Here is a 57671-nt window from a genome sequence, read left to right on the forward strand (position 1 = left end):
TCGGCGTGGACTGCGCGGAACTGCTTCCCGGTGTCGTGGGCCGGCTGGCCCGTGCGCTGCTCGACGACCCGGAGGCGGGTGCGTGCCGCGCGCTGCCGGACCTGCTGGACGAGCAGTTCGACATCCGTACGGCGCTCCTGGGTGAGCTGGACCGGCTCGCCCCGGACCACCCGGCGGACACGGAAGGACTGCTGGTCCGGGTGGCCCTGCCGTTCACCGGGACGCAGTCCCTGCCGCACCTGCGGATGTGTGCCGGGGCACCGGGCGCCAGGGCGCGGGGTGCGGACCGGGTGGGGACCCTGAACACGGTGCTGCGCGCGGCGGGCATGTCCCCGTTCGCCGAGCCCCTCGTGCTGAGGACCGCTGTCGGCCTGGTGTGGGGGAAGGAGACCCCGACGGCGGGCGAGGCCCGATCGCTGCTGGGCGAGACCACGTCCGACGCCCACCGGACGGCCGGCACCTGGGCGCACCTGGTCGATGCCGCGCTCGCCGCCCCGTCCGGCGACGACGACGCTCCCGAACTCGCCCGCGAGCTGCTGCGCTCATTCCCCCAGGAGCTCGGATCCCGGGTGCGCGCCTGCCTGCTGTTGCTGGACTTCGCGCGCGAGATGCGCTCCGGGACGGCCGAACCCGGTTGGGCGGACCGTGCCAGGACGCTGCGCAGCCGTGCCGAACCCGCCGAGCCCACGGCCCTGGAGCACGCCTTCGCGGCCCTGGCCGAGCGGCTCCTCGCCCCGGGCCGGCCCGGGGAGGAGCTGTACGCGTTCGTGCACAGCGGGGACGCGGAACTGATCGCGGCGTACGGCCGGGCGGCCCGCCGCGACGGGGTCCCGGCGCTGCTGCGGGCGGACCCCTCGTACGTGGCCGACTGCTTCATCGTGTGGAACGCCCACCCGCACGCGGGCGGCGACTGGACCACGGCCCGGACCGGCCTGCTGGAGGAGGTGCTGCGTCCCGCGGTGCGCGTGCTCTCCGCCGAGGATCTCGCCGCGGTGGAGGAGGCCGTGGAGCGCGAGGGGAGCAGCCGCACCCTCGACGCGTTCCGCGCCTGGAACCGGCCGTCACGCTCGATCGGGCGCCTCGGCAGAAGGATCGTCGGGCGGGTGCGCCGGGGGTGAGCGTGGACGGCCGGGGGATGAGCGTGGGGCGGCCGGGGGTGGCGGTCCTCGCCTCCGCGGGACGGGACGGGGACCGCCGCACCGGCGTCACACCGCCGGCTCAGACGTTGGGCACCTTCAGTCTGTCCCAACTCGCCTTGCCCGGGATGCCGTCCGCGCCACTCCCCGAGTAACCCAGTTTGCGCTGCCACGCGGCGTACGACTTGCGGTCCGCCTCGGACCAGTCCGGGCCGGGGCCGACCTCGTACCTTCCGCAGCCTTCGGCCACCAGTCTCTTCCCCATCGCCGTGATGACGGCGCTGCGTCGTCCGACCCGGAAGTACGCCGCTCCGGGGAACGGCTCGTACTTCGCCGGGGGCTTGGGGGTGGGCGGCTTCGACGGGCCGTCCGGCTCGCCTCCGAGACGTGTTTTGACCCTGCCGCGCATCGAGTCCATCGTGAACCCGCGCGGGTCGATCTTGCCCGGCTGCCACTCCTTGTGGCCGATCACCGAGCGCTGGTTCCAGCCGTGGGCCCGGCAGATCGCCGCGGCCGCCTTCTCGATGGCCACCAACTGGGCTGTCGGCCAGGGGTCCTTGCCGTCACCGAGGTTGATGCACTCGAAGCCGTAGAAGGAGCGGTTTCCGTCGGTGTTCGCCTCGTTGTCGGCGGGCAGGGACGTCTCGTTGATCACCGCGCGCAGGACGTCGTCGTCGCCGAGTCCGGCGTGGTTGGCGCGGCCGTGACCGACCATGTGGACCGAGCCGTCCTTGGCGATCACCCCGTGGCACAGCGGGCCCGGGAGACTCGAGTGGCCGTTGTAGCAGAGTTCGACGGAGCTCTGGGTTCCCGAGGTCACGGTGTGATGGATCATCACCCCGTGCACGGGCCCCCACGAGCCCTTGTGGTTGCGGTTGTGCGTGCGCCAGCTCCGGTGCTCGACGACATGCAGACCCTCGTCCCGCAGGGCCTTGAGCAGTTTGTCGGCGGACAGAGGCGTTGCCATCGTGGTGCTCCTTTACCCAGGTGCTGCGTCAGTTCTCGGGCTGTCCCTCGTCGTCCTGCCCCGCCGTCCGGCCGTCCGAACCGGCGGCGGCGTTCTCCGTGACCTCGGCTTCCGCTTCGGCGTCCGTCGGCCCCTCGGCTCCGCCCGTCACGGACCGGGCGTAACGGTCGGGAAGTCCCCGGGCCGGGATGTCCGGCCCGCCCCGTCGTACGCGCGCCCTGCGTCCCCCAGCGACAGTCGGCCGCCCTCCTCGATCCGGGCGGCCCCGCCCGCAGCCGCGCCGCGACGTGCTCCGTACGCCCAGGGCCGCCGCCGCTCCGGGAGCCCGACGCCCGGCTCCGGCGCCGCGGGTACGGGTGGAGTCCGGGACGCCGCCCGACCGAGGGGTGCGGCTCGTCCGGGAACCGTCCCCGTCGTCCCGGCAAGCCGGTCTTCCGGCGGGCGGGGTGACCGGGACCGCGGGTGCGAAGCGGCAGGTACCGTAGGGAGGACGATTTCGTGGGCCTCCTGGCGGGCTGCGTACACCCAGGAGGAAGACATGACGACGAACCGCGGGCGCAAGGACGTGATCCGGGACCGGATGGCCGCGACGGGCGAGTCCTACAACGTCGCCGCGCGGAACCTGAAGGCGATGAAGGACATGGGCGCCACTCGCGACGCCCGGCTCATCCAGCGCTGGCAGCCCGCCGACTCGCTGGACGTGCCCTGCCCGTGCGGCGGCACCTGCGAGCCCGGCGAGACCTGCGACCGCTGCCACGCCCGGCACCGGCACGTGAAGCGCTACCCGGGCAGTGTCACGGACGTGGAGACCTGGGCGGACCGCTACGAGTGCATGGGCTGTTCGGCGTCGTACACGCTGACCGTCCACCTGGCAGGGCGCCCCTGGGGCGTGGCCGAGACCGTGGTGCAGGGCGGCGCGGCCGAGGAGGTCGTACGGGCACGGGTCTTCCCCGGGGTGGTGCACCCGCTGCTGCGGGCCGAGGTGGGCACGGAGTCCGACCAGGACCAGTAGGGCCTGTCCGGCGGGCATGTGATCATTGGATCATGAAGGTCGTGCTCTTACTCTGCGTCGTTTTTGCCGCTTTCGCCCTGCTGGCCACCCTCGTCCGGCCGCTGGGGCGGCGCGCGAGGATCCCGGGCTGGAATCTGATCGTCTTCCTGCTGGCCGGATGGCTGACCGTGTCCGTCGGCCTGATTCTCTCGCAGCGCGCGCAGCCGACGCTCTTTCCCGACACGTCGCCCTGCTACGGCACGCGCAGTACTCCCGTCTCGCAGTACTTCCCGCCCGACTCGTTCTGCCTGCACGCGGACGGGGAGTTGCGGACGGCCAACGGGCCGGCTGCCAAGTTCCTGTTCTGGACCGCCGCCGGCACCACCGCGGCGATGGTCGTCGCCGGCGCCCTCGCGCGGCGCCGTCGACGAGGCTGATCCGACACCGTCGCAGCCGGCGGCGATCGCGATGCCCGACGGAACGCCGATCGGTGTCGGCAACGCGGGCGCACCCCCCGACCGCCGCCCACCTCGCCGCCTGCGCCCGCGCCGACTCCACCCCCTGACCCGCGGGTCCCGGGCTCTCGATCCGCGGCGAACAGCCCTCCCGGAAGGGGCACGGGCAGCCCGAGCGGATCGCCCGAGGGAAGCACGGGACAGGCACCGCCCCACCCCGCCCCGCCGGACGACCGGGCCGGGCCCTCTCCGCCATGCTCCGCGACAAAGACCGGGCAATGTCAGGCGCGGCCCTCCCCCTCTCCCGGGCCAGTGGGTCGTACGGGCAGCGGAGTCGGCCGCGACCGCGCGAGGCGGGGGGTGACGGGCGTCACGGAGGAACCCTGACCGATCGGTCAGGTCTGACCGATCGGTCAACTAAAGTGAGCCCATGCCACGTCCGCCTTCCGCGATGCGCCGTCAGATCCTCGACGCCGCACTGCGCCTCTTCGCCGAGCACGGCTTCAAGGGGACCTCGCTGCACGACATCGCAGTCGAGGCCCACTGCTCCAAAGCCTCCCTGCTGTACCACTTCGCCGGTAAGGACGCGATCCTCGCCGAACTGCTGACTCCACCGGCGGAGAGCCTCACCGCCATGAACGAGGAACTGGAGGCTCTGAACGGCGATCAGGCCGTCGAGCCGGCGGTGACCGGCTTCGTCGGCCTGGCGATGCGCTTCCACCTGGAGGTGAAGATCATCTTCGCCGAACTGCCCGACATGCTCGGTCATCCGGCACTCGCCGTCATCCCCCGGGCGATCGACCGGCTCGCGGATGCGCTGGCCGGACGTTCGCAGGAACCACGGGCCCGGATCATGGCGCAGATGGTGATCGGCGGCGTGGCTGTCACGGTCGCCGGAGACGTGGACGTCGACCCCGGCACGATGCGTACCGAAATGGTCCAGGGAGCACTGAGAACCCTCGGCCGTCCGACCGGCTGACGGAAGTCGCCCGGTCCGAAGAGAAAGACGCCTCTTTCGCATGGCAATCCTGCTGTACCGGCTAGGCCGGCTGTCCTTCCGCCGCCGAGGCCGCGTCCTCGCCCTCTGGCTCCTGCTGCTCGCACTGCTCGGAGGGGGCGCCGCAGCCTTCAGCGGCCCCACCACCAGCAAGTTCTCGATCCCTGGAACCGAGTCCCAGAAAGCCCTGGACTCGCTCGCACGGGAGTTCCCGCAGGCGAGTGGCGCGACGGGGACCATAGTCGTGGCCGCGCCCGAGGGCGGGAAACTCACACCCTCGTCCGTGGCCCCGGTGACCGCCGAGGCCGGGAAGGTTCCCGGCGTCCTCGCGGCCATGGACCCCTTCGTGTCCAAGGCCGTGTCGCCGGACGGCCGCTACGCCCTGATCCAGGTGCAGTTCAAGTCCGGTGTGGACGGCATCACGGACGCGCAGCGGGAGGCGTTCTCGGAGGCGGGCGCCTCCGTACCCGACCTGCGCGTCGAACACGGCGGCGAGATCATGCGGGGCGTGCCGGAGGTCGGCTCGACCGAGATCCTCGGTGTCGCGGTCGCCGCCCTCGTCCTGGTCCTCACCTTCGGTTCCCTGGTGGCGGCGGGCATGACGCTGCTGAACGCCCTGGTCGGCGTGGGCGCCGGCATGGCCGGGCTGTTCGCCCTCAGCAGCACCGTCGAGCTGACCAGCACCGCACCCATCCTCGCGCTCATGCTGGGACTGGCCGTCGGCATCGACTACGCCCTCTTCATCACCTCCCGTTACCGCCACTATCTCTCGGAAGGCATGGACGGGGAGGAAGCGGTCGGCCGGGCGGCCGGAACAGCCGGTTCGGCCGTAGTCTTCGCGGGCGCCACCGTCGTCATCGCGCTGGCAGGGCTCGCCGTCGCCGGCGTCCCCTTCCTCACGGTCATGGGCCTGGCCGCCGCGGCCACGGTCGCCCTCGCGGTGCTGGTGTCCCTCACACTCCTGCCGGCCGCCCTCGGGTTCGCGGGCAACCGCGTCCTGCCCCGGAAGCAGCGGACCAAGGACCGGGCCCCCGCTGCCGCCCCCGCGGAGTCCGAGGCGGGATTCGGCTTCCGATGGGGCCGGATCGTGGCACGTCTGCGCGTCCCCCTCCTCATTCTCGGGGTGGTCGGCCTCGGCGCCCTGGCCCTGCCGGTGCAGGACATGCGTCTGGCACTGCCCGACGCGAGCACCGAGGCGGTCGGGTCACCCAACCGCGAGGCCTACGACCTGACCACCGAGGGGTTCGGCGAGGGCTTCAACGGCCGTCTGGTCGCCGTCGTGTCCGGTGACACCGCGCAGGCGACCGGTGCGGCGGCCAAGGAGACGGCCGCGCTCATCATGGACACCGACGGAGTGCTGGCCGTCGCTCCCCCGCAGCTGAACGAGAAGGGCACCACCGCCCTCCTGGCGGTGATCCCCGAGACGGGGCCGACCGCAGCGGCGACCGAGGACACCGTCAACGAGATCCGCGACCGGGTGACAGGGGTCGAGGGCGCCGACATCTCCCTGACCGGTGCCACCGCCGTCGGCATCGACGTCTCCGAGAAGCTCGCCGGCGCGCTGCCGGTCTACCTCCTGCTGGTGGTCGGGCTGTCCGTCCTGCTGCTGATGCTCGTCTTCCGGTCGATCCTGGTGCCGCTCAAGGCTGCGCTGGGCTTCCTGCTGACCATCGGCGCCACCTTCGGGATCACCGTCGCCATCTTCCAGGAGGGCCACCTGGCGGATCTGGTCGGCCTCGACACCCCCGGGCCGCTGGTCAGCTTCCTGCCCATCCTCCTGATCGGCATCCTCTTCGGGCTGGCCATGGACTACGAGGTCTTCCTCGTCTCGCGGATGCGGGAGGACTTCGTCCACGGCGCCGACGCCCGTGAGTCCGTCGTCAGCGGGGTCGGCCACAACGGGCGCGTGGTCACGGCCGCGGCGGTGATCATGACCGCCGTCTTCGGCGGATTCGTGTTCATGCCCGACCCGATCATCAAGTCCATCGGATTCGCCCTGGCGATCGGCGTGCTCGTCGACGCCTTCGTCGTCCGCATGGCCCTCGTCCCGGCCGTCATGCACCTTCTTGGACGCGCGGCCTGGTGGCTGCCGCGACCGGTCGACCGGATCCTGCCCGACCTCGACATCGAGGGCGAGCGGCTGCAGCGGGAGATCCCGGTGCAGCGGGATCCGGCGGAGCTCGTGAAGACGTGAGTACGCCGGTGCCGCGGGCTCGGGGCCCGCGGCACCGGCGGCGCGGGGCCGACCCGCCCGGAACGCCCGTCAGGAGCGCTTCTCCTGACGGGCGGCCGTCCGCGGGGGGCCGGGCCCGGCCGACGTCCCGACCGGGTACTCAGCTCTCGTCCGGCGCCAGCGTCAGCGAGATCGAGTTGATGCAGTAACGCTGGTCCGTGGGCGTGGGATAGCCCTCGCCCTCGAAGACATGCCCCAGGTGCGAGCCGCAGCGCGCGCAGCGCACCTCGGTGCGGGTCATGCCGAGGCTGTTGTCCACGATCAGCTCGACCGCGTCGGTGTCCTTCGGGTCGTAGAAGGACGGCCAGCCGCAGTGCGACTCGAATTTGGTGTCGGAGCGGAACAGCTCCGCACCGCAGGCACGGCATGAGTAGACGCCCGCCGTCCTGGTGTCGGTGTACTCACCCACGAAGGCGGGCTCGGTGCCGGCCTTGCGCAGCACCGCGTACTCGGCGGGCGACAGTTCCGCCCGCCACTGCTCGTCAGGCTTCTCGACGTCGTACGACACGGTGGCTCCCTCAGCTCGACAGGTGGTCCAGGATCTGCGGGCCGAGGTCGGTGACGTCGCCCGCTCCCATGGTGAGAACCAGATCGCCGGGCTTCGCCATTCCCGCGACGGCAGCGGGGATGTCCGCCTTGTCGTGGACGGCCGTCACATCGGCGCCGGCGGTCTTCGCGGCGTCGATGATCAGTGCGCTCGTGACGCCCGGGACCGGGTCCTCCCTGGCCGGGTAGATGTCCAGGACCAGCGAGGCGTCGGCGAGGGCGAGTGCCTGGCCCATCTCCGTGCCGAGCTCCTGGGTGCGGGAGAAGAGGTGGGGCTGGAAGACCACCAGGAGGCGGGCACCGGTCGCCGCTCCGCGCATGGCCTCCAGGTCGGCGGTCATCTCCGTGGGGTGGTGCGCGTACGAGTCGATGACCTGGACGCCGGCCGCCTCGCCCTTGAGCTGGAGGCGGCGCTTGACCCCGGTGTACTTGCCGAGGGCGGAGGCCAGGTTGTGCGCCGGGATACCGAGGGCGACACCGGCCGCGAGCGCGGCGACCGCGTTGTGCGCGTAGTGGCGGCCGGGTACGGAGACCGTGAAGGTGAGGTACTTCCCGTTGAGGACGACCGTGACCTCGCTGGTCAGCCCGCGCGGGGTGACCTTGTGGACGCGGACGTCCGCACCCTCGGACTCGCCGTAGGTGACGACGGTGAGGGAGGACAGTTCACGGACCCGGCGGGTCAGCTCCACGGCCCCGGACTGGTCGGCGGCGATGACCAGGGTGCCGCCGGGGACGACCTTGCCGACGAAGGTCTCGAAGGACTCGTAGATCTCGTCCATCGACGCGTAGTTCGCGTGGTGGTCCAGCTCGACGTTGAGGACGATCGCGACCTCGGGGGCGTACTTCTGGAAGCTCCGGTCGCTCTCGTCGGCCTCGGCGACGAAGACGTCACCGTCGCCGTGCGTGGCGTTGGTGCCGGGGCCCTCCAGGTCGCCGCCGATGGCGTACGAGGGGTCGAGCGCCAGCTCGGACAGGGCGACGGCGAGCATCGACGTGGTGGTGGTCTTGCCGTGCGTGCCGGCGACCGCGATGGCCCGCAGGCCCTCCATCAGGGAGGCGAGCGCGTCGGAGCGGTGCACGACGGGGATGTCCAGCTCGGCGGCGCGGACCAGCTCCGGGTTGTCGGCGCGGATGGCGCTGGAGACGACCACCGAGGTCGCGTCGTCGGCCAGGTGTCCGGCGGCATGTCCGATGTGGACGGTGGCTCCCAGCGCGCGCAGGGCCTCCGCGGTGGCGGACTCCTTGGCGTCGCTGCCCGCCACCTTGGCGCCGCGCTGGGCGAGGATCTTCGCGATGCCCGACATTCCGGCGCCGCCGATGCCGATGAAGTGCGGCCGTTCCAGGGCGGCAGGAATACCGGGTGCCATACGTCTCTCTCCCGAGCTGTGAGGTGGTTCTGGTTCCGCCACAGCCTATTCGCTGTGCGCGAAGAGCTTGAGCACCGGTACGCCGACCTTGTGACGGGCCCGGGAGGCCCAGTCGCGGTGGAAGAACTCCTCGACGTAGTGCGGCGCGGTCAGCACGATGACCTCGTCGGCCCCGGAGTCGTCGACCACGGTCTTCAGCTTGTCCAGGGGATGGTCCTCGACCACCTGGCCGACGGCCTCTGAGCCGGCCTCGCGCAGCTCCCGGAGCGAGTACTCGAGCGCCATCTCGGCGGGCTCACGGGCTTCCTTGCCCTCCGGCCGGTCACCCTCGCGGACGGCTTCCCTGAGCTCACCGATCGCGACGTCGTCGATCGCGCGCAGCAGTACGTCGGCCTGGTCACTGCGGGGCTGCATCAGTACGACGAACGAGATCCGCTCCTCACCGTGAAGGGTGGTGACGAAGTCCACGTCCTCGGGGGTGAGGGGCTTCTCGATCATCAAAACGCTTGTGAACACGGCAGGCGCCCTTCCGCTTCATCTCGTCGGCCGTGGGGACGGCCGTTGTTGCTGAAACCATCCTTCCCCGCAATTGCACGGGGGTAGCAGGACTAAGTGTGCCCACCCGAGGCCAACCGGAACGGGTAATTCCGCTAAGTGTCAGATCTTCCCGTACCGGGTGAAGAGGAATCCGGTCTCCTCCAGGAGCGAGACGAGAGCGAAACGTTCCGGTACCGGGACGGCGGGCCCGCCCGCGATGCGCTGTGCGCCTCCGGCGGTGAGCAGCGGGGACAGGGTCAGGCAGAGCTCGTCCAGCACGCCGGCCGCCACGAACTGGCCGAGCAGGCGCGGCCCGCCCTCGGTGAGGAGCCGGGTGAGGCCCCGGGCGGCCAGTTCCCCCACCGCGCGCGCCGGGTCGACGCCGGCGCCGTCGCCGGCCACCAGCACCTCCGCTCCCGCCTCCCGCGCGGCCCGGACCCGGTCCGGGGGCGCCGCGGCTCCGGTGAGCACGAGCGTCGGGACCAGCGGCGAGACGAAGAGCGGGAGGGAGAAGTCCAGGTCCAGGCTCGCGCTGACCACCGCGATGGCCGGGGCGGGTCCCTGCCCGGCGGCCTCACGCCGGGCGGCGAAGGCCTCGCGGGCCCGCGCGGGCCGGTAGCCCTCCTGGCGGACCGTCTCGGCCCCGACGACGACCGCGTCGGCCAGGCCTCGCAGGGTTCCGAAGATCCGCATGTCGGCGGGGCACGAGATGCCCTGGGAGCGGCCGTCGTGCTGTGCGGCGCCGTCCAGGGTGGAGACCATGTTGGCGCGGAGCCAGGGGAGGCCGCCGTCGGGATACGCGTAGGCGTCCGCCAGCTCGTCGAGCGTCCACTCGCGGTCGGCGGCAGCGGCCGGGGTTGTCAGGTCCGTCACAGGGAGCAGGCGTCGCATGCGCAGCAGTCTGGCACGGCCCTTAAGGTGGAGAGTTGTGTCGTCCTCCACAGCCGTGCCGGGGCATAGCCCCATAGCCGAAACGGCCCCGCAGTCACTGTGCGCCCTCGAGCCGCGCGTCCCCGCCGACCGTCTGGTCGCCGAGATGGTCCCGCCGCCCCGCTTCGACTCGGTGCGCTTCGATACGTACGTCCCCGACCCGAACCAGCCGAGTCAGACCGAGGCGGTCCACGTCCTCAGCTCCTTCGCGGCCGGGCTCGGCGGGGCGCACGCGGTGGGAGGCGGCAGGCGCAGGTGGTTCGGCAGGAAGCCCGCCGCGGCGCCCGCCGGGCCCCGCGGCGTGTATCTCGACGGCGGTTACGGCGTCGGCAAGACCCATCTGCTGGCCTCGCTCTGGCACGCGACCCCCGCGGACCGCTCGCTCAAGGCCTTCGGCACCTTCGTCGAGCTGACGAACCTGGTCGGCGCGCTGGGCTTCCAGCAGACCGTGCGGACCCTGAGCGGGCACCGGCTGCTCTGCATCGATGAATTCGAGCTGGACGACCCGGGCGACACCGTCCTGGTGTCGTCGCTGCTCAGCAGGCTCGTCGAAGCGGGGGTCGCGCTGGCCGCCACGTCGAACACGCTCCCCGGCAAGCTCGGTGAGGGCCGATTCGCGGCAGTCGACTTCCTCCGCGAGATCCAGGGACTTTCCTCGCACTTCCGGCCGCTGCGGATCGACGGCGAGGACTACCGCCACCGGGGACTGCCCGAGGCACCGCCGCCGTACTCCGACGACCAGGTCACCAGGGCGGCGTACGCGACTCCCGGAGCCGCGCTCGACGACTTCCCGGCGCTGCTCGACCATCTCGCCCGGGTCCATCCGAGCCGGTACGGCGCACTGACGGACGGGCTCACGGCGGTCTGCCTCACCGACGTGCAGCCGGTGCCCGACCAGTCGACGGCGCTGCGACTGGTGGTGCTGGCGGACCGGTTGTACGACCGTGAGGTCCCGGTGCTCGCCTCCGGCCTGCCCTTCGACCGGCTGTTCAGTGACGAGATGCTGAACGGCGGGTACCGGAAGAAGTACTTCCGGGCCATCTCGCGGCTGACGGCGCTGGCGCGTGACGCAAAGGGACTGGTGGCGCAGTAGGTTCGGGGGTTGAAGGACGTGCGGGTGCCTCCGGGTGCCGCGTACGTCCGTATGACCGCGCACACCGTTTGAAGGGATCCATCATGGCTACCACGCGTCAGGCGCACACGGTCTGGGAAGGCAACCTGCTCGAGGGCAGCGGCGTCGTCACCCTCGACTCCTCAGGAATCGGGGAGTACCCGGTCTCCTGGCCGTCCCGCGCGGAGAAGGCGAACGGCAAGACCAGCCCCGAGGAGCTCATCGCGGCAGCGCACTCCAGCTGCTTCTCGATGGCCCTCTCCAACGGCCTGGCCACGGGGGGCACCCCGCCCACCCGGCTGAACACCCAGGCAGAGGTCACCTTCCAGCCCGGCACCGGCATCACCGGCATCCACATCACGGTGGAGGGCGAGGTACCCGGTCTGGACGAGGCGGGCTTCGTGAAGGCCGCAGAGGACGCCAAGGCGAACTGCCCGGTCAGCCAGGCGCTCTCGGGCACCACCATCACGCTCACCGCGTCGCTGGCCTGACACCTGCCGTCCCCGGGGCCTCTTCCGCCCCGGGGACACAGCGGGGACACAGGAGGCATCGTGGCTCGCATGGTTCCCGCGCGGCGCGTTGCGTGCTACACACATGCGGGTCACTTCACCTGTCCGCCAACAGGGAGTTGCCTCATGTCATCCGCAACACGACGTCAGGTCCTGGCCGGGAGCGCCGCGACCGCGGCCTCCGTCGCTTTCGCCGGGGCCTTCACCGAACTCTTCTCGGGCACCGCAGAGGCCCGGGGCCACAGCGGCTACGGCCCCCTCGTGCCGGACCCGGACGGCCTGCTCGATCTGCCGAAAGGTTTCCGCTACCGGGTGCTCTCCCGGGAGGGCGACCCGCTCCGCTCCGGCGAGGGCCAGGTCCCCAGCAACCACGACGGCATGGCCGCCTTCGCCGGGCGGAACGGCCGGGTACACCTCGTGCGCAACCACGAGAACCGCGTCACCGGAAAGATCGGTGTGCCCACGGTCGAGGGCCTGACCTACGACCCCATGGGCAAGGGCGGGTGTACGTCACTCGAGATCGACGGTCGCGGCAACGTCCGCGGCGAGCGTGTCGCCATCGCGGGTACGGCCGTCAACTGCGCGGGTGGCCCCACCCCGTGGAACACGTGGCTGACCTGCGAGGAGACCGAGGACAAGGCCGGCACCAACGGCTACACGAAGGACCACGGCTTCATCTTCGAGGTGGACGGCGCCGACCCGCGCCGCACCGGGGCGGTCCCCCTGACCGCGATGGGCCGCTTCCAGCACGAGGCCATCGCGGTCGACCCGCGGAACGGCATCGTGTACGAGACCGAGGACGCGTTCGACAGGCCGTTCGGACTCTTCTACCGCTTCCTCCCCGAGAAGCCGCTCGGCGGGACGGGCTCCCTGCGGGCCGGCGGCGCGCTCGAGGCCATGCGGGTCCCCGGCGTCCCCGACCTTTCCGCCATCCAGGAGACGGGTGCGAGCTTCGACCGGGTCGAGTGGGTCCCCGTCCCGGATCCTCAGGCGGCCGAGACGCCGATCCGGCTGCAGGACTTCGGACCCAAGGGCATCACGCACGCCCAGAAGCTGGAGGGCTGCTACTGGGGCGGTTCGTCGGTCTATTTCGTCTCCAGCTTCGCGCACAGCGCCGAGGGCTCGGCCGCAGACCACTTCGGCCAGGTGTGGCGTTACGAACCGAAGCGGCGACGGCTCACCCTGGTGATCGTCTTCGGTCCGGACACCGACATCCAGTTGCCGGGTGAGTCCCCGGACAACATCTGCCTCGCCGCCGGGGGCGGTCTGATGGTCTGTGAGGACGGGGGCGGCGCGCAGCACGTACTCGGGGTGACGCGTCGCGGCGAGGTCTACGCGATGGCGCGCGGGCGACAGAACATCGGGACGGCCGAGGAGCCGGAGTGGGGCGAGTTCGCCGGCGTCACCTTCTCACCGGACGGCGGGACGATGTTCGTGAACTGCTACACACCGGGGACGACGTTCGCGGTGACGGGCCCCTGGCGCTGACCGGGGCACGAGCAGGCGGGTGATACGGCACTCCGGCCGCCGGGCGGCCGGAGTGCCGTGAGCATCATCTGATTGATCATCAGCTAACGTCCTTCGGTGATCAAACCCGCTTGTACGATGATCGTACTGACTGTTCTGAGTGGGGTGCTCGTCGGTTGCGGAAGCTCCGGGGCCACCCGTGCCAGGACCGCCGCGCTTCCGACGGCTCCTGCGGAATCCGCGACGGGACAGCCGTCCCCGTCGCGGGTTCCGTCGCCGAATCCCGAGAGCGAGCCCCCGTGCTCGCCCCCGGCCCCGGGGGCCGCACGCCGGTCTTCGAGCGACGGGCGGAGGGCTCCGGGACCGGCTCCGCCTCCGGTCCCCGGGACGAGGCGGACGGGCCCGACAAGGTCGTGGCGCTCACCTTCGACGCGGACATGACGGCGGACCAGGGGCCAAGGGCGGCCGGCGGCGAGCACTTCGACAATCCCGGACTGATCGCGTCGCTTCGCAGGCTGAAGGTCCCGTCGACGGTCTTCATGACCGGCAGATGGGCGCAGGAGTATCCGGCCCAGGCCCGCACGATCGGCACCGATCCCCTGTTCGAGATCGGCAACCACTCGTTCAGCCACCACGCCTTCTCCTCGCCCTGCTACGGGCTGCCGGCCGTCGAGAAGGCGGACATGCGCCGCGATGTGGAGCGGGCCTTCACGGCGATCCGGGCGACGGGGGCGCGCAATGTCGTGCCGTACTTCCGCTTCCCCGGCGGCTGCTACGACGACGCTTCCCTGAAGGCCCTGGCCCCGGCCGGGGTGACCGCCGTCCAGTGGGACGTGGTCAGCGGGGACGCCTTCGCCACGGACGCGGACGCGGTGGCCGAACAGGTGCTGGAAGGGGTGGAGCCGGGGTCGCTGGTGGTCATGCACTGCACCCGCAGCGCGGCGCCCGTCACCGATGAGGCGGTCCGCCGGATCGTCCCGGAGCTGCGCGAGCGCGGATACCGCTTCGTCAAGGTCTCCGAGCTGATGCGCGGCTGAGCACGCCCCGTCGCGTCAGCCGGAACAGGCGTTGCGGCCGGCCTCCTGCCAGGCGCAGACCGGGCAGAGCGTGCTGCCCCTCGTCGACTCCGGGTACTCGGTCGGCTTCCGGCACAGCACGCACTCGGCATACGGCGGACCCGCGTCCGCGGGTGCGGGGGCCGGCGCGGGCGTCTCGCAGTACGCATCATCCATGTGTACGAGCGTACTCACTCGCGCGGAGCGGCGACCGCCGTCGGCGATCCGCTCGGCGGCGACGCGGTCCGGTTCTTCGTCACGGGCCGCTGCGTCGAGTCCGGTCCATGCCTCACGCGTGCCTCGCCCGGGCCTCACGCATGCCTCGCCCCGGCCGAGCAGTCCGGCCCCGCGAGGAGTGCCGGCGCGACGGCGACCTCCCGGCTGGTGCCCGGGGAGGGTTCCGCGAGGGTGCATGGGGGAGGTGTGGTGGCCCCGAACCGGCGCCAACCACTCCCCGGCCCGCGCGGGGCCCGTGGGCGCGGCAGGCCGTACGGCGGCCCCGCCCCCGCGGAATCAGCTGGACGAGGTCTTCTCCGGCTTGAGTTCGCTGGGACGTACGATCACGAACCCCTCGCCCTGGAGCATCAGCTGGACCGCCTCGCCGGATCCGCCGCGCACCATCGAACCGAAGCTCTGCGAGCGGTGCAGCGTGGTGGAGAGCTGGGCGCTCCAGCCGACGACCGCGTCCGTGTCGACGTACACCGGCTGCTGGGCCGAGACGGGGATCACTATGGGCTGGCCGTCGCAGATCAGGCCGAGTTTGCCGTATCCGCTGAAGACGCTGTTGAAGAGGCCGCCACCGGTCATTCCGGCCCCCTTCACGGTCTTGATCTCGTAGGACAGGCTCGCGTCGAAGCACAGGACGTTGCGGCCGTTGATGGTGAGGACGTCGCCCTGCTCCATCTCCACGATGAAACAGTTGGCCGCCTCGTGGGCGAACCACGCCTCGCCCTGGCCCGTGACCGCCATCAGGGCGAGCCCCTCGCCGGTCACCGCGCGCTTCAGCATGCCGCCGATGCCCTGGCCCTTGCGCTCGAACTGGAGGTTGCCCCGGAAGGCGACCATCGATCCCTGACGCGCGTGCATCTCACCGTTGACGGCGTATTTGATGGATTTGGCGTTCTGCAGGGTCATGCCGGGGGCGGTGGCCGGCTGCGCCATGTGCTCACTGGAAAAGATGTCGCTCTTCATGCCGTGCATCCTCACCCGGAGCCCTCCGTTCCGCCAAGAACGGGTCGTCCGAGGTCCTGGCAGACTGGGGTGCGTGAGCAGCGACAGCATTCCCGAGCCCCTTCCCGCAGCGCCGGAGGCCTCCGCCGAGAGCCCCTTCCGGGTGGAACCGACGCCCCGTGACGAAGCCCCGCAGTTCGTTCTGCCGCTGGTGGTGCACCTCGAGAAGACCGATCCCCCGGCGCGCAACGACGCCCTGGTGACCGCCGCCCGTGCGGTGCTCACGATCCTCTCGGACCCGCGCTCGCTCGGCGAGGACGAAGGTGGGACCGAAGGCGAGTGGGCGCAGTCCGTGCGCGACTGGCAGGACGCCCGCATCCGCAAGGTGGTGCGCCGGGCGCGCGGCGCGGAGTGGCGCAAGGCGTCCGCGCTGCCCGGCATCACGGTCACGGGCGAGCACGCCGAGGTGAGGGTGTTCCCGCCGGTTCCCCTGGACGGCTGGCCCAAGGAGCTGGCGAAGCTCCAGGTGTCGGGCACGGACCTGGACGACCCGCAGGCCCCGGCCGCGCCCGATCCGGCCGGTCCGGTGCTCTGGATGAACCCGGACGTCGCCATGTCTGCGGGCAAGGCGATGGCCCAGGCCGGTCACGGCGCGCAGCTCGCCTGGTGGGAGTTGTCGGACACGGAGCGCAAGGCCTGGCGCGAGGCAGGGTTCCCGCTCGCCGTCGCCACCCCGGACGCCGCCCACTGGCGCGCCCTCACCGCGAGCGGTCTGCCGGTGGTGCGGGACGCCGGATTCACCGAGGTCGCCCCGGGATCCTGCACGGTCGTCGCCGACCACCCGGCCCTCCGCCGCTGATCCACCCGGTGCGGGACGAGCCGGCCGGCGGGCGACCGGTCCTTCCCCTCGCGTCCGGTGCCACCGAGCACGGCTCCGCCGCCTCGGCCCTGACTGCCCTCCGGCAGGCGGCGTGCCCGCCTGCCGGACCACGGGGCAGCCCTCAGTCCTGGTCCCGGCGCCGGATGTACAGGCGGTTGCCCTTGGGACCGGTCCATTCCACCCGTACGACGCCGGGCACTGCGGACTCGGCCACCCGCGACGGGTTCGACCAGTAACCGAAGTTCGGGTTGCGGAAGAACGTCGCCCACAGGCTGCCGTCGGAGTCCTCGAAGAAGTTGTTGTGGCCGGCGCCGACACCGGCCGTCCAGCGCTCGGAGTACGGGCCCTCGAAGCTGTCGGAGACCGCGACGACCGCGTCGTACTGGAACCGCACGCGACCGGTGCCGCCCGGGTCGTAGGCCTGGCGAGGGGTGCCGTCGGCATTGACCGACGTCCAGTCCCATGCGGCGTGGAGGAGGAAGTACTTCCCTCCGTGCTTGAAGACGTACGCGCCCTCGAGATACGGCTCCGGCGCGTACGGGGTCTGCTTGAACGCGGGGAGGTTCGTCGCCGGGACGATGTCCTCCATGTCGTCGCGGAACTTCGCGTACAGGTTGTTGTGCAGCACCAGCCACGCGTCGTCGCCCTCGGAGTAGAGGCTGCCGTCGATGTGGTGGTAGGCGCCAGGCTTGATGAAGCTGGGCCCCCCGATGAACGAGTCCCCGAAGGGCTTCTCCAGGTTCCCCTCGACGAGCCTGTACGGGCCCTCGACCCCGCCCTCGCTCACGAGCATGAACGAGCCCACCTTCTCGGAGTGGTCCCCCATGCACGCGACGATGTACCACTTCCCGCGGAAACGGTGCAGCTCAGGGGCCCACGCCTGGCCGCGCTTGCCGAACTGCTCGTCGTACCAGTACTCCTGCCACGGAGCCACCACCGTGCGCCCGGGCCGGTTCTCGTCGGTGAACTCGGGCGACCACACCTTGCCCTTCTCCGCCCCGGGCCGGATTCCCGTCGTGTCGGCCAACCTCCACGGGCCTCTGAGGGAGCGGGCGGTCCAGACGAAGATGCCGTCGTTCCACGGGCCGGCCGCTTCGAGTCCGGGTACGCGGGTGGTGCCCGTGGCGACGTAGAGCGGACGGCCGTCGACGACGAAGCAGTTGACGTAGGTGTCCCGCATCCAGACCACTCCGCGCTCCTTGTCACGGGGGCGCAGCTCCAGCGGGAGGACGAAGGAGTTGTCCTCCCGGGGCCACAGGTCCGGCCGGGTGTCCGCCAGACCGTAGGGCTCGGGGTCCGGCCAGTTCGCCGGATGGCGTCGCCGCGCCGCGGCCCGAGCGGCGGCGGTCGGAGCCGGCTCGGCCGAGGCCTGCGCCGCGGGCGCCGCGACCACGGGCAGCGCCGCCGCCGCTCCCACTCCGGCGGCGCGGGACAGCAGGGACCGCCGGCCGAGCTGCGGCCCGTTCTCGGTGCTGGTCATCAGTCACGTTCTCCTTCGTTCGTCAGGAAGCCCGGAAGCCCGGGAGGCCCGGGCGCCGGGAAGCCGGTGCCCTCAGGGAGGGCCGTCGGCGAGGGTGCAGGACCGCCGGGCCACGGTCGCGGTTTTGGTGGTCCGGTCGCTCCACCGCAGCCGGCGCGCCGGCCGGACGGCCGGGTGGCGGCACGTCACTGACCTCGCCGGCTACGGGATCCGAGCCGCCGCCGTACGGAGCCGTCCGTGACGGCCCGGCGGGGTGTCCGCCGCTGCACCGCCCGGACACGGGGGCTCCACCCGGCAGTTCGGGTACGCGCTCGTCGGGTCCCGCCGGAAGCGTGCCGCAGGGCCGTCCTCGGGTGGCATGTCGATCAGCATGCGAACCCCTGTTGATCTCCGTCAACGGACCGCGGAATTAATCCGGGGTGTCCGGCTCGTCGGCATATCCGCGACCTGCCCGTCTCCGCAGGTCGATGGGGTGCCGACCGGCACGCCGGGGACATCACGGTCGAATAACGTCCCAGCCCGGAACCGCCCGGGAACCTCAAATCAAGCTCTGAACGTCCCCTCTTCCGGGTTCGCAGGAACCTGACGGGGCCATGACCCCTGCACGGAACGGGGAGGGGACACCATGAAGCTGGGAATCGGTATCGGATGGCGCCCGGAGATCGCGGACGCCGTCGAGGCGCTGCCGGGGATCGACTGGGTCGAGGCGGTCGCGGAGAACCTCTGCGCGGACCACCTCCCCGAGTCCCTCGTGCGCCTGCGGGATCGCGGGGTCACGGTCGTCCCGCACGGGGTCTCGCTCGGCCTGGGCGGAGCCGGCCGCCCCGATCCCGGACGCCTCGCCGGCCTGGCGGCGCGGGCCGAGCTGCTCGGAACGCCCTTGGTGACGGAGCACATCGCATTCGTACGAGCGGGAGGTCCGCCCACCGCGTCACCGGTGCTGGAAGCGGGCCATCTGCTGCCGGCGCCCCGGACCTGGGACGCCCTGGACGTACTGTGCGAGAACGTGCGGATCGCCCAGGACTCGCTTCCCGTCCCGCTGGCCCTGGAGAACATCGCCGCGCTGATCTCCTGGCCCGGCGAGGAGATGACCGAGGGGCAGTTCCTCGCGGAGCTGGTCGAACGCACCGGCGTGCGACTGCTGATCGATGTCGCCAACCTGCACACGAACCACGTCAACCGCGGCGAGGACCCCGCGACCGCGCTGGACGAACTGCCGGTGGAGGCCATCGCGTACGTCCACGTGGCGGGCGGCGTCGAGAAGGACGGCGTCTGGCACGACACGCACGCCCACCCGGTGACACGCCCCGTGCTGGACGTCCTGACGCAGCTGCGCTCCCGCGTCGACCCGCCGGGGGTCCTGCTGGAGCGCGACGACGACTTCCCGCCGACCGAGGAGCTGGCCGGTGAACTGAACGCGATCCGCGGCACGCTGGACGCGGCGGCCGGCGCGCCGCCGAAGGGCCGGCGGCGGCCCGCCCGGCCGCAGGAGCCCGGCGTCCGCCCCGCGGGCGCCCGCGACCGGACCGCCGTGGCGCAGACCGCGCTGCTCTCGGCCCTGGTGGCCGGCACCCCGGTACCGGACGGCTTCGACCACCGGCGCCTCGGGGTGCAGAGCCGTGCCCTGGCCGGGAAACGGGCCGACGTCGTCGCCAAGGTCGCACCGGAGCTGCCCGATATCCTCGGCGCCGGCTACCGGAAGGCGTTCCTCGCGTACGCCGAGAGCTGGCCGATGTCCGCCGGTTACCGCCGCGACGCCCTCGGCTTCGCCGAGCAGCTCCTGGTCTCGGGCCAGCCGGCCGACGAGGCGTCCAGGCGACGCCTGACCCGCTGGTGGCAGGACCGGGCTGGGCCGCGTCCGCCGCGCCGCGCCGCCCGTCTCGTCCACGCCACCCGCACCGCCCTCCTGGGAAGGGGACCCCGATGAACACGCTCGCCCTCCTGCTGACACTCGCCGTCGCCGTGTCCTCGACTCTCCTGATCATCGCGACCAGCAGTGCCGGGTCGCGCGGCAGCGGCTCGGCGGCATACGTGCACGACCTGTACGAGGAGGCTTTTCTCAGCGGCGGCCCCGCCAGGGTGGTGGACACCGCTCTCACCCGCCTGCACTCGGACGGGCGGCTGGCCGTCGGTGGCCCCGGCATCGTCGCGGTCCGGCGGAACGAGGCACACGACTCGGTGGAACGCGCCGTGCTCCAGGAGCTGACCGCGGCGCCGAGCGGCGCCCTGCACACCCTGCGGGAGGCCGTGATGCGGCACCCGGCGGTGCAGGAGATCGGCGACGGTCTCGCCGCCCGGGGCCTGCTGGTCGCACCCGGCGAGAGCCGGCGGCGGCGGGCCTGGGCGCGCACGCTGTTCATCGGATGCTTCCTGGGCTTCCCGGTCGGCATCGCGCTGACCATCTCCGAGTTCGTCCGGCACGACGGGTACACGGACCCCCCGTTCCCCTTCATCGTGAAGGTGCTGCCGGCGCTCCTGACCGGGATCGTGGTCGGTCTGAGCACCGCGGCGGCGGCCAACGCGCGGCTCACCCGTGCCGGACGCAGGGCCGCCGACGACTACCGGGTGGCCAGCGCGCATCTGACCGACCCGGCCCACGCGGTGGCCACCCTGGGGCTGCGTGCGCTCCCCGACCCGGAGTTGCAGGGACAGTTGGTGGCCGCCGCCCGGCAACGGCCCGCAGGGCGCCCCCGGTCGACCTCTCCGTCCTCCGCATCGGGCACCGGCCCCGCGTTCGTACCGGTCGTGTGGTGCGCCGGGACGAGTCCCGGTGGCGGGAGCTGCGGGGGCTCGACCGGCGGAGGCGGCGACTCGGGAACGGGATCCACGTGCGGCTCGGGGTCGAGCTGCGGCAGCAGCGGATCGAGCTGTGGCGGTGGGGGCGGGTCCAGTTGCAGCAGCGGATCGAGCTGCGGCGGCGGATCCAGTTGCGGCAGCAGTTCCTGAGCGGCGCGGAGTTGCCGGGCTCACGAATCCAGACACAGACGACCACCTGTGACCGAGTTGCGTCCATATGGTGAACAGGGCATGGCGCTTTCCTACCGGTCTCGCATAGAACTCGGCCATGCTCTGGGTCATGCTCCTTCTGGTCGCGTGGGGTGCGGCCGCCGTCACCTGCATCCGGCTGTGCCTCGTCACCGCGGGTGCCGCCCAGCGGCGACCCGGCACCGACCGGGCCGCCGCCTCCCCTGAACTCAACCTGTACGAAACGGCGTTCCTGGCCGGCGGACCGCAGCGGGTGGCCGATCTGGCGCTCGTCTCCATGCACCTGCGGCGCCGGCTGCTGCTCGCCCACACGGGCTGGGCGACGGTCGTCGACCCGGAGGGGCGCGACGAGGTCGAACGCACCGTGATCCGCGCGATCGGCCCGGAAGGTCAGTCCCGGATAGCCCCGCTCCGGGCCGCCGCCGCGGCGGCCGACGCCGTACGCTCCCTGGCCGACCGTCTGGTCGCGGCGGGGCTCGCCGTACCGCACGGCACCCGGACGAGCCTGGAATCGGCCGTACGCGGGGTGCGTGGCGCAGCGGTGCTGGTGGTGGCCCTGGCGGCCGTCGCCATGCTGATGCCGGGTCAGGGAGCGGGCCACGCGGGTCCGGTGGCCGCCTGGTTCGGGCTGCCGCTCGTGCTGACGCTGGGCTGCCTGGCCATCGCCCGGATGGAGAACCACCCTTACAGCCCGTGGGCCTCCCCGTCGGGGCAGCACTGGCTGGACTCGCTGCCGGCACCGGCGCGCGGCGCGGACCGCGATCTTCTGGCGGCGGTGGCGGTACGGGGCGTAGGAGCCCTGGAGGACCCGGACCTGAGAGCGGCCATGCTCGGCGGGGCCCGGACGGGATTCTGATCCGTCGGTCCGGGGCCGCACGGCACCGGGGCCGCCCACAAGGGTGCGGCCCCGGTGCTGTCATATCGAGTTGTGCGGCCCGGGACACATCGGCCGGACCCGGCGAGGAGAGACGGTCCGCGGGGAGGAATGGCTGACTCCCCCGCGGTCCGCGACCGTTCGCCGGCCGTCGGCCGATGTGTACCCGGCACCGGACCCGGTGTCGCTGGAACGACGGGCGGCGTCACACACGCCGTTGCCCGCCAACTGATCTTCCGGGTCGGGATGACCGGAAACGCTGGCTATGCGAGTCCGGACACCAATTCTGCGACGGACTTCCTGCGGCCCGTGTAGAAGGGGACCTCCTCGCGGACGTGCAGCCGCGCCTCGGAGGCCCGCAGGTGACGCATGAGGTCGACGATGCGGTACAGCTCGTCGGCCTCGAAGGCGAGCACCCACTCGTAGTCTCCCAGCGAGAAGGAGGCGACGGTGTTGGCGCGCACGTCGGGGTAGCCACGGGCCATCTTGCCGTGGTCCGCGAGCATGCGGCGGCGGTCCTCGTCGGGCAGCAGGTACCAGTCGTAGCTGCGCACGAAGGGGTACACGCTGATGTAGTCGCGCGGGGTCTCGTCGGCCAGGAAGGCCGGCACGTGCGACTTGTTGAACTCGGCGGGGCGGTGGAGCGCCATGTTCGACCAGACCGGCTCCAGGGCGCGGCCCAGCTTCGTGCGCCGGAAGAGGTTGTACGCCTCCTGCAGCTCGTCGGAGGTCTCCGCGTGCCACCAGATCATGAGGTCGGCGTCGGCCCGCAGACCGGACACGTCGTAGGTGCCACGGACCGTGATGTCCTTGGCCGCGAGCTGGTCGAACAGCTCCTGGACCTCGTCGGCGTAACCGGCGCGGTCGAGCGGAAGGACGTCCTTCAGCCTGAAGACGGACCACAGGGTGTAGCGGATGACCTCGTTGAGGTCCTTGGCCTTCTTGCCTGCGTTCGGAAGCTTTTCTGGCGCACTCATACGGCTATTGTCCCGCCTCGCTCCCCGTGCCCCGAACCCGGGTCGGCGTGTTGTCGATCTCTCCCGCGTGCGCGCCCGTGAGGTCCTGGACGATCTCGTCCGCGGCACGGTGGGCGCTCGCGATGCAGGCCGGGATCCCGACGCCGTCGTACACGGCACCGCACACCCGCAGACCGGGCAGCTTGGCGACCTCGTCGCGGATCCGGGCGACCCGGGTGAGGTGTCCGACGGGGTACTGGGGCAGCCCGCCGATCCACCGGGTGACCTCGGTGTCCACGGGACGGGCGGTCAGTCCGGTCGCGGAGGCGAGGTCGGCGAGGGAGGCGGCGACGAGCTCGGAGTCCTCACGGTGCAGGTGCTCCTCCTCGCCGTAGCGTCCGACGGAGGTGCGCAGCACGAAGAGGTCGGGGGCCGCGTCCGCGACCCACTGCCACTTGTTGCTGGAGAAGGTCGCGGCCTTGATGGTGCGGCCGTCGACGGGCGGTACGAGGAATCCGGAGCGCCCCCGGAGTGCGTCGGTCCCAGCGATGTCGGCGCGCCGGAAGGCCATGGTCACCAGGGCCATCGAGGCGTACTCGACGGCGGCGAGCTCTACGGCGGCCGCCGGGCACTCGGCGGCGAGCAGCGTGGACGCGGACCAGGCGGGGGTGGCCAGGACGAGGGCGTCCGCGGTGATCACCCGGCCGTCGGTGCGCACGTCCCAGCCCTCGCCGGTCCGGGTCAGGCCGAGCACCGGGGTCTCCTCAAGGATCTCGGCGCCCCCGGCCCGCACGGCGTCGGCCACGGCGCCCGGCAGGGTACCGATGCCCCCCTCGATGCCCTGGAAGACCGGTCCTGTCTGCTGCCGCGCGGCGGCCCTCTCCTGGATGCGGAGTACCCCGTCGAGGAGCGGGCCCCCCTCCTTCACGGCCTCGAAGAGCTGCGGCACGGCCGCACGCATCGAGATCCGGTAGGCGTCGCCCGCGTACACCCCGCCGAGCAACGGCTCCACGAGCCGGTCGACGACCTCACGGCCGAGACGGTCGGCGACGTACGAGCCGACCGAAACGTCGTCGCCGACGGCGGTCGGGGTGAGTTCGCGCTCCTCGGCGATCCTGGCGAGGCCCTCGGGCGAGAGCACACCGCTGAGCGCCGACGGGTCGCCCGGCACTCCCATCACGTGCCCCTTGGGCATGGGGCGCAGGGCGTCGCGGGTCCAGACCGACGCGGTGGCGGTGGCGGGCGGTCCGAGCCGGTCGCCGAGCCCCACCGCGGTGGCCAGTGCGACCGCTTCGGGCCGCCGCGCGAGCATCGACTCGGCACCAAGGTCGACCCGGGTGCCCGCGATCTCGCCGGTCATCAGCTTGCCGCCGAGCCGCGCGGTGGCCTCCAGGACGGTGACCCGGAGACCGGAGGCCAACAGCCGGTGGGCGGCGGCGAGTCCGGCGATGCCGCCGCCGATGACGACGGCATGGCCCGTGCGTGTGGTGTCGCGCTGAAGAGGACGCTGCATGGGTCCACTCTCTCAAACCCGTCCCGAGTCCCGAACGTGACCACTTCGAAACCTCGGGACGGCAACCCGCGGACGGCACCGGAACGTCGAACCCGCGCCATCGACAACACGCCCTGGGGGGACTCTCATGCCATACGAACGACACACGGACGGTCACCCGCCGGCCCGGCCCGTACGCCGTCGGCCGCGCGCGCTGGTCGCCGCCGGGCTGCTCGCGGTCCTGCTGACCACCGGCGCGTGCGGCGCCTCCTCCGACAGCGGCGGTACGGCGTCCGACGCCAAGGCGGCGGCGGACCACGCGGCGGGTGCCGGTGCGCAATCCGCCGAAAAGCCCGCGGGCAAGGCCTCGTCGGCGCCGGATCCGGGCTCCACGGCCGCGGTCCACGTCATCCGGACGGCCACGCTGTACATCGAGGTCGAGAACGTACCGAAGGCTGTCGCCGCCGCCCGCGGCGTCGCGGTGGACGCCGGCGGTCTCGTCGCCGAGGAGACCACGGAACGGGTGGACGACACCCACGACACGTCCCACCTCGTCCTGCGCGTGCCCCAGGCCCGTTACGACGAGGTGCTGAGCAGCCTCGCCGGGACCGGGAAGCTGTTGTCCCGGACGTCCAGGGCGAAGGACGTGACGGGGCAGGTCGTCGACGTCGAGAGCCGGATCGCCACCCAGCGGGCGAGCGTCGCGCGGGTCCGCGACCTGATGGACAGGGCCGAGAAGATCACCGATGTGGTGGCGCTGGAAGGTGAACTGAGCAGCCGCCAGGCCGACCTGGAGTCCCTGCTCGCCCAGCAGGCATCACTGAAGGACCGCACGTCGCTGGCGACGGTCACCCTCGACCTCGGCGAACCGGAGGGGAACGCCGGGGATCCCGAGGAGGAGGGCACGGGCTTCGTGGACGCGCTCGCCGGCGGCTGGGACGCGTTCGTGACGATGCTGCACTGGATCGCGGTGGCGATCGGTGCCACGGCTCCGTTCCTGGCCGCCGCAGTCGTCCTGTCGGCCCTGTGGCGGCTGCTGCGCGGCCGTCTGCCCCGGCGCCGTACGGCGCCCCGGCAGACCACGGAGCCGTCCGAGGTCCCGCCGGCCCCGTAGGCGCCGTAGCGTGGGCCCCTGATCCTGCTCGACGGCGGCGAAGGGACCCGGCATGGCGACGGAACGACTGGTGGTCGTCGGAGGCGACGCGGCGGGCATGTCCGCCGCGTCGCAGGCCCGCAGGCTCAAGGGGCCCGGGGCGATGAGCATCGTCGCCTTCGAACGCGGCGAGTTCACCTCGTACTCCGCCTGCGGCATCCCGTACTGGGTGAGCGGCGACGTCGAGGGGCCGGACGACCTCATCGCGCGTACGCCCGAGGAGCACCGGTCCCGCTCCATCGATCTGCGCACGCGCACCGAGGTGACGGAGATCGACGTAGCCGGGCACCGCGTACGGGCGCTGGACCACGGCAACGGTGAGACGTACTGGACGGGCTACGACAAGCTCGTGATCGCCACGGGCGCCCGGCCGGTGCGCCCCGACCTGCCGGGGATCGACGCTCCGGGCGTCCACGGCGTGCAGACCCTGGGCGACGGCCAGGCGCTGCTGGCCTCGCTGGACCGGGCGCCGGGCAGGCGGGCGGTCGTCGTCGGGGCGGGCTACATCGGCGTCGAGATGGCCGAGGCGATGCTCAAGCGGGGCTTCGAGGTGACGGTGCTCAACCGGGGAGCGCAGCCGATGGCGACGCTCGATCCGGACATGGGCCGGCTGGTCCACGACGCGATGGACGACCTGGGTATCACCACGGTCAACGGCGCGGCGGTCACCCGGATCGAGACGGGCCCGGACGGCCGGGTCACCGCGGTCGCCACGGACGGGGACACCTACCCCGCGGACGTCGTCGTGCTGGGCATCGGCGTCGAGCCGGAGACCGCCCTGGCCCGCGAGGCGGGCCTGCCGCTGGGACCGCACGGCGGTCTTCTGACGGACCTGTCGATGCGGGTCACGGGGCAGGACGACATCTGGGCGGGCGGGGACTGCGTCGAGGTCATGGACCTCGTGGCGCGCCGTACCCGGCACATCGCGCTCGGCACCCACGCGAACAAGCACGGCCAGATCATCGGGTCCAACGTCGGGGGCGGCTACGGCACGTTCCCCGGCGTGGTCGGTACGGCGGTGAGCAAGGTGTGCGACCTGGAGATCGCCAGGACCGGGCTGCGGGAGAAGGACGCACGTGCGGTCGGTCTGCGCTACGTCACGGCGACGATCGAGTCGACGGGCCGCGCCGGCTACTACCCGGGCGCGAAGCCGATGACGGTGAAGATGCTCGCGGAGTACCGCACCGGCCGGCTCCTGGGGGTACAGATCGTCGGCCGCGAGGGAGCGGCGAAGCGCGTGGACGTCGCGGCGGTGGCACTCACCGCCGGGATGACGGTGGAGGCCATGACCGCCCTCGACCTCGGCTACGCCCCGCCGTTCTCCCCGGTCTGGGACCCGGTCCTGGTGGCCGCCCGCAAGGCCGTGTCCGCGGTGCGGGCGAGCCTCCGGGAGGACGCCTGATCAGACGGTCGTCTGCTGGTGGACGTACTCCACCAGGCGCGTGAGGGCGTCGGGGTCGGTGGTCGGCATGACGCCGTGCCCGAGGTTGAAGATGTGGCCCTCGAGACCGGCGGCCGCGTCGAGCACCTCGCGGGCCTTCTCCTCCACCGCCTCGGTCGGGGCGAACAGCACCGCCGGGTCGAGGTTGCCCTGGAGCGCCTTGCCTGGGCCGACCCGGCGGGCGCCCTCGTCCATCGGGACGCGCCAGTCGACTCCGACGACGTCCGCCCCGGCCTCGCCCATGAGGCCGAGCAGTTCGCCGGTACCGACGCCGAAGTGGATGCGGGGGACGCCGTAGGACGCGACGGCGTCGAAGACCTTCGCCGAGGCCGGCATCACCGAGCGGCGGTAGTCGGCCGGGGCCAGGGCGCCGACCCAGGAGTCGAAAAGCTGGACCGCGGAGGCGCCGGCCTCGATCTGGACCTTCAGGAACGCGCCGGTGATCTCCGCGAGCCGGTCGAGCAGCTCGGCCCAGAGCTCCGGGTCGCCGTACATCATGGCCTTGGTCCGCTCGTGGTTGCGGGACGGGCCGCCCTCCACGAGGTAGCTCGCCAGCGTGAACGGCGCACCGGCGAATCCGATCAGCGGCGTGGCGCCGAGTTCGGCGGTGAGCATCCCGATGGCCTCGGTGACGTACTGGACGTCCTCGGGCGTGAGGTCGCGCAGCCGTGCCAGGTCGGCGCGGGTGCGGATCGGCTCGGCGATCACCGGGCCCACACCGGGCTTGATGTCGAGGTCGATGCCGATGGCCTTGAGCGGCACGACAATGTCGCTGAAGTAGATCGCGGCGTCGACCTTGTGGCGGCGCACGGGCTGCAGAGTGATCTCGGTGACGAGCTCCGGCATCATGCAGGAGTCGAGCATCGCGATGCCCTCGCGGACCTTGAGGTACTCGGGCAGCGAGCGTCCCGCCTGACGCATGAACCAGACCGGGGTGTGGGGCACCGGCTCACGGCGGCAGGCCTTGAGGAAGGCCGATTCATGGGTGGCGGGGGGCGTCCGCAGGCCCGAGGACGGGCCCTCCCCTGATCGGACGGAGCTGAGCTCTTGGGGAAGGTCGTTGGCACTCACGCACAGAATCTTCGCACGGAGCGGCCATAAGCCGGACGCCGCATGGGTGTCCCTCCCTGCACGGCGCTCCGGTTCCGCCTACTCTTCCCGGCATGGCTCCGGCTCAGGGACAATTTTCCGATCATTCCGATGGCACTGACAGCGAGGAGGGTGCGGACGGCGAAACCGTCCCGCTCGCGTTCCGGTCGGCGATCGACGCGCTGCGTTCCGCCCGTCTGCGCCCCGAACTGGAGGTTGAGCCCACGCGGCCGCCGAAGCGCCTGGCCCCGCACGCGTACGCGCTGGAAGCCGCCGTCGTGGACGGCGAGGAGGATCTGGCCGACGGCCGCCTCGTCCTCCTGCACGATCCGTCCGGGCACGACGCCTGGCAGGGCACATTCCGCTTGGTGACGCTCGTACGGGCCGAACTGGAGCCGGAGATGGCGGCCGACCCCCTGCTGCCGGAGGTGTGCTGGTCCTGGCTCACGGGGGCACTGGACGCCCGGGGGCTTTCGTACGGGGAGGCCGGCGGCACGGTGACCCGCGCCGGTTCGCACTACTTCGGCACGCTCTCCGCACGCCGCCCGGCCACGCAGATCGAGATCCGGGCCTCCTGGACTCCACGCGAGGGGCGCGGCGGGGTCCCGGACGTGGGGGCGCACCTGGTCGCGTGGGGCGATCTGCTCTGCCAGCTCGCCGGCCTGCCGCCGTCGGGCGTGTCGGAGGCGGCGGTGGTGACACTGCCCCAGAGGCGCGGACCCCAGGCCCCATAACGCTGCGTCACCTTTCGGGAGAGCCGGTCGCACGAGGACCGGCTCTCTTTTCGTACAATCGATCGCGCGTCCTATTTGCCCGAATTGTTACTCACTAAATCGTGATCTTCCCCTAAAGGAGGACGCACCTGCTGCCGAAGAGGTCAATGACCCTTCAAGCACGGTTCGCCCCGGCTTCATCCCCGAGCCGGCCCGTCCCCGCCACTCCCCAGGAGGCCTGGTGTCCGTTCTCCTCGAGCAGCCCGCAAGCCTGGTCGCCTACCGCCCGAACAAGCCGACGGCCATGGTCGTCGTGGCCGACCCGCGCGTCCGTTCCACCGTCACCCGCCATCTGTGGGCCCTCGGGGTTCGTGACGTCATCGAGGCGTCGTCCATCGCGGAGGCCCGCCCCCGCGTCGGCAACCCACGCGACATCTGCGTTGCCGACGTCCACCTGCCCGACGGTTCCGGGCTGACCCTGCTGTCCGAGACCCGAGCCGCCGGCTGGCCGAACGGCCTCGCCCTCTCGGCCGCCGATGACATCGGCGCCGTACGCAACGCCCTCGCGGGCGGGGTGAAGGGCTACGTCGTCACCGGCACCCGTACCAACATCGGTCACCCCACCCGTCCCGGCATGGCGCCGATCGGTGCCAACGCCGCCCGCATGCACCGCAGGCCGCCCGGCTCCCCGAGCCACCCCGGCGGCTACCGCGAACTCTCCGGCCGTGAGGTGGAGGTGCTCCGCCTGGTCGCCGAAGGCCAGTCCAACAAGGCCATCGGCGTCTCGATGGGCCTCTCCGCCCTCACCGTCAAGAGCCACCTCGCCCGCATCGCCCGCAAGCTCGGCACCGGAGACCGCGCCGGAATGGTCGCCGTGGCACTGCGCACGGGCATCATCCACTGACCCCTCCTCCCACCGGCACCTGCACGGATGCGTATCCGGCCGGTTTACGCGCATGGCCGCCCGTCGACGGAAGGTTCCGTCGGCGGGCAGCGCGCATACACAGATACCCTTGGCATGTGACCGACGCCCAAGAGACCGCAGCAGACACTTCACTGCGAACCACCGGGGGCGCTCCCCCGGACGACGTCGCCCCGGCGCCGATCCCCTTGCTCGAACCGCGCGAGGGCATCCCGCCGGTGGTGGCGACCGACGACGCGCTGGCGCGGGTGATCGCCGACTTCGCCGCCGGCACCGGCCCCGTGGCCGTCGACGCCGAGCGTGCCTCGGGCTATCGCTACGGGCAGCGCGCCTACCTCGTGCAACTGCGCCGCGAGGGTGCGGGAAGCGCCCTGATCGACCCGGTCGGCTGCCCCGACCTGTCGGGGCTCGGCCAGGCGCTCACCGGAGCCGAGTGGATCCTGCACGCCGCGACCCAGGACCTCCCCTGCCTGCGCGACATAGGCATGACCCCGACCTCGCTCTTCGACACCGAGCTCGCCGGACGGCTGGCGGGGTTCCCCCGCGTCGGCCTAGGCGCCATAGTCGAGAACGTCCTCGGCTATGCCCTGGAGAAGGGCCACTCCGCGGTCGACTGGTCCACCCGCCCGCTCCCCGAGCCCTGGCTGCGTTATGCCGCGCTCGACGTCGAGCTGCTGGTGGATCTGCGCAACGCCCTGGAGGAGGAACTGGACCGGCAGGGCAAGCTGGAGTGGGCGCTGGAGGAGTTCGCCGCGATCGCCTCGGCACCGCCCGCTCCCCCGCGCAAGGACCCGTGGCGCCGCACCTCGGGCATGCACAAGGTGCGCCGCCGCCGTCAGATCGCTGTCGTACGTGAGCTGTGGACGGCTCGTGACCAGGTGGCGCAGCGCCGTGACGTCTCGCCCGGCAAGGTGCTCGGTGACGCCGCGATCATCGAGGCGGCCCTGGCTCTGCCGGCCAACGTCCAGGCGCTCACCGCACTGCCCGGCTTCGGGCACCGGATGGGACGCCGTCAGCTGGAGCAGTGGCAGGCGGCCGTCGACCGGGCCAAGGAACTGCCCGAGTCGGAGCTGCCCCAGCCCGGCCAGCAGCCGGCGGGCCCACCCCCGCCCCGTTCCTGGGCGGACAAGGACCCGGCCGCCGCCGCGAGGCTGTCGGCGGCCCGGACCGCCGTGACCGAGCTCGCCGAGCGGCTCCACATGCCGCAGGAGAACCTGATCACCCCGGACACCGTGCGCCGGGTCTGCTGGGAGCCGCCCAAGGCCCTGACCCCGGACGCGGTCGAGACCGCGCTCGCGGGACACGGTGCGCGCCACTGGCAGATCGAGCAGGTCGGCCCCCTGCTGCTTCGGGCCCTGGACACGAGCGCCTGACACGTCAGACACGTGTGCGCCCCCTGCCGGACGAAGGATCCGGCACGGGGGCGCGCGCGTGTCGGGACCACCCCAGGGGCCGCCTCATCCAGCAGGATCGATTTCACGCCAGTTACCCGCCTTCCCTGGCCACCAGCGACGCCCCTGGGTGTGTGACGTTCGCCGCTCCGGTGATGGGGGGTGGGCAGTCCGGTTACCCGCAAGTAGCATGAGGGGCGTGGCGTGCCGATGCGTGCGCCCGCAGCAGTGCCATCCCGCATCCTGGAGGAGAGCCACCGTGCCTCGTACCATCCGGGACGTCGTCTTCGTCGACGGCGTCCGCACCCCGTTCGGCAAAGCGGGCCCGAAGGGCATCTACCACGAGACCCGCGCCGACGATCTCGTCGTGAAGGCCATCCGGGAGCTGCTGCGCCGCAACCCGGACCTGGACCCCGCGAAGATCGACGAGGTCGCCATCGCCGCGACCACCCAGATCGGCGACCAGGGCCTCACCCTCGGACGTACCGCCGGAATCCTGGCGGGTCTGCCGCAGTCGGTCCCCGGTTACTCCATCGACCGCATGTGCGCGGGCGCCCTGACCGCCGTCACGTCGACGGCCGGCTCCATCGCCTTCGGCGCCTACGACGTCGTCATCGCCGGCGGTGTCGAGCACATGGGCCGCCACCCGATGGGCGAGAGCGTTGACCCGAACCCGCGCCTCGTGTCGGAGAAGCTGGTCGACGAGTCCGCCCTCTTCATGGGCATGACCGCGGAGAACCTGCACGACAGGTACCCCTCGATCACCAAGCAGCGCGCCGACGAGTACGCGGTCCGCTCGCAGGAGAAGGCCGCCAAGGCGTACGCCAACGGCAAGATCCAGCAGGACCTGGTGCCGGTCTCCGTGCGCCGCACCGACCCGGACGTCGGCGAGACGGGCTGGGGCCTGGTCACCGCCGACGAGCCGATGCGCCCGGGCACCACCCTGGAGTCCCTGGCCGGCCTGAAGACCCCGTTCCGCGCCCACGGCCGCGTGACGGCCGGCAACGCCGCGGGTCTCAACGACGGCGCCACCGCCTCGCTCCTCGCGTCCGAGGAGACCGCCCGCGAGCTGGGCCTCCCGGTCAAGATGCGCCTCGTGTCGTACGCCTTCGCGGGTGTCGAGCCGGAGGTCATGGGCTACGGTCCGATCCCGGCGACGGAGAAGGCCCTGGCCAAGGCAGGTCTCTCCATCGAGGACATCGGCCTCTTCGAGATCAACGAGGCCTTCGCCGTCCAGGTGCTCGCCTTCCTCGAGCACTACGGCATCGCCGACGACGACGCGCGCGTCAACCAGTACGGCGGCGCGATCGCCTACGGCCACCCGCTCGCGTCCTCCGGCGTCCGCCTGATGACTCAGCTGGCCCGCCAGTTCGAGGAGCAGCCGGAGGTCCGCTACGGCCTGACGACCATGTGCGTCGGCTTCGGCATGGGCGCGACGGTCGTCTGGGAGAACCCGAATTTCGACGGAGGCAACAAGTGAGCACCACCACCACTGAGCTTCTGAAGGGTGCGGCCGAGCTGTTCCCCGGCGAGGTCGTCACGCAGGCGCACGTACGCCACCTCGACCTGCCGGGCGGCGCGGGCCGTTTCGCCCTCATCACGCTGGACAACGGCTTCGACCACACCAAGCCGACCACCGTCGGCCCGCAGTCGCTGGCGAACCTGAACGCCGCCGTCGACCAGGTCGAGAAGGAGGCGGCCGAGGGCACGATCACCGGTGTCGGTGTGACCGGCAAGCCGTTCATCTTCGCGGTGGGCGCGGACCTCAAGGGCGTCGAGCTCCTCAAGGAGCACAAGGACGCGCTGGCCATCGGCAAGGGAGGCCACGACGTCTTCCGCCGCCTCTCCGGCCTCGCGGTCCCGACGTTCGCGTACTACAACGGCGCGGCGATGGGCGGGGGTGTGGAGATCGGGCTGCACTGCTCGTACCGCACCGTCTCCTCCGCGCTGCCGGCGTTCTCGCTGCCCGAGGTCTTCCTCGGTCTGGTCCCCGGCTGGGGCGGCTGCGCGCTGCTCCCCAACCTGATCGGCGCCGACCGCGCCGTCTCGGTGATCATCGAGAACTCGCTCAACCAGAACCGCCAGCTCAAGGGCAAGCAGGTCTTCGAGCTCGGGATCGCCGACGCGATCTTCGAGGGCGCGGACTTCCTGGAGCAGTCGCTGATCTGGACCGCGGCCGTCCTCAAGGGCGAGATCGCGGTGGAGCGTCCCGAGGTCGACCGCGGTGACGCCTGGGACCAGGCCGTCGCGCGCGGCAAGGCGATCGCCGACTCCAAGGTGCACGGCGCCGCCCCGGCCGCGTACCGCGCTCTGGAGATCATCGCCGCGGCCAAGAGCGGCGACCTGGGCGCCGGCTTCGACGCCGAGGACCAGGCCCTCGCGGACCTGATCATGGGCGGAGAGCTCCGCTCGGGGATCTACTCCTTCAACCTGGTCCAGAAGCGCGCCAAGCGCCCGGCCGGTGCTCCGGACAAGGCCCTGGCCCGCCCGGTCACCAAGGTCGGCGTCGTCGGCGCGGGCCTGATGGCCAGCCAGCTCGCGCTGCTCTTCCTGCGTCGCCTCGAGGTCCCGGTCGTCCTCACCGACATCGACCAGGCGCGCGTCGACAAGGGCGTGGGCTACGTCCACGCCGAGATCGAGAAGCTGCTCGGCAAGGGCCGTATCAACCAGGACAAGGCCAACCGCCTCAAGGCCCTGGTCTCCGGTGTGCTGGACAAGGCGGAGGGCTTCTCCGACGCCGACTTCATCATCGAGGCCGTCTTCGAGGAGATCGGCGTCAAGCAGAAGGTGTTCGCCGAGGTCGAGGCGGTCGCCCCGGCGCACGCGATCCTCGCCACGAACACCTCGTCCCTCTCGGTCACCGAGATGGCGTCGAAGCTGAAGAACCCCGAGCGGGTCGTCGGCTTCCACTTCTTCAACCCGGTGGCGATCCTTCCGCTCCTGGAGATCGTCCGCGGCGAGCAGACCGACGACGCCTCGCTGGCCACGGCCTTCGGCGTCGCGCGCAAGCTGAAGAAGACCGCGGTGCTGGTGAAGGACGCCCCGGCGTTCGTCGTCAACCGCATCCTCACCCGCTTCATGGGCGAGATCCAGAACATCATCGACGAGGGCACTCCGGTCGAGACGGCGGAGAAGGCCATCGAGCCCCTCGGCCTGCCGATGTCCCCGCTGGTGCTGCTGGAGCTGGTCGGCCCGGCCATCGGCCTGCACGTCTCCGAGACCCTGAACCGCGCGTTCCCGGAGCGCTTCACGGTCTCCGAGAACCTCGCGGCCGTGGTGAAGGCCGGCAAGCGCGGCTTCTACGTCCACGACTCCGGCGCGCCGGTCCTCGACCCCGAGGTGGCCGCCCTCCTCAAGCAGGGCGACAGCGTCCTGACCGAGGAGCAGGTCCGCGACCGCGTCCTGGACGCGGTCGCGCAGGAGATCGGCCTGATGCTGGACGAGGGCGTCGTCGCCGAGGCCCAGGACATCGACCTCTGCCTGATCACCGGCGCGGGCTGGCCCTTCCACCTGGGCGGCATCACGCCGTACCTGGACCGTGAGGGCGTCTCCGAGCGGGTCAACGGGAAGCGGTTCCTGGAGCAGGGCGTGGCGAGCGTCCCCGCGTAACACCTGAAGTACGCGCGGAGAAGGGTACGGCTCGGCCACGGGTCGTACCCTTCGCCGTGCCCGGGGCGCCCGGACTCGACGGGCTCGTGACAGAATGTCGCACCTCACCCCATAGCTTGGACGGCTTCCCGTTCCCGAGAGAATCGACGGTCACGGGCGGAATGTCGAGCAACGAGAGACCGATGAGCAGGAGAGCGATGCTGCTCGCGGGCGGCGGCACCCTGGTCGCCGCCACCGCCGTCGGCGTGGCGGTCGGCAGGCGTGAGCAGAGCACACCCGCACCCCCGGGAGCCGTCGGACGCTTCGACATCGACGCGGCTTCCGAACTGTTGCGCCCCACTCCGCTGCACGACATCACCGGGCCGCAGTCGATCGCGTTCGACGAACGCGGCCGGCTCTACGCGCTCCAGGTCATGCAGGGCGGCATCCGGCTGCCCGACGAGGAGCGGGCCGCGTCCGGGAAGGCACGGCGACTGGCCGGGGACATGTGCGTCACGGCGTACTCCAGCGACCGGGAGGCGCCGCGGCACATGTATCTGCGGGGATTCGGCCACGGGATCTCGATGGGCGTGGAGCCGTCCGGCGCAGGCCCGCTGCTCTGGGTGGAAGCCGACGCCGACACACGGACCGGCTACGGACGCGCGGTGGCCAGGATCCCCTTCCGCCACGGCACGGTACTGGACAGCACCTCACCCTCCGTACGCCACCACCGGCCCCTGCCTCACAGCCACCGGATCCATCCGGCCGTCGACGTGGCCGCCGGGCGCGTCCTGGTGAGCCACCGGGCCGGCCGGTCACACCGCTACGCGCTCTACGCTCTGGACGACTTCCTGTCGGGTTCGTACCGCCCGTTGCTCGACCTGCAGAACCCCGCCCTGCGCAGCGGCGAGACACTCCAGGGCTGCGCCGTGCACGGGGATCACATCTACCAGCTCACAGGGACCCCCTACACGGACGCGGAAGGCGACAATCCGCCGGAGTCCGGCGGGAACACCTACGTGTCGGCCATCGACATGCGCAGCGGGAGGGCCACAGGGCGGCGCAAGGTGTCCGTGGCGCCCCACCTGCCTTTCCGGGAGCCCGAGGGACTCGCGGTCCGGCCGGGGGACGAGCCGGGACTCTGCGTGGCCTTCTCGGTGAAATCCGACGATCGCCGGAAGCTCACGGTCTACGCGTGTCCTTCTTGACGAGGAGCGCCCCCATCGACACAGCCGTCACTCAGCGTAACAGTCGACATGTGTCCGATCACAAGAAGCGAGCAATTCATAACTGTTCGGTATCCAGTCATCAAATGTTCGACTTTTGCCGTTTGAAAGTTCACTAAATCTTTCACGATTGTCTAATGTTCGCTCTGATGCTTCACGAGCTCCTGACACACCGTCCGCCCCTCAGATAGACCCCCGCGGATCGGCCCCCACTGTGATGACGTGCGGCACCCCTGTCTCCCGCCGGCACCGTCGCCGTGCTCCCGCACAAGATCACTGAAGGAGGGGCTGTCCCCAGATGGGCAAGTCACAGCGCCAAGCCGCGCTCGGGATTCTGATCACGACCGCACTGGTGGGCAGTTTCGTCGCCATGATGGCGGCGGTCGTGATGGTCTCCCTCCCGGTCTTCGCCTACGCCGCAGCGGTCAGCTACGGGGCGGACCTCCTCCTTCACACCGCACAGTCCTCGACGCTGGACCGTCTCAGGGACTCGCGCTTCGGTCTGACCATCCGGTTCCTGATCCGGCAGTTCCTCCTGCTGGCCCTCTGCGGCGTCATGATCGACCTCGACTCGTTCGTCGTGCAGATGACGGCGGTGGGACTGCTCCTCCTCTTCGTCATGCAGCTCGTCTACGGGGCCCTGCTCAAGCGGGTCCGGTCCGAGCGTGCGGCGCTGCCCTTCACCACTCGCGGGCTGGACCTCGAGGCGCTCGGCATCCGGCGCCTGCCGCACCCGTTCCTCATGGACAAGCACGTCCGCAAGATGCTGCACCTGGACGTCCCACTGGTCGCCGGCGCCATCGGCACGATCGCCACGGATGACTGGCGTTACGTGACCTTCGGTGGGATCGCGACCGTCTGGTTCGCCTTCGTCGCGGTGCTGGTTCTGCTGCCGGGTGCCAAGAACGCACTGATCCTTCCCAGCCCCGACCATGCCCTGGACGAGCTCAACTGGCAGCTCTCGCAGTACCGGCCGCAGGTCGCGCTGTACTTCACGTTCGCCGCGGTGTCCCGGGACTTCATGTACCAGGTGAACATGTGGCTGGAGTCGCTGGAGGGGCTGGACCTGCGCCCCATCATCGTCCTGCGCGAGCGCGCGACCCTGCGCTACCTGGACGCCACCTCCGTGCCGGTCATCTGCGTCCCGAAGGCCGAGAACCTGGCACGGGTCGAGATGCCGGAGCTGCGCGTCACGCTCTACCCGGGCAACGCCGGCAAGAACGTGCACATGCTGCAGCGCCACGAGGTGAAGCACGTCTTCATCGGCCACGGCGACAGCGACAAGCTGGCCAGCAGCAACCGTGTCAGCAAGGTCTTCGACGAGATCTGGGTCGCCGGCCGCGCGGGACGCGACCGGTACGAGCGCATCAAGCACGCCGTCTCCGCCCACCAGATCGTCGAGGTCGGCCGTCCTCAGCTGATGCCCCTGCGCCGGTGGACCGGCTCGGTCAATCACGAGACACCCACCGTCATCTACGCCCCCACCTGGGAGGGCTGGACCGACGACGCCTGCTACACCTCGGTCATCCCCGCCGGTGAGCACCTCATACGCATGCTGCTCTCGCACGAGCGCAAACTGCGGATCATCTACAAGCCCCACCCGCTGACCGGCACCCGCTCCCCCGCCGCGGCGGCCGCGCACCGGCGCATCATTGCTCTCCTGCGAGAGGACAACGCCCGCCGGTTCGGCAGGAAGGTCACGGACTCGAAGATCGCTGCCCGCAAGCTGGCGCGCATCGACAAGCGGCTCACCGCCCTCCAAGAGCGCGGGGTCCGGTCCAAGTACCCGGATCTGTCCGAGGAGGAGCGGACTGCCCGGATCCGCAAATTCCGCGATCAGGCCGGGGCGCACTACTGGGACTCGCTGCCCGTCGACGCCCACCACGTGGTGACGGAGAGGGTGCCCACCCTGTACGACTGCTTCAACCACTCGGACCTGCTGATCGGCGACATGTCGAGCGTGGTCTCGGACTTCGTGGCGACGAGGAAGCCGTACGCGATCTTCAACCTGGAAGGGCTACCGGACGCGGAGTTCAGGAACGAGCAGCGGACCGCCTACGCCTCGTATCTGCTCGACCGCGAGTGCAACGGCCTGGAGGAAGCGCTCACGGCGATGTTCTCCCGTGACCAGGACGTCATGGCCCCGTACCGGGAACAGCTCAAGGAATACCTGCTCGGCCCGGACCACCCGCCGTCGACCGTGCGATTCGCTGAGGCGGCGAACGACCTGTATCGCCGCGGGCTCGAGGACTTCCCCATCGAGTACCCGACGTTCGCGGAGGTCTCCGACCAGCCTGGCCGGCAGCCACGCCAGCCGGCGTGACCGCCTGCACGCCTCCGGCACCGCCCTTTCGCCCTTCCTGAAGGAAGCAGGACGTCTTGACCTCCCGCACAACCCGCCGCCGTACCGTCGCCGTCGTCCTCGCCGGCGGTACAGGGCAGCGCATCGGACTGTCCATACCGAAGCAGCTTCTGAAGATCGCCGGGAAGCCGATCCTCGAGCACACTCTGCAGATCTTCGAGGCCGCTCCGGGCGTGGACGACGTCCTGGTCCTGATGACGCCGGACCACGTGGCCGAGGCCCGGCGGATCGTGGCCCGGGCCGGATTCCGCAAGGTTTCCCACGTCATCGCGGGAGGTGCGACCCGGAGCGAGACCACCACGCTGGCCATCGAGGCAGCTGCTGCCCTTCCCGGCGGGGACCCAGACTGCAACCTGCTCTTCCACGACGCTGTTCGCCCGCTGCTGTCCCAGCGGGTGATCTCGGAGTGCGTCGAGGCGCTGAACCGCTACCGCGCCGTCGACGTGGCCATCCCTTCGGCCGACACGGTGATCGTGACGCGGACGCACGGTGACGACGGCGAGTTCATCACCGAGGTGCCGGACCGCGCCCGGCTCGGACGCGGACAGACTCCTCAGGGATTCCGTCTGTCCACCATCCGGCGTGCGTACGAACTGGCGGCGGCCGATCCGCTCTTCCGGGCCACCGACGACTGCTCGGTCGTCGTGAAATACCTGCCCGATGTCCCCGTCCACGTGGTCGCGGGCGACGAGTACAACATGAAGATCACTCAGCCGGTGGACGTCTTCATCGCCGACAAGCTGTTCCAGCTCGCTTCGACCACCGCCCCGGCGCACAGCGCAGAGAAGTTCTACCAGGACCGACTGTCGGGCCGTACCGTGCTCGTCTTCGGCGGCTCGTACGGAATCGGTGCGGACATCGCCAGGATCGCCGAGGAGTACGGAGCCCGGGTCTACGCGCTCGGACGTTCCACCACGGGCACCCACGTGGAGAAGCCCGACCAGGTCGACGAGGCGTTCGCCCGCGCCTACGCGGAGACCGGGCGTATCGACTACGTGGTCAACACGGCGGGCGTGCTGCGAATCGGGCGGCTCGACTCCACGGACAACGCGACCGTCAAGGAGGCCATGGAGGTCAACTTCCTCGCGCCGGTGAACATCGCGCGTACGGCCTACAGGTACCTCGCGGAGAGCAAGGGGCAGCTGCTGCTCTTCACGTCCAGCAGCTACACACGAGGGCGCGCGGAGTACAGCCTGTACTCCTCCACGAAGGCGGCCATGGTGAACCTGACCCAGGCCCTCTCGGACGAATGGGCCGAGGACGGGATCAGGGTCAACTGCGTGAACCCCGAGCGGACCGCCACGCCGATGCGGACGAAGGCCTTCGGCCAGGAACCTGAGGGGTCCTTGCTCACTTCCGAGGAAGTCGCGCACAGCTCCCTGGACGTACTCCTCTCCGGCATGACCGGTCACGTGATCGACGTACGCCGCCAGGACCCGATGTCGCTCCCGGGGTCCGCCTTCGAGTCCGCCCTCTCAAAGGTTCTGACGCGCTCCGAGAACCAGACGCTGTGAGCCCGCACTCAGCAGTGCCACTGATCCAGGAGACACCTTGAAGATCGCCTTTCTGATGTACAGCGCCTACGGGCAGGCGGGCACGTCCGTCGCGACCCAGACCCTTGCCAACTCCCTCGCCGCCCGGCAGCACGAGGTCGAGTTGGTCAGTGTGTTCCAGTACCACGACGCGCCGCCGCTCCGGTTCGCACCGAGCATCGGACTCCACACCCTCGTGGACACACGGAACGGCTCCGCGGACCTCGAAAACCCGCAGCACTCCGTGCCGTCCGATCACTGCACCGGCTTCAAGACGGATGACAGGAACCGCTACAGCCGGCTCATGGACGAACGTGCCGCCGCCTATCTGCAGGGGACCGACGCGGACGTCATCATCGCCACCGCGCCGAACACCATCGCGCTGCTGACCTCACTGGGTACGGGGCAGTACATAACCCTTGGCCAGGCCCATACCCACTACCACCACCAGACCGCCTCCTCGCGGAAGATGCTGGACGCCGCCATCCCCCAGCTGGACGGCTTCGTGACGGTCACCGCGAAGGACGCCCAGACACACCGGGACGCGTACGGCGCTGTAGGGACACTCTTCCACGCCATCCCCAACGCCGTCACGAGCACGTTCATGCGTGCGGAAGTCCGCGAGTCCCGCATCGTCACCGCCTCGGGCCGGCTCGTCGACTGGAAGCGGTTCGACCTTCTCGTCAGTGCATTCGCCCAGCTCGGCAGGAAGTACCCCGACTGGACACTGCGTGTCTACGGAAGCGGGGAGGAGAAGGCGAAACTGCGCAAGCTGATCGACAGCCTGGGCGCGAACGAGCGCGTACTCCTCATGGGCCACACCAAGCACCTCCGCGAGGAGCTGGCCAAGGCCGCCCTGCACACATCGACGTCGACGGACGAGACATTCGGGCTGACCATCGTGGAGGCCATGACGTGTGGCGTGCCCGTCCTCAGCACCGCCGGTCCGCACGGCCCGTCCGAGATCATCTCGGACGGCGTGGACGGCGCTCTGTCGCCGGTAGGTGACGTCGACGCCTTCGCCAAGAACCTCGACTGGCTGCTCGGCGACGCCGAACTGCGTGCGCAGCTCGGCGCCAACGCCGTGGAGAAGTCCCGGCTCTACAGCAACGAGTCACAGGCCCAGAGCTACGAGACCTACCTCTCGCAGTTGCTGACCGCCCGCGACTACCGCCCCGAGGCCTTCTGTCGTGCCACGTCGACGGGGGATCTGGAGTTCGTCCTCGACCCCGCGCGGGCACCTGGTGAACGCTTCACGGTGCTGTGCGTCAATGCGGCGGACGGCCGGCAGGCCCTGATGGCCGCTCCCGTGGAACACACGGCGAACGGGCACCTGTACGCCTCCGTTCCGGCCAGGCTCCGCCTGACCAGCGGCACCTGGAACGTACTTCTGCGCCGCGAGGACGACGGAGTCATGCGTCGCGTGCAGGTCACGGAGCTCCAGAGTTCGGCGAACTCGCTCATCTCCTCTCCCGCGGAAGCGAGCCCGGTGAGCTTCAGGTCGTTCGCGCGATCGGCGGACGGCGGCTACCTGCAGATCGTGTCCCGAGAGTTCCCCGCCCACGCGGAGGTGCTCTCCGTCGAGACGAATGGCTCCCATCTGACCGTTCAGCTCTACGCGTTGGGTGTCACAGCCGCCCAGGGCGGGCCCCAGGTGGACGTTTCGGGCCAGGGGGCCCAGATCATCGCCCAGAGCCGCAAGAACGCGGGCTCCTTCTTCACCATCCCCTGCGCGTTCTCGAACGGAGGCGCCGGCTTCACCATCGACCTCCAGCAGTACGCCGACCGGATGATCGACGTCGACACGATCTGGGACCTCTCCTTGAGCATCCCGGAGAATCTCACCGTCTCGGGACAGTCGCACCGGCTGAGGCTCGGCCGCTTCGGCGACGACATCGTGCAGCGCAAGCCTGTCCACGTCTACGCGAAGCCGAGCGTCACCACCGTGGAGGGCCGGTCGGTGACGTACAACCCGTACTACACGGACAGCAACTATCTCTCGATCGGGCTGAAGCTGATGTCGTGAGCGTCTTCACGGACACCTGCCGTCGGTCTCCGGCTCAGGACGGTTACCGAGCCGCAGCTCATCGCACGTCAGACACGGACTGAGGGCTCCAGCGCGAGCCCGGGCTCGCGGTTCTGACGTGCGATGCGCAGCGCACCGTCCTCATCGATCAGGGCGAGTACCACCCGGCCGTAGGCGTCGCAGGCAAGCGCGGGGCCACCGACGCAGTGTTCGCCGGTGGGTGACCACCACACTCCCCCTCCTTCGTTCTCGGTACCGCACGCAGTGAGCATGACCTGACCGTCGAGGGCACGGTGGGCCAGCACGGTGCAGTCGTAGCCGTCGAGCGGGGCTCGCAGAGCTGCGACCGGATCGGGCGAGGAAGCGCCACTCAGCGGGATCGCCCACGTGCCCGGGCGATAGGCCACGATGCCGCCGGTGGCATCGTCGGCCCAGTAGTAGGTCACTCTCCCCGGCGCCGTCTCCAGACCGGCAGCGGTGCCCGGGGCGTGGCCGAAGGGGATGTCCTGATCCCGCTGGTAGCTCCCCTCGGGCTCATGCTGGCGCAGGTGCAGCGTCGCCCCGTCGGAGGGTGCCAGGATCGAGACGCATCCGGCTTCCGTGGCAACGGCTGCGATCCCGTCGAGTATGGGCCTGACCTTGAGATCCTGCCAGGCATGCCACGTGCCACCTGCCTTCTCACGACGCAACAGAAGGCTGCCGCCCGCGTTGCGTACGAAGACGTGGACCGTGCCGGAGGAACTGACCGCAGGCGTCGGGGTGCCGAGCCTGGCCGCCTTCGCCTGCTCGGCGTGCGGATTGCCCAGCGAGTGCCACTGTGTTGTGGGGCGGCCCGTTTGGAACTGGGTGGCGCTCACCAGATCGACGGCGTCACCGCCGGCCCTGTGCACGGTCCGGCGGCCGACGAGGTGCACGAAGCTGTCCTGCCCCTGGACGACCGACACGTCGGTCAGGCCTGGCACGGGGAGGAGTTCGGGACCTGTCCACGTCGTGTCCCCGGGGCGGTTCTCCGTCCAGCGGAGCACCCCCTCGGCCCCGAGGGCGTAGGCGGTGAGCCGGCCGTCCTTGCCTCGCACGAGCCACTGCCCACGTGCGGCCCCCAGCGCCCGTTGACGCGAGGTCCCCTGCTCATCGGCACCCTGAACAGGGGACCTCCCCTGGACAGTGCGCCTCGATCTGACCGGCATGGCGTGAGGTCGTCCTTCCGCGAAGCTCCTCGGCCCCCGTCCGGGTCCGCTTCTGCGCCCCGGCACCCGGCAGGCCGGACGCACTCATCATAGAATCTCCACCCGATCACCGAACACCAGGACCCATCACATGTGGGCGTCGTTGACATGGTTCGGCGAGACGCCCCATAAACATGGCGTGCGTGCACAAAGACGGAAGACAGAGCGAAGATTTACACAAGATTCGAAAGCTTGTCTATACTCTTCGGTCAGCCCCCTCACATGAGTGGACCGGCCCCACCCGAGTCCCCAACTCCGCACCCAGCCCTCACGGGCCACAGACCAAGGGACTCGTGCAGGATGACCCACGACGCCGTCACCCCCGGCCCACGCGCCTCACGCAGGGCGGAAGCACCGAAGCGGGGCCGCAAGAAGGAACGCAAGCGCCGCCGCGGCCTCAAGATCACGCTCGGGGTGCTCCTGGTGCTCCTGCTCGCCGGCGGGGGCACCGCGTACTGGATGTACCAGGACCTCGACGGCAACATCCAGGGCGTCGACATCAACAAGGCGCTCGGTGAGGACCGTCCCGAGAAGCTCCCCACCACCGGCCAGAACCTGCTCGTCCTCGGCTCCGACTCGCGCGCCGGGGCGGAGAACCAGGAGCTGGGCGGGGGTGGCGCCGTCGGCGGGGCGCGGTCCGACACCGCGCTGGTGGTGCACATACCCGAGGGCCGCACCGAGGCCGTCGCCGTGTCCATCCCGCGCGACACCCTGGTGACCAGGCCCGACTGCACGAAGTCGGACGGCTCGACGATGAAGTCCGCCGAGCGCGTCATGTTCAACTCGGTCTACTCACAGGTCGGTCCGGCCTGTGTGGTGAAGACCGTGGAGAAGATGTCCGGGGTCCGGATCGACCACTACCTGGAGATCAACTTCGCCGGGTTCAAGGATCTGGTGGACGCGATCGGCGGCGTGACGGTCAAGGTCGAGGAGCCGATCAAGGACGAGGCCTCGGGCCTCGACCTCACCGCCGGTACGCACAAGCTGAACGGCACCGAGTCCCTCGCCTACGTCCGCACCCGGCACGGCGTCGGGGACGGCAGCGACCTCGGCCGCATCGGGCTCCAGCAGCAGTTCCTGCTCGCGCTGCTGACCGAGATCAAGTCGCAGGACCTGCTGGGCAGTCCGACGACCACGTACAAGATCGCCAACTCCGCGACCAAGTCACTGACGACCGATGAGGGGCTCGCCTCCCTGACCTCGCTCAGTGAGTTCGCCCGCTCGATGAACGGTGTCGATCCCGCCTCGATGGAGACGATCATGCTGCCGGTCGCCTACGACAAGCAGGACCCGAACCGGGTGGTCGCCGCCGAGCCGCAGGCCGGCAGTCTCTGGAAGGCGATCCGCGCGGACGGCACGATTCCCGAGTCGGCGAAGAAGTCTCCGGCCACCGGCGGCTGACGACCGGCATCCTGAGGGGATGGAACCTCTGAGGACCCTGGTGATCGTCGACTCCGCCAATGTGGTGGGGTCGGTGCCGGACCGGTGGTGGCGGGACCGGCGTGGGGCGGCCGAGCGGCTGCGGGACTCGCTGGTCCCCTACGCCGCCGAAGGGCTGCCGGGACACGCCGGCCCCGTCGAGATCGTGCTGGTCGTGGAGGGTGCCGCGCGCGGGGTCGCGTCCGTGCCCGGCGTACGGGTGGAAGCGGCCCCGGGCAGCGGGGACGACCTGATCGCCGGTCTGGCCGCTGCCGCCCAGGGCGTACGGTCCTGCCTCGTCGTCACGGCCGACCGTGGGCTGCGGCAGCGGGCCGAGTCCTACGGGGCCCGCTGCACGGGTCCTCGTACGGTGCGGCCGCTGCCGCCGTCACGCGGCGCCTGACAGGGTCAGGGGGTCTTCGCCATACGGCTGTTCCGCCGCCCGTACGCGAAGTAGATGATCGCGCCGATCACCATCCAGATCCCGAACCGGAGCCATGTCTCCGCCGGCAGGTTGAGCATCAGCCAGACCGAGGCCGCCACCGAGACGATCGGAAGCAGCGGCACCCAGGGGGTACGGAAGGCGCGGTGCAGCCCGGGACGGGTGCGGCGCAGGACGATCACGCCGAGCGCGACGACGACGAACGCGAAGAGCGTGCCGATGTTCACCAGCGTCGCCAGTTCGTTGATGCTGGTGAAGCCGGCGACGATCGCGATGACCACGCCGAGCAGGATGGTCGGGCGGTACGGGGTGCCGAAGCGCGGGTGCGTCACCGAGAAGAACCTCGGCAGCAGCCCGTCGCGGCTCATCGCGAAGAACACCCGGGTCTGGCCGAGCAGCAGGATCATGCAGACCGTGGTGAGTCCGACCGCCGCGCCGAAGCTGATGACTCCCGCGTAGAAGGGGTGTCCGACGGCTTTGAACGCGTCGGCGAGCGGGGCGCTGACGGAGAGTTCGGAGTAGTTCTGCATGCCGGTGACCACGATGGAGACGGCGACGTAGAGCAGGGTGCAGATGACCAGCGAGGCCAGGATGCCGCGCGGCATGTCACGCTGCGGGAGCTTGGTCTCCTCCGCCGCGGTGGCGACGACGTCGAAGCCGATGAAGGCGAAGAAGACGATGGACGCGGCGGTGAAGATGCCCATGACGCCGAAGTTCGTCGGTTCGTAGCCGAAGATCAGCTGGACCAGCGGGGCGTCCAGGCCCGATCCGCCGGTCTGCTTCTCGGCCTCGGGGATGAAGGGCGAGTAGTTGGACGTGTCGATGAAGAACAGCCCGGCGATGATCACGATGCCCACGACCGCGAGCTTGATGGCGACCACGACGGTGGTCACGCGGGCGGACAGCTTCATCCCGAGCACCAGGATGACCGTCAGGATCAGTACCAGGGCGAACGCCAGGATGTCGAACCCGAAGCCGCTCGCCACATCGGGGCCGGAGAGCGCCTCGGGCATCGTCCAGCCGACGTTGTCCATCAGCGAGCGGACGTATCCGGACCAGCCGACCGCCACCACCGCGGTGCCCAGGGCGAATTCCAGCACCAGGTCCCAGCCGATGATCCAGGCGACCAGCTCGCCCAGCGAGGCGTAGGAGAAGGTGTACGCCGATCCGGCCACCGGGACGGTGGAGGCGAATTCGGCGTAGCAGAGGGCGGCGAGCGCGCAGACGACGCCCGCCGCGACGAAGGCGAGGGCCGTGGCCGGGCCCGCGGTCTCCTTGGCGACCTTGCCCGTGAGGACGAAGATGCCGGTGCCGATGATGACACCCACTCCGAAGACCGTGAGGTCCAGCGCGGAGAGGGACTTCTTGAGGGCGTGCTCCGGTTCTTCCGTGTCGCGGATGGACTGTTCGACCGTCTTGGTCCGGAGCAGCCCTTTTCCGCTGGGGGGCGTGTCCTGCTGCGTGCTCACCGGCGTACCTCCACGCACTCGTCGTGCACGCCATGATTCGGAACCGGCCGCCCCGGCACGCTCTGTACGCCCCTATTTCACGCGAATGGGCCGGTCGGACCACCCGAGTGGGGTGGGCGACCGGCCCGGTGCGGTGCGGGTGGATGAGCCGCGGCCGATCAGTCGCGCACGGGCTCCACGACCCGGCTCTCGTACCTGCCGTCGAGCTTGGCGACCAGCCCGGTGACCTGGCGGGCGATGTCCGGTGCGGTCAGCCCGATCTCGGCCATGACCTCGCCGCGCGAGGCGTGGTCGAGGAACACCGGCGGGATACCGAAGTCGCGCAGCGGCACGTCGACGTCCGCGTCGCGCAGTGCCTGCGCGACGGCGGAGCCGACACCGCCGGCCCTGCTGTTGTCCTCGACCGTGACGACGACGCGGTGCTCCGCCGCCAGAGGGGCGAGCGCCTCGTCCACGGGCTTGACCCAGCGCGGGTCGACGACCGTCGTGGAGATGCCCTGGGCGTCCAGGAGGGTGGCGATCTCCAGGCACATCGGGGCGAGAGCGCCGACGGAGACCAGCAGGACGTCGGGCTCGTCCGTGCCCGCCGAGCGCAGGACGTCCATGCCGCCCACCGTGCCGACCGCAGGGACCGCGGGGCCGACGGCACCCTTGGAGAAGCGGACGACGGTGGGTGCGTCGTCGACGTCGACGGCCTCCCGCAGCTGGGCACGGACCTGCTCGGCGTCGCGCGGGGCGGCGATGCGCAGGGTCGGCACGCACTGGAGGATCGACATGTCCCACATGCCGTTGTGCGAGGCACCGTCCGTGCCCGTGACGCCCGCCCGGTCCAGGACGAAGGTCACTCCGCACTTGTGCAGGGCGACGTCCATGAGTACCTGGTCGAAGGCGCGGTTCAGGAAGGTCGCGTAGACCGCGAAGACGGGGTGCAGCCCTCCCGTGGCAAGGCCGGCGGCGGAGACCGCGCCGTGCTGCTCGGCGATCCCGACGTCGTAGATCCGGTCCGGGAACGCCTCCTCGAACCTGCCGAGGCCGACGGGCTGGAGCATGGCCGCCGTGATGGCGACGATGTCCTCGCGCTCGTGACCCAGCTTGAGCATCTCCTCGCCGAAGACCGAGGTCCAGTCGAGCCCCGAGGTGGAGATGGGCAGGCCGGTGTCCGGGTGGATCTTGCCGACCGCGTGGAAGCGGTCCGCCTCGTCCTCGAGGGCGGGGGTGTAGCCGCGGCCCTTCTGGGTGAGGCAGTGCACGATGACCGGACCGCCGAAGCGCTTGGCACGCTGGAGCGCCGAGTCCAGGGCCTCGATGTCGTGGCCGTCGATCGGTCCCACGTACTTCAGGCCGAGGTCCTCGAACATGCCCTGGGGGGCGATGAAGTCCTTGAGGCCCTTCTTGGCACCGTGGAGGGTCTCGTACAGCGGCCTGCCGACGACGGGCGTGCGCTCCAGGAGGTCCTTGCCCCGGGCCAGGAACCGCTCGTACCCGTCGGTCGTGCGCAGGGTGGCCAGGTGGTTCGCGAGGCCGCCGATGGTCGGGGCGTAGGAGCGCTCGTTGTCGTTGACGACGATGACGAGCGGGCGGTCCTTGGCGGCGGCGATGTTGTTCAGCGCCTCCCAGGCCATTCCACCCGTGAGCGCGCCGTCACCGATGACGGCCACGACGTGGTCGTCCTTGCCCAGGACCTCGTTGGCCTTGGCCAGGCCGTCGGCCCAGCCGAGGACGGTCGAGGCGTGGGAGTTCTCGATGACGTCGTGCTCGGACTCCGCGCGGGAGGGGTATCCGGAGAGTCCGCCCTTGCTCTTGAGCTTCGAGAAGTCCTGCCGGCCGGTGAGCAGCTTGTGCACGTAGCTCTGGTGGCCGGTGTCGAAGAGGACTTTGTCCTGCGGGGACTCGAACACCCGGTGCAGGGCGATGGTCAGCTCGACCACGCCCAGGTTCGGGCCGAGGTGGCCGCCGGTCTTGGAAACCTCCTCGACGAGGAAGGTACGGATCTCCCCGGCGAGCTGGTCGAGCTGCTCGAGGCCGAGCCGGTCCAGGTCGCGCGGTCCCCTGATGCGGGTCAGCAGGTCCACCCGTGCCTCCTTGCTTGTGAGCTGGTCGAGCGTGTCGATCCGATGAGTCTAATGTTCCGTCGGCGGCCCGGGTCATCGGGCGCCGCATTCAGCCACGCCCCGCGTGGTCCCGCCGGACGCGCGGGTGCCCGGCATCGCGAGGATGCCGGGCACATGTGCGCAGGTCCGCGGGTACGACGGTCAGGCGCGGCCTGCGGTCTTCTGCGTCTTGCGGGTGATGGAGTCGATGACGACCGTGACGAGAAGTACAGCGCCGGTGATCATGTAGTTGATCGGCGTGGCGATGCCCTCGAGGGCCAGGCCGTACTGGATCGAGACGATCACCATGACACCGAGCAGCGCGTTCCAGGTGCGGCCCCGGCCACCGAAGAGGCTGGTTCCGCCGATGACGGCTGCGGCGATGACGTTCATCAGGAGGTCACCGGCCCCGGAGCCCTGGTTGGCCGCCGCGATCTTGGACGCCCAGAACAGGCCGCCGATGGCCGCGAAGGTGCCGGCGATGGAGAAGACCGAGACGCGGATCGCGGTGACGTTGATGCCCGCGCGGCGGGACGCCTCGACGCTGCCGCCGAGCGCGAAGATCTTCCGCCCGTAGGAGGTGCGGCGCAGGACGAAGTCCGTGCCGACCAGAACGATGAGGAAGAGGACCAGGGCCAGCGGGAGGCCGCGGTACTGGTTGAACATGAACGCGGCGCCGAAGGCGAACACCGCGAGGACGACGGTGCGGACCACGATGTCGACGAGCGGCCGCGCCGGGATGCCCGCGGCCTCACGGCGGCGGGTGTCGAGGAAGGCCGAGAGGAAGTAGCCGATCACCGCGACGGCGGCGAGGCCGTAGGCGGCGGCGACGTCCGAGAAGTAGTACGTGGTCAGACTGCCGACGACGCCGTCGCTGTCCAGGTTGATCGTGCCGGTGTCACCGAGCAGCTGGAGCATGAAGCCCAGCCAGAACAGCAGACCGGCGAGGGTGACGGCGAACGCCGGGGCGCCGATCCGCGCGAAGAAGAAGCCGTGGACGGCACCCATGACCGCGCCGCTGAGGATGGCGACGAGTATGGCGAGCCACTCGTTCATTCCGTGCGTGACGCTCAGTACGGCGACGACCGCGCCCGCGACACCGCTGACCGAGCCGACCGAGAGGTCGATCTCGCCGAGCAGCAGCACGAAGATGATGCCGACGGCCATCATGCCGGTGGCCACCATCGTCACGGCGATGTCGCTGACGTTCTTCGCGGAGAGGAACTCCGAGTTCAGGCTCTGGAAGACGACGCAGATGATGATCAGGCCGATGATCACGGGGATCGAGCCGAGGTCACCACCGCGCATCTTGCGCTTGAACTCGGTGAGGTAGCCGGCGAGGCCCTGCTCGCGCACGAGGAGCCGGGGGTCGACCACGGTGTCGGCGCCCTTGGCCGCCTCCGGGTTGACCACTGCGGTGGACGTCTTGTCGGTTGTCACTTCTGGGCCTCCGCATTGCGCGCCGCACGACGGGTCACGGCGTTCTCCGTGGCACCCGTGATGGCGGAGATGATCTCTTCCTGCGAGGTGGTCTTCACGTCGAAGATCCCGTTGTTCCGGCCCAGCCGGAGCACCGCGACCTTGTCGGCGACGGCCTTCACGTCGGCCATGTTGTGGCTGATGAGGATGACCGCGTGGCCCCGCTCGCGCAGCCGCTCGACGAGGTCGAGGACCTGCGCGGTCTGCTCGACGCCGAGCGCGGCGGTGGGCTCGTCGAGGATGACGAGCTTGGGCTCGCCCAGCATCGAACGCGCGATGGCGACGGTCTGGCGCTGACCGCCGGAGAGCGACGCGATCGGGATGCGGACGCTGGGAATGCGGATCGACAGCGTGCTGAGGAGCTCGCGCGAACGCCGCTCCATCTCGACCTCGTCGAGGATCCCGAACTTGCGGAGTTCCCGGCCGAGGTAGAGGTTGCCGACGACGTCGATGTTGTCGCAGAGCGCGAGGTCCTGGTAGACGGTCGCGATCCCCAGGTTCTGGGCATCGTGCGGCTTGTTGATCTGGACCGTCCGGCCGTCCCACTCGATGACACCGTCATCGATGGGATGCACTCCGGCGATCGTCTTGACCAGCGTTGATTTGCCGGCGCCGTTGTCACCCACCAGGGCGACCACCTCGCCGGAGTGGACCTCAAGCTCTACGTCGGTGAGCGCCTGGACGGCACCGAATCGCTTGGAGACCCCTCGCAACGCCAACACGGGCGTAGCGGACACGTGAACCATCTCCTTCGCCGCCTGACCCGGCGGGGATACCGCGCCTGGGGGGAGGCGTGGTGGTTGAGCAGAAGAATTGGGGAAGAGCGCCGAGAAGGCGTTCCGTCCGGCGCCCGGCCCGGTAGCGGGACAGTTGGTGGGCGGGGCGCCGGACAGGCTTCGGGTCCGCCCGGCCGGCCGCGAGGGCCGGTCCGGGCGGGTGGGACCTACTTCAGGCCCGCGGAGGTGCAGGCGGCCTTGTACTTGGCCGTGCAGATCTCGTCGAGCGTGTAGATGCCGTCCTTGATGACGGTGTCCTTGATGTTGTCCTTGGTCAGCGAGACGACCGGGACGAGGACGGTGGCGATGCCCTTCGTGCCGGCGTTGTCGACCTTGGACGTGGCGATGGAGTCGAGCTTCTCGCCCTTGGCGAGCGCGACGGCCATCTCCGCGGCGACGATGCCCTCCTGCGGGTAGGGCTTGTAGACGCTCATGAACTGCTCACCGGTGACGATGCGCTGCACACCCGCGAGTTCGGCGTCCTGGCCGGTGACCGGCGGGAGCTTGGAGATACCGGCGGACTTGAGGGCCTGGATGATGCCGCCGGCCATGCCGTCGTTGGCGGAGTAGACGCCGTCGATCTTGTCCTTGCCGAGGGCCGTGATCGCGCCCTCCATGTTGGAGTTGGCGTTCTCCGGCTTCCACTCCTTGGTGTCGTACTCCTTGCCGTACGTCACCTTGCCGTCGAGCACCGACTTGGCGCCCCTCTTGAAGAGCGCGGCGTTCGGGTCGGTGATCGAGCCGTTCATCATCACGACGGTGGGCTTGGCGGCGTCGCCCAGGGCCTCCAGCAGGGCCTTGCCCTGCACGCGGCCGACCTCTTCGTTGTCGAAGGAGGTGTAGGCGTCGATCGGGCCCTCGGCGAGGCGGTCGAAGGCGACGACGGGGATGCCCGCGTCCTTGGCCTTCTTGACGCTGTTCTCGATGGCCTTGGCGTCGACCGCGTCGATGATGAGCGCGTCGACCTTGCTCGTGATCATCGCGTCGACCTGCTGCGCCTGCAGCGTGGCGTCCTGCCTGGCGTTGGCGTAGGTGACCTTCGCCTTGCCGTCGGTCAGCTCGCTGACCTTCTCCTCGATGATCGGCTTGTCGAACTTCTCGTAACGGGCCGTGACGTTCTCGGGAAGGAGCAGGCCGATCTTGAGGTCGTCGCCCTTCTTGGCCGACTCGGAACTGGTCTTGTCGCCGGACTCCTTGGCGCTCCCGCAAGCGGCGAGAGAGACAGCCATGGTGGTGGCGGCAACGGCAACGGCGGCACGACGCATACGCGTGTTCATTTCGAACCTCCCTGACGAGGCCGCGACGTTGCGGCCGAGGTGGCTGGAAGTCAACTCGGCCGCGACGTCAGCGTCAAGGAGTAAATCCTTAACGAGATGACAACGGTGCCATTCGTTATCTAAGTGAAGGCAGGGGCCGCCGCGGGGAGGGTGCTCTCCAAAAGGGATGAATCCCCCATCTCGCTGAGTACGAGGGCCAGCGCACCCAGCACCTCGGCCCGCCCTCCGAGCGCCCCGGGGAGCACGGAGAGCTGCCGGGCCGCACTGGGGATGGCGTACCGCGAGACCGAGTCGCGGATGGGACCCAGCACCAACTCACCGGCTTCCGCGAGGGATCCGCCGAGCACGACCCGGCTCGGGTTGAGCAGGTTGCACAGGTTGGCCACCCCGCTGCCGATGTGCCGACCGACGTCGCCGATGACCCGGCGGCAGCCCGGATCGCCCTCACGGGCCAGCTGGACCATCCGCTCCATGGTGAGATCGGCCCCGTGGCTGGGCTTCAGCAGCGGCAGGACGTACCGGGCCGCGGTGAAGGTCTCCAGGCAGCCACGGTTTCCGCAGCGGCAGACGGGGCCCGATTCGTCGAGGGTGATGTGGCCGATCTCGCCGGCCGTGCCGCCCGGGCCCCGGTAGATGTGCCCGTCGATCACCAGACCGGCGCCGACACCGCTGGCCACCTTGATGTAGGCGAGGTCCCTGACGCCCCTGCCGGCGCCCCAGACGAGCTCTCCGAGTGCCCCGAGGTTCGCGTCGTTGTCCACGTAGACCGGCACCCCCAGGCGCCCGGCGAGCTCCTGGCTGGGATTGATGCCCGTCCAGCCCGGCAGGATCGAGGTGGAACCCAGCGTGCCGGATTCGACGTCGATGGGCCCCGGCACGCCGAGGCCCACACCGATCACCTTCCCGGGGCTGATCCCGGTGGTCTCGACCAGGCGGTTGACCAGCTGTTCCGCCCGGCCGAACCCGTGCGCCGACGAGGCGTCCACATCCAGCGGCTCGGACTCCTCGGCCAGCACCTGATGAGCCAGGTTGCCGATGGCCACCCGGAGGTGGGTGTGTCCGAAATCCACCCCTATGACGATGCCCGCGTCCCCGCTCAGGGAGACGCTCCTGGCACGGCGCCCGCCCGCGGAGGTGGGGGTGACCTCGACCGTGCCGCTGTCCTTGAGCTCACGGACGATGTTGGAGACGGTGGCTGCGGAGAGGCCGGTGCTCCTGGCGATCTCGGCCTGGGTCAGGGACCCCGCCATCCTTACGGCACGCACGACCCGTTCAAGGTTGGCCCTATGCAGAGATGTCTGCGACCCCGGAGTCTCCATCGACTCACTCACTCCTGCCGTTTTCTCCAACATGTGAACTCTAAGATGAGCGTTTTGGGGTGGCCCCCGTCAAGACCTTGAGCAGTCGCAGCCTCCGATGAGCATGGGGCCTCCACATCCGGACAGCGGAGAATGCCCGGAAAACCACGTGAACCGCCCACCGGTCGGCGCCCGTGGGCGGTTCACGGCCCGGTGGGCCTGTTCGTTTCCGGTCCCCGGTGTTACCCGGATGAAGGCAGCGACCGACTACCGCACGTGACGGATACGGGATGAACGGGGCGGGCGGCACGGACCGGGCGCCACGACGGACCCGCACGGCCCACCACCGAGCCCGGCACGCGTCAGCGCCGGGTGAACCGGGTGACGGCGACGCCGTTGCCGAACAACGCCCGGTCGGCGACCTCGAAGAGGGTCGGGTCGAACTCCCCGTTGATCACGGGGATCCCGGACCCGGCCACCACGGGGTAGCTCTTGACGATCATCTCGTCGATCTCGGGCAGCAGCACGCCGGCGAGGACGCCGCCGCCGCACAGCCAGATGTCCTGGCCCTCCTCCCGCTTGAGACCGCGCACCAGACCGAGCGGGTCCTCGGCGACCACCGTGACGTCCGGGTCGATGTCGGGCGCCAGCGTGCTGGACACGACGTACTGGCGCAGGTGGGCGTAGGGACTGGTGAAGCCCGCGTCCTTGCCGGGCAGGTAACTGCCGAGCCCCATCAGCACGGTGTCGAAGCGCCGGTTGGGCACGCCCTCCAGCCCCGCTCCGGCACGGGCGGAGGTGGGGACCGTCTCGGGATAGCAGGCGTTGAGCCACGAGGCGTAGGCAGCCGCCTGCTCCTCGTCGCCCTGCGGATAGAAGTCGAACTCCCCGCCCGGCCCCGCGATGTAGCCGTCGATGGAGACGGCGACGTAGTAAACGAGCTTTCGCATGCACACCCCGTTGCGTAGTACTCTGGATGAAGTGGTTTGACCGTAGTACTACGGATGGAGTGGTGTCAATGGTGCGCAGGAACGACGCACGGCGGGCGGCCCTCGTCGACGCGTCGATCGAGGTGCTGGCAAGGGAGGGTGCGCGCGGACTCACCTTCCGGGCGGTGGACACGGAGGCGGGTGTCCCGGCCGGCACGGCCTCCAACTACTTCGCCAACCGGGACGACCTGCTCACCCAGGCGGGCAGCCGGGTCTACGAACGGCTGCAGCCCGACGAGGCGACGGTGGAACGGCAGCGGAACGCCTCACCGGACCGGGAGACCTACACCCAGCTGATGCGCGAGCTGATCGGCAGGGTAAGCGGCTTCCGCACCGGCTATCTGGCGCTGCTCGAACTGCGTCTGGAGGCCACCCGGCGGCCCGGGCTGCGGACGGTGCTGACCGAGCAGGTCCGCTCCGATGTCGAGGCCAATGTGGCCTACCACGAGGCGTCCGGCCTGCCCGGCGACGCCACCGCGGTCCGGCTGCTCATCCTGGCCTTCAACTGGCTCATCGTCGAACAGCTCACGCTGCCGGGAGTGTTCACGGAGGCCGAGCGCGACCGGCTCGTCGAGGCCGCGGTCGACCGCATCGTGGGGAGGTGAGGGGGCGTCCGGCCGCTGTCGCAGTTCGCCGCCCGGGACGCCGCATGCCTCGTCACCGCCTGCCGGTCGGCAGGCGGTGACGAGTGCGGGCGAGAGAGCTCCCCTACTTGAGCGCTCCCGCCGTCAGCCCCGCGACGACCTGGCGCTGGAAGACGATGTAGGCGGCGAGAACCGGCAGCATCGCCATCACGAGACCCGCGAAGAGGCCCGACCAGTCCCCCTTGTAGCCCTGGCTGGTGGCCAGTTCGACCAGGCCCTGGGAGAGCACCTTGCCGTCCGGGTCGGTGTTCAGCACCGTCGGCAGCATGTACTGGTTCCACTGCCCGAGGAAGTTGAAGATGCCGACGCTGATCAGACCGGGCTTGGCCATCGGCAGCATCACCTGGAAGAACGTCCGGGTGTGCGAGGCCCCGTCGAGCATGGCCGCTTCCGCGATCGAGCTCGGCAGGGTCCGGAAGAACGAGGTGAGGAAGAAGACGGTGAACGGGAGCGAGTAGGCGATGTAGACCAGGATCAGCCCGTGCACCGAGTTCAGCAGACCCATGTTGTTCATGACGAAGAACAGCGGGACCAGCGCCAGGATGATCGGGAAGCTCATCCCTCCGATGAAGAGGAAGTAGATGAAGCGGTTCCCGGGAAAGTCGAACCGGGCCAGCACGTACGCCGCCATCGAACCCAGCAGCAGCGTGCCGATGAGCGAGCCGCCCACCACCAGGATGGTGTTGAGGAAGTAGTCACTCATGTGCGCCTGGTTCCAGGCACGTGACCAGTTCTCGAAGTGCAGCTTGTCCGGCAGCGCCCAGGGGGTCGACAGGATCGAGTCGTCCGTCTTGAAGGACGCCATCACCGCCCAGAGCAGCGGCATGATGACGAGGACCGCCCAGATGACGAGCACACCGTGCGAGAAGACGTTGAGGACCTTGCCCTCGCTGCTCTTCGCCGGCCCGGCGGCCGGGGCGTCCTGCTTGGTCACCGGCGAGCGCGGGGCCGGAACGGCGGTCGGAGTCTCAGTGACCTTCACGTGTGCTCACCTCGTACAACTGTCGGGCCGGCCAACGGGACCGAACTGATCTGCGTGCAGCCGGCCGTCCGGTCGCGGAACCTCGGGGAAGCCGGCATCAGAACTCCAGCCGCTCGCGGCGGCCGAGGCGCATCACGATGCCCGCGAAGAGCATGGTGACGATCAGCAGCCCGACCCCGATGGTGGTCGCGTAGCCGGCCTGGGCGTCCCGGAAGGCCGTCTGGTAGACGTACAGCGGCAGGACGGTGGTGGAGTAGTCGGGACCGCCCGGTCCCACCGTCATGACCTGTACGGCCGTGAACGCCTCGACGCCGAGCGCCAGGATGCCCATGTAGACCCAGCCGGACTGCACGGTGTCCCAGAGCAGCGGAAGCGTGATCTTGAAGAACGTCGTGATGCGGTCCGCACCGTCGAGCAGCGCGGCCTCGTAGAAGTCCTTCGGGATGGACGCCATACCGGCCGAGAACAGGACGACGAAGAAGCCGACCGTCGACCAGATCAGCACGACCATCACGCAGTACAGCGCCAGATCGGGATCGCCCAGCCAGTCCGGCTGAAGGCTCTTGAGTCCGACGGCCTTGAGCGTCGAATTCAGCATTCCGGACGTCGGGTTGAACGCGAACTGGAACAGCAGGGCCACGATCACGATCGACAGCACCTGGGGGAAGAAGTAGGCGATCTTGTAGAACGAGGAACCCCGCACCCCGGCGACCGCGGCGTTCTTCCGCCGACGGCCGCCGACATTGAGCATGAAGGCGAAGAAGAGTGCGAGGCCCAGCGTCACCAGCGGCAGCAGCAGCGCCAGCAGCACACTGTGCTGCAGTGACTTCCAGAAGATGTCGTCGTCGAGCATCCGGCTGTAGTTGTCGAAGCCGACCATCTCGAAATCGGGACTCAGTCCGGTCCAGTCCGTGAACGAGTAGTAGATGGACTGTACGAACGGCCAGATGACGAAGATGGCGTACAACGCCAGTGGGGCTACCAGGAACCCCACGATGAACCGGTACTTGCCGTGCTGCATCGTTTACCGACCCCGATTTCCGAGCGGGTGCCGCCGCTGGTGACGGTTGCTCACTGGTGCTTGTAGCGCGTGATGGACTGGTCCTTGGCCGCGGCGTCGGCGAAGGCCTGGATCTTCTTGATGGTTTCCGCCGGGGTCGCGCGGCCGGCCATCATCTCGCCGATTCCGGCGATACCGATCTGCTCCTTCTGCAGCTTCACGTACCAGTCCTGCAGCCGCGGGTTCACCACGTTGTCGCCGGCCTTCTTCAGGACGTCGACGCCGGACTGCATGGCGGTGGACAGCGTCAGACCGTCGGTGCCGCCGTTGAAGGCGCTGAGGGACTTCACCGACTTCGTGAAGTTCTTGGAGGACTCCTCGCTGAGCATGATGCGCAGCTGCTCCATGCCGCCCTCGGGGTTCTTCGCCTTGGCGGGGACGACGAACGGCTCACCGCCGGAGGCCCACAGGGTGCCGAAGGGCAGCTTGTCGGAGGAGTCGAGGCTGGACGGGGCGCCGACCATCATCTTGAAGTCGTCCGGCGTGGTCGGGGCGGCCTCGTTCTCCACCCACGAGCCGTTCGGGATGAAGAGCGCCTTGCCCTTGGTCCACTCGGTCTGCGACTGGATGTGGGTCAGGCCGGGCGTGCCCTTGAGGATGTAGCCCTTCTTGAAGAGCTCGTAGTACGCCTCGAAGGCGGCCTTGACGGCCGGGTCCTTCCAGGCGTTCGGCTCCAGGTTGTCGATCTTGTCGAGGACCTCACGGCCGCCGATCTTGCCGATGAAGGGGTAGAGCGAGAACGGCAGGTAGTACGGGTACTTGCCGGGGTACGTCCAGCCGGCGATGCCCTTCTTCTTCGCCTTCGCGCACAGCGCGAGCATGTCGTCCCAGTTCTCCGGGTACGTCGCGTCGAGCTTCTCGAGGTTGGTCTGGGAGTACCAGACGCCGTAGACCGTGTACGCGTAGTACATGATCCAGACCGGGTCGCCGTCGAACTGG

Annotated in this window: 50 protein-coding genes (2 of these 50 running past the window's edge); 27 read left to right on the top strand and 23 right to left on the bottom strand. The window is 70.2% G+C overall.

The annotated features are described in order from the left end of the window. Nucleotides 1-1118, top strand: partial view of a GTPase-associated protein 1-related protein gene (locus JOC24_RS22595; protein WP_205022190.1) — the final stretch only. The gene continues 1297 nt to the left of window position 1, outside the view; the window shows 1118 of its 2415 coding nt (coding positions 1298-2415); its start codon lies beyond the left edge, outside the window; the stop codon is at nucleotides 1116-1118. Nucleotides 1119-1218: 100 nt separating this feature from the next. On the opposite strand, the gene JOC24_RS22600 is transcribed toward JOC24_RS22595, so the two are convergent. Together JOC24_RS22600 and JOC24_RS33845 are read right to left on the bottom strand one after the other, a co-directional pair. After that, entirely contained in the window at nucleotides 1219-2103 is an 885-nt protein-coding gene (locus JOC24_RS22600; protein WP_205022191.1) for a peptidoglycan-binding protein, read from the bottom strand. A gap of 28 nt (nucleotides 2104-2131) precedes the next feature. After that, nucleotides 2132-2254, bottom strand: coding sequence for a hypothetical protein (locus JOC24_RS33845; RefSeq protein WP_275588589.1), 123 nt, complete (start codon nucleotides 2252-2254; stop codon nucleotides 2132-2134). Between the two features lie 387 nt (nucleotides 2255-2641). On the opposite strand from JOC24_RS33845, the gene JOC24_RS22605 reads away from it, so the two are divergent. The 4 genes from JOC24_RS22605 (at nucleotide 2642) to JOC24_RS22620 (ending at nucleotide 6740) form a co-directional block, all read left to right on the top strand. Beyond that, the gene (locus tag JOC24_RS22605) at nucleotides 2642-3115 is read left to right on the top strand and encodes a hypothetical protein (protein WP_205022192.1); all 474 of its coding nucleotides are present in this window, start codon (nucleotides 2642-2644) and stop codon (nucleotides 3113-3115) included. 32 nt (nucleotides 3116-3147) lie between these two features. After that, complete coding sequence (locus tag JOC24_RS22610; protein ID WP_205022193.1) at nucleotides 3148-3531, top strand: hypothetical protein; 384 nt, start codon at nucleotides 3148-3150, stop codon at nucleotides 3529-3531. Nucleotides 3532-3979: 448 nt separating this feature from the next. After that, a complete protein-coding gene (locus tag JOC24_RS22615; protein ID WP_205022194.1) occupies nucleotides 3980-4528 on the top strand; it encodes a TetR/AcrR family transcriptional regulator in 549 nt (182 codons plus the stop codon). Nucleotides 4529-4568: 40 nt separating this feature from the next. Then, nucleotides 4569-6740 carry an MMPL family transporter gene (locus JOC24_RS22620; RefSeq protein WP_205022195.1) on the top strand — a complete coding sequence of 724 codons (2172 nt, stop codon included), beginning with the start codon at nucleotides 4569-4571 and terminating at the stop codon, nucleotides 6738-6740. Nucleotides 6741-6879: 139 nt separating this feature from the next. Here the strand turns inward: JOC24_RS22620 and msrB are convergent, their stop codons facing one another. The 4 genes from msrB to JOC24_RS22640 all read right to left on the bottom strand — a co-directional run bounded on the left by msrB (nucleotide 6880) and on the right by JOC24_RS22640 (nucleotide 10120). Then, nucleotides 6880-7287 carry a peptide-methionine (R)-S-oxide reductase MsrB gene (gene msrB, locus JOC24_RS22625; RefSeq protein WP_205022196.1) on the bottom strand — a complete coding sequence of 136 codons (408 nt, stop codon included), beginning with the start codon at nucleotides 7285-7287 and terminating at the stop codon, nucleotides 6880-6882. Between the two features lie 10 nt (nucleotides 7288-7297). Next, nucleotides 7298-8692, bottom strand: a complete 1395-nt coding sequence (gene murC / locus JOC24_RS22630; protein ID WP_205022197.1) for a UDP-N-acetylmuramate--L-alanine ligase — start codon at nucleotides 8690-8692, stop codon at nucleotides 7298-7300. A 45-nt stretch (nucleotides 8693-8737) separates the two neighbouring features. Continuing rightward, complete coding sequence (locus tag JOC24_RS22635) at nucleotides 8738-9190, bottom strand: indole-3-glycerol phosphate synthase (RefSeq protein WP_205022198.1); 453 nt, start codon at nucleotides 9188-9190, stop codon at nucleotides 8738-8740. 159 nt (nucleotides 9191-9349) lie between these two features. Continuing rightward, the gene (locus JOC24_RS22640) at nucleotides 9350-10120 is read right to left on the bottom strand and encodes a pyrimidine reductase family protein (protein WP_205022199.1); all 771 of its coding nucleotides are present in this window, start codon (nucleotides 10118-10120) and stop codon (nucleotides 9350-9352) included. 37 nt (nucleotides 10121-10157) lie between these two features. On the opposite strand from JOC24_RS22640, the gene zapE reads away from it, so the two are divergent. The 4 genes from zapE (at nucleotide 10158) to JOC24_RS22660 (ending at nucleotide 14283) form a co-directional block, all read left to right on the top strand. Beyond that, complete coding sequence (zapE, locus tag JOC24_RS22645; RefSeq protein ID WP_205022200.1) at nucleotides 10158-11252, top strand: cell division protein ZapE; 1095 nt, start codon at nucleotides 10158-10160, stop codon at nucleotides 11250-11252. 83 nt (nucleotides 11253-11335) lie between these two features. Further along, nucleotides 11336-11761 (top strand): OsmC family protein, encoded by a 426-nt coding sequence (locus JOC24_RS22650; protein ID WP_205022201.1) that lies wholly within the window; start codon nucleotides 11336-11338, stop codon nucleotides 11759-11761. Between the two features lie 144 nt (nucleotides 11762-11905). Then, the gene (locus JOC24_RS22655) at nucleotides 11906-13267 is read left to right on the top strand and encodes a PhoX family protein (RefSeq protein ID WP_205022202.1); all 1362 of its coding nucleotides are present in this window, start codon (nucleotides 11906-11908) and stop codon (nucleotides 13265-13267) included. A 278-nt stretch (nucleotides 13268-13545) separates the two neighbouring features. After that, on the top strand, nucleotides 13546-14283 hold the full coding sequence (locus JOC24_RS22660; RefSeq protein WP_374104517.1) for a polysaccharide deacetylase family protein: 738 nt from the start codon (nucleotides 13546-13548) through the stop codon (nucleotides 14281-14283). Between the two features lie 15 nt (nucleotides 14284-14298). Here the strand turns inward: JOC24_RS22660 and JOC24_RS22665 are convergent, their stop codons facing one another. Together JOC24_RS22665 and JOC24_RS22670 are read right to left on the bottom strand one after the other, a co-directional pair. After that, the gene (locus JOC24_RS22665) at nucleotides 14299-14478 is read right to left on the bottom strand and encodes a hypothetical protein (RefSeq protein ID WP_205022204.1); all 180 of its coding nucleotides are present in this window, start codon (nucleotides 14476-14478) and stop codon (nucleotides 14299-14301) included. A 336-nt stretch (nucleotides 14479-14814) separates the two neighbouring features. After that, nucleotides 14815-15492, bottom strand: coding sequence for an AIM24 family protein (locus tag JOC24_RS22670; RefSeq protein ID WP_205022205.1), 678 nt, complete (start codon nucleotides 15490-15492; stop codon nucleotides 14815-14817). 73 nt (nucleotides 15493-15565) lie between these two features. On the opposite strand from JOC24_RS22670, the gene JOC24_RS22675 reads away from it, so the two are divergent. Then, on the top strand, nucleotides 15566-16330 hold the full coding sequence (locus JOC24_RS22675; RefSeq protein WP_205022206.1) for a peptidyl-tRNA hydrolase: 765 nt from the start codon (nucleotides 15566-15568) through the stop codon (nucleotides 16328-16330). A 142-nt stretch (nucleotides 16331-16472) separates the two neighbouring features. On the opposite strand, the gene JOC24_RS22680 is transcribed toward JOC24_RS22675, so the two are convergent. Next, nucleotides 16473-17831: a family 43 glycosylhydrolase gene (locus JOC24_RS22680; protein ID WP_205022207.1), complete on the bottom strand. Its 1359-nt coding sequence runs from the start codon at nucleotides 17829-17831 to the stop codon at nucleotides 16473-16475. Between the two features lie 625 nt (nucleotides 17832-18456). Between JOC24_RS22680 and JOC24_RS22685 the strand changes: the two genes are divergently transcribed. From JOC24_RS22685 to JOC24_RS22695, 3 genes are all read left to right on the top strand, one after another. After that, nucleotides 18457-19758: an MbnB/TglH/ChrH family RiPP precursor modification enzyme gene (locus tag JOC24_RS22685; protein WP_205022208.1), complete on the top strand. Its 1302-nt coding sequence runs from the start codon at nucleotides 18457-18459 to the stop codon at nucleotides 19756-19758. Further along, nucleotides 19755-20777 (top strand): TIGR04222 domain-containing membrane protein, encoded by a 1023-nt coding sequence (locus JOC24_RS22690; protein ID WP_205022209.1) that lies wholly within the window; start codon nucleotides 19755-19757, stop codon nucleotides 20775-20777. Before JOC24_RS22685 ends, JOC24_RS22690 begins: the two co-directional genes overlap by 4 nt. Before the next feature lie 118 nt (nucleotides 20778-20895). Further along, the gene (locus JOC24_RS22695) at nucleotides 20896-21672 is read left to right on the top strand and encodes a TIGR04222 domain-containing membrane protein (RefSeq protein ID WP_205022210.1); all 777 of its coding nucleotides are present in this window, start codon (nucleotides 20896-20898) and stop codon (nucleotides 21670-21672) included. Nucleotides 21673-21953: 281 nt separating this feature from the next. Here the strand turns inward: JOC24_RS22695 and hemQ are convergent, their stop codons facing one another. After that, entirely contained in the window at nucleotides 21954-22667 is a 714-nt protein-coding gene (gene hemQ / locus JOC24_RS22700; RefSeq protein ID WP_205022211.1) for a hydrogen peroxide-dependent heme synthase, read from the bottom strand. A gap of 4 nt (nucleotides 22668-22671) precedes the next feature. Beyond that, nucleotides 22672-24159: a protoporphyrinogen oxidase gene (gene hemG / locus JOC24_RS22705; RefSeq protein ID WP_205022212.1), complete on the bottom strand. Its 1488-nt coding sequence runs from the start codon at nucleotides 24157-24159 to the stop codon at nucleotides 22672-22674. Nucleotides 24160-24286: 127 nt separating this feature from the next. On the opposite strand from hemG, the gene JOC24_RS22710 reads away from it, so the two are divergent. Then, nucleotides 24287-25252, top strand: coding sequence for a DUF4349 domain-containing protein (locus JOC24_RS22710; protein ID WP_205022213.1), 966 nt, complete (start codon nucleotides 24287-24289; stop codon nucleotides 25250-25252). Between the two features lie 52 nt (nucleotides 25253-25304). Beyond that, nucleotides 25305-26693 carry an FAD-dependent oxidoreductase gene (locus JOC24_RS22715; RefSeq protein WP_205022214.1) on the top strand — a complete coding sequence of 463 codons (1389 nt, stop codon included), beginning with the start codon at nucleotides 25305-25307 and terminating at the stop codon, nucleotides 26691-26693. On the opposite strand, the gene hemE is transcribed toward JOC24_RS22715, so the two are convergent. Beyond that, nucleotides 26694-27737, bottom strand: coding sequence for a uroporphyrinogen decarboxylase (gene hemE, locus JOC24_RS22720; protein ID WP_205022255.1), 1044 nt, complete (start codon nucleotides 27735-27737; stop codon nucleotides 26694-26696). It abuts the gene before it with no gap. Between the two features lie 158 nt (nucleotides 27738-27895). On the opposite strand from hemE, the gene JOC24_RS22725 reads away from it, so the two are divergent. The 9 genes from JOC24_RS22725 to JOC24_RS22765 all read left to right on the top strand — a co-directional run bounded on the left by JOC24_RS22725 (nucleotide 27896) and on the right by JOC24_RS22765 (nucleotide 41581). Continuing rightward, nucleotides 27896-28555, top strand: a complete 660-nt coding sequence (locus JOC24_RS22725) for a DUF3000 domain-containing protein (RefSeq protein ID WP_205022215.1) — start codon at nucleotides 27896-27898, stop codon at nucleotides 28553-28555. 220 nt (nucleotides 28556-28775) lie between these two features. Then, entirely contained in the window at nucleotides 28776-29438 is a 663-nt protein-coding gene (locus JOC24_RS22730; RefSeq protein WP_069169388.1) for a helix-turn-helix transcriptional regulator, read from the top strand. A 116-nt stretch (nucleotides 29439-29554) separates the two neighbouring features. Next, nucleotides 29555-30829 (top strand): HRDC domain-containing protein, encoded by a 1275-nt coding sequence (locus tag JOC24_RS22735; protein WP_205022216.1) that lies wholly within the window; start codon nucleotides 29555-29557, stop codon nucleotides 30827-30829. A gap of 277 nt (nucleotides 30830-31106) precedes the next feature. Then, complete coding sequence (locus JOC24_RS22740) at nucleotides 31107-32327, top strand: thiolase family protein (RefSeq protein ID WP_205022217.1); 1221 nt, start codon at nucleotides 31107-31109, stop codon at nucleotides 32325-32327. After that, nucleotides 32324-34456 carry a 3-hydroxyacyl-CoA dehydrogenase NAD-binding domain-containing protein gene (locus JOC24_RS22745; RefSeq protein WP_205022218.1) on the top strand — a complete coding sequence of 711 codons (2133 nt, stop codon included), beginning with the start codon at nucleotides 32324-32326 and terminating at the stop codon, nucleotides 34454-34456. The genes JOC24_RS22740 and JOC24_RS22745 overlap by 4 nt, the downstream gene beginning before the upstream one ends. Before the next feature lie 182 nt (nucleotides 34457-34638). Then, nucleotides 34639-35643 (top strand): signaling protein, encoded by a 1005-nt coding sequence (locus tag JOC24_RS22750; RefSeq protein WP_239580827.1) that lies wholly within the window; start codon nucleotides 34639-34641, stop codon nucleotides 35641-35643. 316 nt (nucleotides 35644-35959) lie between these two features. Further along, nucleotides 35960-37984 (top strand): hypothetical protein, encoded by a 2025-nt coding sequence (locus JOC24_RS22755; protein ID WP_205022220.1) that lies wholly within the window; start codon nucleotides 35960-35962, stop codon nucleotides 37982-37984. Nucleotides 37985-38040: 56 nt separating this feature from the next. Continuing rightward, nucleotides 38041-39537 (top strand): bifunctional cytidylyltransferase/SDR family oxidoreductase, encoded by a 1497-nt coding sequence (locus tag JOC24_RS22760; protein WP_205022221.1) that lies wholly within the window; start codon nucleotides 38041-38043, stop codon nucleotides 39535-39537. Nucleotides 39538-39574: 37 nt separating this feature from the next. After that, nucleotides 39575-41581 carry a glycosyltransferase gene (locus JOC24_RS22765; protein ID WP_205022222.1) on the top strand — a complete coding sequence of 669 codons (2007 nt, stop codon included), beginning with the start codon at nucleotides 39575-39577 and terminating at the stop codon, nucleotides 41579-41581. Nucleotides 41582-41649: 68 nt separating this feature from the next. Here the strand turns inward: JOC24_RS22765 and JOC24_RS22770 are convergent, their stop codons facing one another. Then, the gene (locus JOC24_RS22770) at nucleotides 41650-42657 is read right to left on the bottom strand and encodes a PLL family lectin (protein WP_205022223.1); all 1008 of its coding nucleotides are present in this window, start codon (nucleotides 42655-42657) and stop codon (nucleotides 41650-41652) included. A gap of 450 nt (nucleotides 42658-43107) precedes the next feature. Here JOC24_RS22770 and JOC24_RS22775 point away from each other — a divergent pair, with 450 nt between their 5' ends. Both JOC24_RS22775 and JOC24_RS22780 read left to right on the top strand, forming a co-directional pair. Next, a complete protein-coding gene (locus tag JOC24_RS22775) occupies nucleotides 43108-44208 on the top strand; it encodes an LCP family protein (RefSeq protein WP_205022224.1) in 1101 nt (366 codons plus the stop codon). 19 nt (nucleotides 44209-44227) lie between these two features. Beyond that, the gene (locus tag JOC24_RS22780; protein ID WP_205022225.1) at nucleotides 44228-44629 is read left to right on the top strand and encodes a PIN domain-containing protein; all 402 of its coding nucleotides are present in this window, start codon (nucleotides 44228-44230) and stop codon (nucleotides 44627-44629) included. Nucleotides 44630-44634: 5 nt separating this feature from the next. Here JOC24_RS22780 and JOC24_RS22785 read toward each other — a convergent pair whose 3' ends face one another. The 7 genes from JOC24_RS22785 to JOC24_RS22815 form a co-directional block, all read right to left on the bottom strand. Beyond that, complete coding sequence (locus JOC24_RS22785) at nucleotides 44635-46137, bottom strand: amino acid permease (protein ID WP_205022226.1); 1503 nt, start codon at nucleotides 46135-46137, stop codon at nucleotides 44635-44637. 158 nt (nucleotides 46138-46295) lie between these two features. Beyond that, nucleotides 46296-48209 carry a 1-deoxy-D-xylulose-5-phosphate synthase gene (dxs, locus tag JOC24_RS22790; RefSeq protein WP_205022227.1) on the bottom strand — a complete coding sequence of 638 codons (1914 nt, stop codon included), beginning with the start codon at nucleotides 48207-48209 and terminating at the stop codon, nucleotides 46296-46298. Nucleotides 48210-48389: 180 nt separating this feature from the next. Then, nucleotides 48390-49667: a sugar ABC transporter permease gene (locus tag JOC24_RS22795; RefSeq protein WP_205022228.1), complete on the bottom strand. Its 1278-nt coding sequence runs from the start codon at nucleotides 49665-49667 to the stop codon at nucleotides 48390-48392. After that, complete coding sequence (locus tag JOC24_RS22800; RefSeq protein WP_205022229.1) at nucleotides 49664-50452, bottom strand: ATP-binding cassette domain-containing protein; 789 nt, start codon at nucleotides 50450-50452, stop codon at nucleotides 49664-49666. Before JOC24_RS22800 ends, JOC24_RS22795 begins: the two co-directional genes overlap by 4 nt. Nucleotides 50453-50649: 197 nt before the next feature. After that, on the bottom strand, nucleotides 50650-51759 hold the full coding sequence (locus tag JOC24_RS22805) for a sugar ABC transporter substrate-binding protein (protein WP_205022230.1): 1110 nt from the start codon (nucleotides 51757-51759) through the stop codon (nucleotides 50650-50652). Between the two features lie 119 nt (nucleotides 51760-51878). After that, complete coding sequence (locus JOC24_RS22810; protein ID WP_205022231.1) at nucleotides 51879-53078, bottom strand: ROK family transcriptional regulator; 1200 nt, start codon at nucleotides 53076-53078, stop codon at nucleotides 51879-51881. A 341-nt stretch (nucleotides 53079-53419) separates the two neighbouring features. Then, complete coding sequence (locus JOC24_RS22815; protein WP_205022232.1) at nucleotides 53420-54007, bottom strand: dihydrofolate reductase family protein; 588 nt, start codon at nucleotides 54005-54007, stop codon at nucleotides 53420-53422. Between the two features lie 68 nt (nucleotides 54008-54075). Here JOC24_RS22815 and JOC24_RS22820 point away from each other — a divergent pair, with 68 nt between their 5' ends. After that, the gene (locus JOC24_RS22820; RefSeq protein ID WP_205022233.1) at nucleotides 54076-54651 is read left to right on the top strand and encodes a TetR/AcrR family transcriptional regulator; all 576 of its coding nucleotides are present in this window, start codon (nucleotides 54076-54078) and stop codon (nucleotides 54649-54651) included. 103 nt (nucleotides 54652-54754) lie between these two features. Here JOC24_RS22820 and JOC24_RS22825 read toward each other — a convergent pair whose 3' ends face one another. From JOC24_RS22825 to ngcE, 3 genes are all read right to left on the bottom strand, one after another. Further along, complete coding sequence (locus JOC24_RS22825) at nucleotides 54755-55672, bottom strand: carbohydrate ABC transporter permease (RefSeq protein WP_205022234.1); 918 nt, start codon at nucleotides 55670-55672, stop codon at nucleotides 54755-54757. Between the two features lie 97 nt (nucleotides 55673-55769). Then, complete coding sequence (locus JOC24_RS22830; RefSeq protein ID WP_205022235.1) at nucleotides 55770-56693, bottom strand: carbohydrate ABC transporter permease; 924 nt, start codon at nucleotides 56691-56693, stop codon at nucleotides 55770-55772. 50 nt (nucleotides 56694-56743) lie between these two features. Continuing rightward, a protein-coding gene (ngcE, locus tag JOC24_RS22835) for an N-acetylglucosamine/diacetylchitobiose ABC transporter substrate-binding protein (protein ID WP_205022236.1) crosses the window boundary here: on the bottom strand, nucleotides 56744-57671 show its 3' portion. Its footprint extends 521 nt past the window's final position; 928 of the gene's 1449 nt are visible here — the last part of the coding sequence; its start codon lies beyond the right edge, outside the window — the gene reads right to left on this strand; it ends in the stop codon at nucleotides 56744-56746.

It is taken from the genome of Streptomyces sp. HB132 (assembly GCF_016909575.1).
GTDB lineage: Bacteria > Actinomycetota > Actinomycetes > Streptomycetales > Streptomycetaceae > Streptomyces.

What these genes read in the sequence shown, in the direction of transcription:
- JOC24_RS22725 (WP_205022215.1), top strand. Translation starts at nt 27,896, where the DNA reads ATGGCTCCGGCTCAGGGACAATTTTCCGATCATTCCGATGGCACTGAC.
- murC (WP_205022197.1), bottom strand. Translation starts at nt 8,692, where the DNA reads ATGGCACCCGGTATTCCTGCCGCCCTGGAACGGCCGCACTTCATCGGC.
- JOC24_RS22640 (WP_205022199.1), bottom strand. Translation starts at nt 10,120, where the DNA reads ATGCGACGCCTGCTCCCTGTGACGGACCTGACAACCCCGGCCGCTGCC.
- JOC24_RS22710 (WP_205022213.1), top strand. Translation starts at nt 24,287, where the DNA reads ATGCCATACGAACGACACACGGACGGTCACCCGCCGGCCCGGCCCGTA.
- hemG (WP_205022212.1), bottom strand. Translation starts at nt 24,159, where the DNA reads ATGCAGCGTCCTCTTCAGCGCGACACCACACGCACGGGCCATGCCGTC.
- JOC24_RS22750 (WP_239580827.1), top strand. Translation starts at nt 34,639, where the DNA reads ATGAGCAGGAGAGCGATGCTGCTCGCGGGCGGCGGCACCCTGGTCGCC.
- JOC24_RS22605 (WP_205022192.1), top strand. Translation starts at nt 2,642, where the DNA reads ATGACGACGAACCGCGGGCGCAAGGACGTGATCCGGGACCGGATGGCC.
- JOC24_RS22755 (WP_205022220.1), top strand. Translation starts at nt 35,960, where the DNA reads ATGGGCAAGTCACAGCGCCAAGCCGCGCTCGGGATTCTGATCACGACC.
- JOC24_RS22805 (WP_205022230.1), bottom strand. Translation starts at nt 51,759, where the DNA reads ATGAACACGCGTATGCGTCGTGCCGCCGTTGCCGTTGCCGCCACCACC.
- JOC24_RS22610 (WP_205022193.1), top strand. Translation starts at nt 3,148, where the DNA reads ATGAAGGTCGTGCTCTTACTCTGCGTCGTTTTTGCCGCTTTCGCCCTG.
- JOC24_RS22820 (WP_205022233.1), top strand. Translation starts at nt 54,076, where the DNA reads ATGGTGCGCAGGAACGACGCACGGCGGGCGGCCCTCGTCGACGCGTCG.
- JOC24_RS22800 (WP_205022229.1), bottom strand. Translation starts at nt 50,452, where the DNA reads ATGGTTCACGTGTCCGCTACGCCCGTGTTGGCGTTGCGAGGGGTCTCC.
- JOC24_RS22635 (WP_205022198.1), bottom strand. Translation starts at nt 9,190, where the DNA reads ATGATCGAGAAGCCCCTCACCCCCGAGGACGTGGACTTCGTCACCACC.
- JOC24_RS22775 (WP_205022224.1), top strand. Translation starts at nt 43,108, where the DNA reads ATGACCCACGACGCCGTCACCCCCGGCCCACGCGCCTCACGCAGGGCG.
- JOC24_RS22780 (WP_205022225.1), top strand. Translation starts at nt 44,228, where the DNA reads ATGGAACCTCTGAGGACCCTGGTGATCGTCGACTCCGCCAATGTGGTG.
- JOC24_RS22650 (WP_205022201.1), top strand. Translation starts at nt 11,336, where the DNA reads ATGGCTACCACGCGTCAGGCGCACACGGTCTGGGAAGGCAACCTGCTC.
- hemQ (WP_205022211.1), bottom strand. Translation starts at nt 22,667, where the DNA reads ATGAGTGCGCCAGAAAAGCTTCCGAACGCAGGCAAGAAGGCCAAGGAC.
- JOC24_RS22830 (WP_205022235.1), bottom strand. Translation starts at nt 56,693, where the DNA reads ATGCAGCACGGCAAGTACCGGTTCATCGTGGGGTTCCTGGTAGCCCCA.
- JOC24_RS22690 (WP_205022209.1), top strand. Translation starts at nt 19,755, where the DNA reads ATGAACACGCTCGCCCTCCTGCTGACACTCGCCGTCGCCGTGTCCTCG.
- JOC24_RS22620 (WP_205022195.1), top strand. Translation starts at nt 4,569, where the DNA reads ATGGCAATCCTGCTGTACCGGCTAGGCCGGCTGTCCTTCCGCCGCCGA.
- JOC24_RS22715 (WP_205022214.1), top strand. Translation starts at nt 25,305, where the DNA reads ATGGCGACGGAACGACTGGTGGTCGTCGGAGGCGACGCGGCGGGCATG.
- JOC24_RS22685 (WP_205022208.1), top strand. Translation starts at nt 18,457, where the DNA reads ATGAAGCTGGGAATCGGTATCGGATGGCGCCCGGAGATCGCGGACGCC.
- JOC24_RS22810 (WP_205022231.1), bottom strand. Translation starts at nt 53,078, where the DNA reads ATGGAGACTCCGGGGTCGCAGACATCTCTGCATAGGGCCAACCTTGAA.
- JOC24_RS22655 (WP_205022202.1), top strand. Translation starts at nt 11,906, where the DNA reads ATGTCATCCGCAACACGACGTCAGGTCCTGGCCGGGAGCGCCGCGACC.
- JOC24_RS22670 (WP_205022205.1), bottom strand. Translation starts at nt 15,492, where the DNA reads ATGAAGAGCGACATCTTTTCCAGTGAGCACATGGCGCAGCCGGCCACC.
- JOC24_RS22815 (WP_205022232.1), bottom strand. Translation starts at nt 54,007, where the DNA reads ATGCGAAAGCTCGTTTACTACGTCGCCGTCTCCATCGACGGCTACATC.
- JOC24_RS22680 (WP_205022207.1), bottom strand. Translation starts at nt 17,831, where the DNA reads ATGACCAGCACCGAGAACGGGCCGCAGCTCGGCCGGCGGTCCCTGCTG.
- JOC24_RS22665 (WP_205022204.1), bottom strand. Translation starts at nt 14,478, where the DNA reads ATGGATGATGCGTACTGCGAGACGCCCGCGCCGGCCCCCGCACCCGCG.
- JOC24_RS22615 (WP_205022194.1), top strand. Translation starts at nt 3,980, where the DNA reads ATGCCACGTCCGCCTTCCGCGATGCGCCGTCAGATCCTCGACGCCGCA.
- JOC24_RS22695 (WP_205022210.1), top strand. Translation starts at nt 20,896, where the DNA reads ATGCTCTGGGTCATGCTCCTTCTGGTCGCGTGGGGTGCGGCCGCCGTC.
- JOC24_RS22600 (WP_205022191.1), bottom strand. Translation starts at nt 2,103, where the DNA reads ATGGCAACGCCTCTGTCCGCCGACAAACTGCTCAAGGCCCTGCGGGAC.